General features: G+C 66.3%; 49 protein-coding genes and 1 pseudogene (2 of these 50 cut by a window edge). 22 read left to right on the forward strand and 28 right to left on the reverse strand.

Annotation, left to right across the window (positions count from 1 at the left end):
- Positions 1 to 599: the 3' portion of an ATP-binding cassette domain-containing protein gene (locus tag BKE09_RS10960; RefSeq protein WP_075675762.1), read on the forward strand. The gene continues 223 nt to the left of window position 1, outside the view; 599 of the gene's 822 nt are visible here — the last part of the coding sequence; the start codon falls outside the window, past its left edge; it ends in the stop codon at positions 597 to 599.
- Between the two features lie 141 nt (positions 600 to 740).
- On the opposite strand, the gene BKE09_RS10965 is transcribed toward BKE09_RS10960, so the two are convergent.
- Positions 741 to 1949, reverse strand: a complete 1209-nt coding sequence (locus BKE09_RS10965; protein WP_075675763.1) for a DUF4785 domain-containing protein — start codon at positions 1947 to 1949, stop codon at positions 741 to 743.
- Positions 1950 to 1960: 11 nt separating this feature from the next.
- Complete coding sequence (locus tag BKE09_RS10970) at positions 1961 to 2839, reverse strand: hypothetical protein (RefSeq protein ID WP_014035446.1); 879 nt, start codon at positions 2837 to 2839, stop codon at positions 1961 to 1963.
- A 260-nt stretch (positions 2840 to 3099) separates the two neighbouring features.
- On the opposite strand from BKE09_RS10970, the gene BKE09_RS10975 reads away from it, so the two are divergent.
- Positions 3100 to 3939, forward strand: coding sequence for a phosphatase PAP2 family protein (locus tag BKE09_RS10975; RefSeq protein ID WP_075675764.1), 840 nt, complete (start codon positions 3100 to 3102; stop codon positions 3937 to 3939).
- Between the two features lie 189 nt (positions 3940 to 4128).
- Here BKE09_RS10975 and BKE09_RS10980 read toward each other — a convergent pair whose 3' ends face one another.
- Complete coding sequence (locus BKE09_RS10980) at positions 4129 to 6399, reverse strand: TonB-dependent receptor (RefSeq protein ID WP_049445741.1); 2271 nt, start codon at positions 6397 to 6399, stop codon at positions 4129 to 4131.
- Positions 6400 to 6558: 159 nt separating this feature from the next.
- On the opposite strand from BKE09_RS10980, the gene BKE09_RS10985 reads away from it, so the two are divergent.
- Positions 6559 to 7572, forward strand: coding sequence for a TIGR00266 family protein (locus tag BKE09_RS10985; protein ID WP_075675765.1), 1014 nt, complete (start codon positions 6559 to 6561; stop codon positions 7570 to 7572).
- A 182-nt stretch (positions 7573 to 7754) separates the two neighbouring features.
- On the forward strand, positions 7755 to 8747 hold the full coding sequence (locus tag BKE09_RS10990) for a patatin-like phospholipase family protein (protein WP_075676699.1): 993 nt from the start codon (positions 7755 to 7757) through the stop codon (positions 8745 to 8747).
- A 39-nt stretch (positions 8748 to 8786) separates the two neighbouring features.
- On the opposite strand, the gene BKE09_RS10995 is transcribed toward BKE09_RS10990, so the two are convergent.
- Positions 8787 to 9272, reverse strand: coding sequence for an Lrp/AsnC family transcriptional regulator (locus tag BKE09_RS10995; RefSeq protein ID WP_049446786.1), 486 nt, complete (start codon positions 9270 to 9272; stop codon positions 8787 to 8789).
- A gap of 125 nt (positions 9273 to 9397) precedes the next feature.
- On the opposite strand from BKE09_RS10995, the gene phhA reads away from it, so the two are divergent.
- Positions 9398 to 10291 (forward strand): phenylalanine 4-monooxygenase, encoded by an 894-nt coding sequence (phhA, locus tag BKE09_RS11000; protein ID WP_075675766.1) that lies wholly within the window; start codon positions 9398 to 9400, stop codon positions 10289 to 10291.
- A gap of 106 nt (positions 10292 to 10397) precedes the next feature.
- On the opposite strand, the gene BKE09_RS11005 is transcribed toward phhA, so the two are convergent.
- The gene (locus tag BKE09_RS11005; RefSeq protein WP_075675767.1) at positions 10398 to 11453 is read right to left on the reverse strand and encodes a LacI family DNA-binding transcriptional regulator; all 1056 of its coding nucleotides are present in this window, start codon (positions 11451 to 11453) and stop codon (positions 10398 to 10400) included.
- Positions 11454 to 11693: 240 nt separating this feature from the next.
- Here BKE09_RS11005 and BKE09_RS11010 point away from each other — a divergent pair, with 240 nt between their 5' ends.
- From BKE09_RS11010 to BKE09_RS11030, 5 genes are all read left to right on the forward strand, one after another.
- Positions 11694 to 12284 carry a cysteine dioxygenase family protein gene (locus tag BKE09_RS11010; protein ID WP_075675768.1) on the forward strand — a complete coding sequence of 197 codons (591 nt, stop codon included), beginning with the start codon at positions 11694 to 11696 and terminating at the stop codon, positions 12282 to 12284.
- A 116-nt stretch (positions 12285 to 12400) separates the two neighbouring features.
- Positions 12401 to 13039 carry a bifunctional 4-hydroxy-2-oxoglutarate aldolase/2-dehydro-3-deoxy-phosphogluconate aldolase gene (gene eda, locus BKE09_RS11015; protein ID WP_075675769.1) on the forward strand — a complete coding sequence of 213 codons (639 nt, stop codon included), beginning with the start codon at positions 12401 to 12403 and terminating at the stop codon, positions 13037 to 13039.
- Positions 13040 to 13135: 96 nt separating this feature from the next.
- A complete protein-coding gene (gene adhP / locus BKE09_RS11020) occupies positions 13136 to 14164 on the forward strand; it encodes an alcohol dehydrogenase AdhP (RefSeq protein ID WP_075675770.1) in 1029 nt (342 codons plus the stop codon).
- Between the two features lie 127 nt (positions 14165 to 14291).
- A complete protein-coding gene (locus tag BKE09_RS11025) occupies positions 14292 to 14690 on the forward strand; it encodes a hypothetical protein (RefSeq protein ID WP_075675771.1) in 399 nt (132 codons plus the stop codon).
- A gap of 168 nt (positions 14691 to 14858) precedes the next feature.
- Entirely contained in the window at positions 14859 to 17612 is a 2754-nt protein-coding gene (locus BKE09_RS11030; protein ID WP_240502900.1) for a TonB-dependent receptor, read from the forward strand.
- Positions 17613 to 17709: 97 nt separating this feature from the next.
- On the opposite strand, the gene BKE09_RS11035 is transcribed toward BKE09_RS11030, so the two are convergent.
- A complete protein-coding gene (locus BKE09_RS11035; RefSeq protein WP_032954739.1) occupies positions 17710 to 18108 on the reverse strand; it encodes a hypothetical protein in 399 nt (132 codons plus the stop codon).
- Positions 18109 to 18254: 146 nt separating this feature from the next.
- Here BKE09_RS11035 and BKE09_RS11040 point away from each other — a divergent pair, with 146 nt between their 5' ends.
- Positions 18255 to 18599 (forward strand): hypothetical protein, encoded by a 345-nt coding sequence (locus BKE09_RS11040; protein ID WP_075676701.1) that lies wholly within the window; start codon positions 18255 to 18257, stop codon positions 18597 to 18599.
- 228 nt (positions 18600 to 18827) lie between these two features.
- Here BKE09_RS11040 and BKE09_RS11045 read toward each other — a convergent pair whose 3' ends face one another.
- Positions 18828 to 20918 carry a TonB-dependent receptor gene (locus BKE09_RS11045; protein ID WP_075675773.1) on the reverse strand — a complete coding sequence of 697 codons (2091 nt, stop codon included), beginning with the start codon at positions 20916 to 20918 and terminating at the stop codon, positions 18828 to 18830.
- Positions 20919 to 21089: 171 nt separating this feature from the next.
- On the opposite strand from BKE09_RS11045, the gene BKE09_RS11050 reads away from it, so the two are divergent.
- From BKE09_RS11050 to BKE09_RS11060, 3 genes are all read left to right on the forward strand, one after another.
- Positions 21090 to 22292: an amino acid aminotransferase gene (locus tag BKE09_RS11050; protein WP_075675774.1), complete on the forward strand. Its 1203-nt coding sequence runs from the start codon at positions 21090 to 21092 to the stop codon at positions 22290 to 22292.
- Between the two features lie 340 nt (positions 22293 to 22632).
- Positions 22633 to 23649, forward strand: a complete 1017-nt coding sequence (locus BKE09_RS11055) for a class 1 fructose-bisphosphatase (RefSeq protein ID WP_014035428.1) — start codon at positions 22633 to 22635, stop codon at positions 23647 to 23649.
- 108 nt (positions 23650 to 23757) lie between these two features.
- On the forward strand, positions 23758 to 24465 hold the full coding sequence (locus BKE09_RS11060) for a 2OG-Fe(II) oxygenase (RefSeq protein WP_049413404.1): 708 nt from the start codon (positions 23758 to 23760) through the stop codon (positions 24463 to 24465).
- Positions 24466 to 24522: 57 nt separating this feature from the next.
- Here the strand turns inward: BKE09_RS11060 and BKE09_RS11065 are convergent, their stop codons facing one another.
- The 15 genes from BKE09_RS11065 to dnaA all read right to left on the reverse strand — a co-directional run bounded on the left by BKE09_RS11065 (position 24523) and on the right by dnaA (position 41456).
- The gene (locus BKE09_RS11065; protein ID WP_075675775.1) at positions 24523 to 25614 is read right to left on the reverse strand and encodes a PA0069 family radical SAM protein; all 1092 of its coding nucleotides are present in this window, start codon (positions 25612 to 25614) and stop codon (positions 24523 to 24525) included.
- Positions 25615 to 25715: 101 nt separating this feature from the next.
- Positions 25716 to 26459: a pyridoxine 5'-phosphate synthase gene (locus BKE09_RS11070; protein ID WP_075675776.1), complete on the reverse strand. Its 744-nt coding sequence runs from the start codon at positions 26457 to 26459 to the stop codon at positions 25716 to 25718.
- A gap of 9 nt (positions 26460 to 26468) precedes the next feature.
- A complete protein-coding gene (locus BKE09_RS11075) occupies positions 26469 to 26738 on the reverse strand; it encodes a hypothetical protein (protein WP_075675777.1) in 270 nt (89 codons plus the stop codon).
- Between the two features lie 40 nt (positions 26739 to 26778).
- Entirely contained in the window at positions 26779 to 28239 is a 1461-nt protein-coding gene (gene cls, locus BKE09_RS11080) for a cardiolipin synthase (RefSeq protein ID WP_042358375.1), read from the reverse strand.
- Between the two features lie 160 nt (positions 28240 to 28399).
- Positions 28400 to 28813 (reverse strand): biopolymer transporter ExbD, encoded by a 414-nt coding sequence (locus BKE09_RS11085; RefSeq protein WP_005411740.1) that lies wholly within the window; start codon positions 28811 to 28813, stop codon positions 28400 to 28402.
- A gap of 3 nt (positions 28814 to 28816) precedes the next feature.
- Entirely contained in the window at positions 28817 to 29242 is a 426-nt protein-coding gene (locus tag BKE09_RS11090) for a biopolymer transporter ExbD (RefSeq protein ID WP_005421196.1), read from the reverse strand.
- 61 nt (positions 29243 to 29303) lie between these two features.
- On the reverse strand, positions 29304 to 30065 hold the full coding sequence (gene exbB / locus BKE09_RS11095) for a TonB-system energizer ExbB (RefSeq protein ID WP_005411738.1): 762 nt from the start codon (positions 30063 to 30065) through the stop codon (positions 29304 to 29306).
- A gap of 94 nt (positions 30066 to 30159) precedes the next feature.
- Positions 30160 to 30717 carry an energy transducer TonB gene (locus BKE09_RS11100; RefSeq protein ID WP_170871767.1) on the reverse strand — a complete coding sequence of 186 codons (558 nt, stop codon included), beginning with the start codon at positions 30715 to 30717 and terminating at the stop codon, positions 30160 to 30162.
- A 254-nt stretch (positions 30718 to 30971) separates the two neighbouring features.
- Complete coding sequence (locus BKE09_RS11105) at positions 30972 to 32165, reverse strand: tetratricopeptide repeat protein (RefSeq protein WP_014035419.1); 1194 nt, start codon at positions 32163 to 32165, stop codon at positions 30972 to 30974.
- 132 nt (positions 32166 to 32297) lie between these two features.
- The gene (locus tag BKE09_RS11110; protein WP_075675778.1) at positions 32298 to 33104 is read right to left on the reverse strand and encodes a M48 family metallopeptidase; all 807 of its coding nucleotides are present in this window, start codon (positions 33102 to 33104) and stop codon (positions 32298 to 32300) included.
- 71 nt (positions 33105 to 33175) lie between these two features.
- Entirely contained in the window at positions 33176 to 34024 is an 849-nt protein-coding gene (locus BKE09_RS11115) for a type II CAAX endopeptidase family protein (RefSeq protein WP_075675779.1), read from the reverse strand.
- 67 nt (positions 34025 to 34091) lie between these two features.
- Positions 34092 to 36551 (reverse strand): DNA topoisomerase (ATP-hydrolyzing) subunit B, encoded by a 2460-nt coding sequence (gyrB, locus tag BKE09_RS11120; protein WP_014035416.1) that lies wholly within the window; start codon positions 36549 to 36551, stop codon positions 34092 to 34094.
- A 112-nt stretch (positions 36552 to 36663) separates the two neighbouring features.
- Positions 36664 to 37758 carry a DNA replication/repair protein RecF gene (gene recF, locus BKE09_RS11125; RefSeq protein WP_075675780.1) on the reverse strand — a complete coding sequence of 365 codons (1095 nt, stop codon included), beginning with the start codon at positions 37756 to 37758 and terminating at the stop codon, positions 36664 to 36666.
- A 990-nt stretch (positions 37759 to 38748) separates the two neighbouring features.
- Entirely contained in the window at positions 38749 to 39849 is a 1101-nt protein-coding gene (gene dnaN, locus BKE09_RS11130) for a DNA polymerase III subunit beta (protein ID WP_005411731.1), read from the reverse strand.
- A 275-nt stretch (positions 39850 to 40124) separates the two neighbouring features.
- On the reverse strand, positions 40125 to 41456 hold the full coding sequence (dnaA, locus tag BKE09_RS11135) for a chromosomal replication initiator protein DnaA (protein WP_005411730.1): 1332 nt from the start codon (positions 41454 to 41456) through the stop codon (positions 40125 to 40127).
- A gap of 255 nt (positions 41457 to 41711) precedes the next feature.
- On the opposite strand from dnaA, the gene rpmH reads away from it, so the two are divergent.
- The 6 genes and pseudogenes from rpmH to BKE09_RS11165 all read left to right on the forward strand — a co-directional run.
- On the forward strand, positions 41712 to 41852 hold the full coding sequence (gene rpmH, locus BKE09_RS11140) for a 50S ribosomal protein L34 (RefSeq protein ID WP_005411729.1): 141 nt from the start codon (positions 41712 to 41714) through the stop codon (positions 41850 to 41852).
- A gap of 5 nt (positions 41853 to 41857) precedes the next feature.
- Complete coding sequence (gene rnpA / locus BKE09_RS11145; RefSeq protein WP_014039039.1) at positions 41858 to 42352, forward strand: ribonuclease P protein component; 495 nt, start codon at positions 41858 to 41860, stop codon at positions 42350 to 42352.
- Positions 42352 to 44067, forward strand: a complete 1716-nt coding sequence (yidC, locus tag BKE09_RS11150; protein WP_014039038.1) for a membrane protein insertase YidC — start codon at positions 42352 to 42354, stop codon at positions 44065 to 44067. Before rnpA ends, yidC begins: the two co-directional genes overlap by 1 nt.
- Positions 44068 to 44182: 115 nt before the next feature.
- Positions 44183 to 46855 (forward strand): polysaccharide deacetylase family protein, encoded by a 2673-nt coding sequence (locus BKE09_RS11155; protein ID WP_075675781.1) that lies wholly within the window; start codon positions 44183 to 44185, stop codon positions 46853 to 46855.
- Positions 46856 to 46858: 3 nt separating this feature from the next.
- Entirely contained in the window at positions 46859 to 48208 is a 1350-nt protein-coding gene (gene mnmE, locus BKE09_RS11160) for a tRNA uridine-5-carboxymethylaminomethyl(34) synthesis GTPase MnmE (protein WP_075675782.1), read from the forward strand.
- Between the two features lie 101 nt (positions 48209 to 48309).
- Positions 48310 to 49401: pseudogene (locus BKE09_RS11165) on the forward strand (glycerophosphodiester phosphodiesterase); the annotation flags it as partial.
- 13 nt (positions 49402 to 49414) lie between these two features.
- On the opposite strand, the gene BKE09_RS11170 reads toward BKE09_RS11165, so the two are convergent.
- Positions 49415 to 50185 carry a rhomboid family intramembrane serine protease gene (locus BKE09_RS11170; protein WP_075675783.1) on the reverse strand — a complete coding sequence of 257 codons (771 nt, stop codon included), beginning with the start codon at positions 50183 to 50185 and terminating at the stop codon, positions 49415 to 49417.
- 106 nt (positions 50186 to 50291) lie between these two features.
- Positions 50292 to 51254 carry a TerC family protein gene (locus BKE09_RS11175; RefSeq protein ID WP_010487446.1) on the reverse strand — a complete coding sequence of 321 codons (963 nt, stop codon included), beginning with the start codon at positions 51252 to 51254 and terminating at the stop codon, positions 50292 to 50294.
- A gap of 348 nt (positions 51255 to 51602) precedes the next feature.
- Here BKE09_RS11175 and BKE09_RS11180 point away from each other — a divergent pair, with 348 nt between their 5' ends.
- Positions 51603 to 52772, forward strand: a complete 1170-nt coding sequence (locus BKE09_RS11180) for a class I SAM-dependent rRNA methyltransferase (protein ID WP_049436108.1) — start codon at positions 51603 to 51605, stop codon at positions 52770 to 52772.
- Positions 52773 to 52950: 178 nt separating this feature from the next.
- On the forward strand, positions 52951 to 54192 hold the full coding sequence (locus BKE09_RS11185) for a dipeptidase (protein WP_075675784.1): 1242 nt from the start codon (positions 52951 to 52953) through the stop codon (positions 54190 to 54192).
- 92 nt (positions 54193 to 54284) lie between these two features.
- Here the strand turns inward: BKE09_RS11185 and BKE09_RS11190 are convergent, their stop codons facing one another.
- From BKE09_RS11190 to BKE09_RS11205, 4 genes are all read right to left on the reverse strand, one after another.
- Positions 54285 to 55712 (reverse strand): amino acid permease, encoded by a 1428-nt coding sequence (locus BKE09_RS11190; RefSeq protein WP_049446828.1) that lies wholly within the window; start codon positions 55710 to 55712, stop codon positions 54285 to 54287.
- A 158-nt stretch (positions 55713 to 55870) separates the two neighbouring features.
- Positions 55871 to 56263: a hypothetical protein gene (locus tag BKE09_RS11195; RefSeq protein WP_075675785.1), complete on the reverse strand. Its 393-nt coding sequence runs from the start codon at positions 56261 to 56263 to the stop codon at positions 55871 to 55873.
- Between the two features lie 23 nt (positions 56264 to 56286).
- Positions 56287 to 56916: a leucine efflux protein LeuE gene (gene leuE, locus BKE09_RS11200; protein ID WP_005411716.1), complete on the reverse strand. Its 630-nt coding sequence runs from the start codon at positions 56914 to 56916 to the stop codon at positions 56287 to 56289.
- A 15-nt stretch (positions 56917 to 56931) separates the two neighbouring features.
- Positions 56932 to 57671, reverse strand: partial view of a LysR family transcriptional regulator gene (locus tag BKE09_RS11205; RefSeq protein WP_075675786.1) — the 3' portion only. It continues 232 nt past the right edge of the window; 740 of the gene's 972 nt are visible here — the last part of the coding sequence; its start codon lies beyond the right edge, outside the window; it ends in the stop codon at positions 56932 to 56934.

The raw sequence follows: 57671 nt of genomic DNA on the forward strand, positions 1-57671 counted from the left end.
TGAAGGTGCTGGGCCAGAACCGCTGGCAGGTGGACCGGCTGCGCTCGCAGCTGGGCATCGTCACCGGCGACCTCAGCAGCAACCTGGCCGACATGCCCGGGCTGACCGTGGAACAAGCGGTGCTGTCCGGCTTCTTTGCCAGCTACGTGGTACCAGCCTTCCGCGAGGTGACCGCCGACATGCGTGCACGCGTCGGCGAGACACTGGCGATGACCGGCGCGCTGTCCCTGCGCGACCGCGCCTACGCAGAGTTGTCCGCCGGCGAGACCCGCCGCGTGCTGATCGCGCGCGCGCTGGTCAATCGGCCGCAGGCGCTGCTGCTGGACGAACCCTCCACCGGGCTGGACCTGGTTGCCCGCGAACAGCTGGTGGCAACCATGCGGGTGCTGGCGCAGCAGGGCATCACCCTGGTGCTGGTGACCCACCACATCGAAGAGATCATTCCCGAGATCGAACGGGTGGTACTGCTGCGCGACGGCCGCGTACTGGCCGACGGCACCCGCGCCGAGCTGCTGCGCAACGAACCGCTGTCGGCGGTGTTCGGCGGCGCGATTACCGTCTGCGAGCAGGAAGGCCGCTTGACCGCGTACGCGGGATAGACAGACGCATCGCTTTCCGTAGCCGTCTGTAGAGTCGAGCCATGCCCGACTGCCGTTCGCCGCGAGCAGAAGCAGCCGAGCATGGCTCGGCTCTACAGAAGGCGGGGCGGCGGGCCGGATGTTCCGGCCCGCCGCAGTTCCTCAGAACCGCAACGCCAGCGCGCGCGACTCGATCGGGGCCATGCGGCTCTGGTCCTGCAGCTGCAGGTCGCGCAGTTCGTACGGCGCACCGAAGCCGGTCGGCAATGCGGTCTGGTCGAACGGCAGCACCAGCTGGCCTGCGCCCGGGCCATCGAACCACGCGGCCGCATGTGCCTGCGCAACCGGCTTCAACTGGCCATCGCGGGCCGTGGCATACAGCGTGCCCCGTGCCTCATAGCGGCCTGCGGCGGCCACCTGCAGCGGCAGTGCCACCTGGCGGTTGGACGGATCCGGTGCCGCCTGGCCGCTGAAGCGCGCGGTCGGCCGCGCCACCGCGAAGGCCACCTTGCCATCGCGCAGCACGCCATCGGCCTGGGCGAACACCTGCAGCTCCCACAGCCCCTGTGCAGTACCGACATCGGCCGGGATCCGCACCTGCGCGCGCAGGCTGCCATCGGTGGTGCGCAGCAGGCGCTGCGGCCAGCTGCGGCCATCCGGCGCGACCAGCAGGGCTTCACCGCCCAGGCCGCCACGACGCGATGCCAGCTGCGCGGTGGTGGCGCCGTCTTCCAGCAGGCGTGCCTGCAGCTGCACGTTGCCACCGGCCAGCACCTGCGCCTGGCTGGCCTGCACTTCCAGCCGCAGCGGGCTGTTCGGCTCCAGCACCTGCACCACATAGCGGCCCTGTGCCTGTGCGCTCTGCAGGGTGTACGCACCGGCCGCACTGGTCACGCCGGTGCGCAGCATGCTGCTGCCATCACCCACCAGCATGCCAGCATCCTGCAGCGCGCGCGCATCGACACTGCGCGCCACGCTGCTGCGGCCAGCCGGATCGCGCACCTGCAGGGTGTTCGCCGGCACTGCGCGGGCACCTGCGGCCGGGCTCAGCTGGATCACCGCATCGGGCGCCGTCAGCGGCAGGTCCAGGCCGCGCTGCAGCTGCGTGCCATCGACCTGCTGCCAGTAGCTGCGGCTGACCGACGCATACGGCGTAGCCGCCTGCAGCGGCTGTGCCGGGTCCAGCGCCCAGGCAAACGACAGCGGCGCGTGTTCGCTTTCATCAGCCGGCAGCGGCGCGGCCACCAGGGCGGCAGGCACCTGATCGCCTGCGCGGGCGGCCTGCAGCGGCTGCGCGGCCTGCGCCGTGGACAGGGACAGGGACAGCGCGGCCAGCACCGCACTGGCCAGCAGAGTGGAATGGTTCGTCATGGTCGTCTTCCTCACTGGGCCAGGTCGGTGCGCAGGATCGTGCCGAGGCCGAAGCACTCGCGGCGGCTCTGGTTGTGGCTGAGCGGCTCGGCATCCTTGGTGCGCTGCTTGTCGGTGAACCAGGTGGTGCCGGCGGCCTTCTGGCTGCTGCACTCCAGGAAGCCATCGGAGCAGGATGACAGCCAGTTCTGGGTGAACTCCAGGCCGACATTGGCGGCGTAGCCACCGCAGTAGCTGTTGCTGTCCCACACCGCCGATTCCACGTCGCTGCCGACCACGGCGCGGAACGGTTTGGGCAGCGCCGGGCGACCCGCGGTGCCGTACAGGTTCTGCGCGTTGTAGGTGGCCATGCTCGCCACCTGCTGCTGGCGCACGGCGTCGTTCTTGTAGCCCAGCAGCCAGCCCAGCGAGGTTTCGAAGGTGTTGCCGTTGAGCACCGCATCGGCCAACGGCGTGCCTGCCGAAGACGGTGCCAGTGCGTTGACCTTGCGCACCGTGCGGATGATCTTCGGATAGCGGCTGTCGTAGGTCGGGTTGGACAGGATCCAGCGCATCACGTTGCCGCCGTTGGAGTGGGTGATCACCACCAGCTGGGTGATGCCACGGCTGTCGATGAAGCTGGTCAACTGGTTGGCCAGGCAGCCGGCGGCTTCCGGCTTCCACATGTACTGGGTGAAGTCACAGTTGATGACGACGTAATTGCTGCTGTTCGGCAGGCCCTGGCGCACGGTGTCGATGATCGCCGGCTGCCAGTAGTCCTGGGTGGCATTGGTCTGCGCGCCGGTGCCATGCACGAAGGCCACGCCAACCACGTCGGCGGCCTGCGCTTGGGCGGTTGCCAGCCCGAGGAGCAGGGCCAGGACGGTACTTCCTGTTGCGGTGCTGCGCATCGCTTCTCTCCCTCTGTCAGCGGATCCCCCCGACCCGGCTGGAACTGGACGGCCTGTCGATCACCGTTGTGCCGATGCTCATGGCGCAGCCGTGTGAAAGTCCGTGCGCTGCGCCCGGATTCAGGAGACTGACGACAGTCGATGACGTTTTTCATACTGCTCCGATGACCATGCCGGGTCTGGCCGTATGACCGATGGCCACTGCGGTGTCGTATGGGGGCTGCGATCATGGCGCGATGTTTTCTGCCCGGAGCCTGCCCATGTCGCTGATTTCCCACCCTGCCCGCCCGCTGCTCGGCCTCGCCGTTGCCGCGGCCCTGGCCGGTTGCGCCGCCACCGCCGCCAAGCCGACCGCCGTCGAAGCCAACATCACCACCAAGGCGGTGGGCTATCTCGACAAGGGCGCGGTACCGGCCAGCCTCGACCTGGTGCCGGCACCGCCGGTCGCCGGGTCGGCCGCCCTCGCTTTGGACGAACAGGTCAGCCGTGAAGCCCGCGCGCTGCGTGGCAGCCCGCGCTTCGCCCAGGCCGGCGTCGATGCAGAGCTCGGCTTCCCTGAAGGCGCCAACCACTTCTCCTGCGCCGTCGACATCGACGTCGATGCAGTGAAGACCCCGGCGCTGTACCGCCTGCTCGAGCGCAGCCGGATCGACGCCAGCGCCGCCACCAAGGCGGCCAAGAACCACTACCAGCGCCCGCGCCCGTTCATGGTCAACGGTGAACCGACCTGCTCGCCGAAGGACGAGGACGGCCTGCGCAAGAACGGCTCGTACCCGTCCGGCCACACCTCGATCGGCTGGGCCTGGGCACTGATCCTGTCCGAGATCGCGCCGGACCGCGCCGATGCCATCCAGGCCCGCGGCCGCAACTACGGCGAAAGCCGCCTGGTGTGTAACGTGCACTGGCAGAGCGACATCCTCGAAGGCCGCTTCATGGGCGCGGCCGCCGTGGCCCGCCTGCATGACAACGCTGCCTTCAACAAGGATCTGCTGGCCGCACGCAAGGAGATCGCTGCCGCGCGCAAGGCCGGCCTGCACTCCAGCCGCGACTGCGCTACCGAGAATGCGGTGCTGAAGATCCGCCCGCAGAGCGCGCTGTAAACGGCGATCCGGGGTCAGAGCCCTTCCCTTCAGAAGGGGCTCTGACCCCAGCGCGGAATGCCGATGCCATCGGGGTCGGATCCCTTTCCGTTGGAAAGGGCTCTGACCCCATTCGGCAACCGATGGGTGTAAAGCAGAAGGGCCGGCATTGCGCCGGCCCTTCTTCATTGCATCAACGCAGCAACCGCATCAGAACTTCGCGGTGAATTCCACGCCCCAGGTACGCGGCTCGTTGAGGAAGCCGGTCAGGTTGTTGAAGTCGATCGCGCCGACCACGCGGGTCTGGTTGGTCAGGTTGCGGCCGAACACCGCCACGTCGTACTGGCCGTAATCCCAGTTGTAGCCCAGGCGCAGGCCGCCTTCCAGCGAACTACGGCCGCGGAATTCCGGCGACTCGTAGATGAAGAAGTTCACCGCGCTGCGGTAGGCCCAGTCAGTGTAGGCGTACAGCTCGCTGCCATCGCTGAGCGGGAAGCCCACGCGCAGGGTCGCGTTGTGGATCCACTTCGGCGCCTGCGGCAGCGGGTTGCCGTTCACCAGCGCATAGGTCTGGCCGTTGATCACCGTGGTCGGGTCGGTGATGGTGCAGCCACCGCCACAGATCGCCACCGCCAGGTTCTTGTCCTTGATCTCGGTGTCGTTGTAGCTGCTGCCGAAGGTCAGCAGGACGTTGTCGGCCAGGTAGGCCTCCAGGTCCAGCTCGACGCCCTGGCCGATGGTCTTGTCGGCGTTGAGCAGGGTGGCGGTGTTGTTGGTGCCGCCCACTGCGATCAACTGCTGGCCATCGACGTTGTAGCGGAACACGCTCAGGCCCAGGCGCGCGCGGCGCTCGAACAGATCAGCCTTGATGCCGGCTTCGTACGAGATCACCTTCTCCGAATCGGCCTGCGACAGGCCCGGCGCGAAGGCCAGGCGGCCCTGGATCGACGGCGCGCGGAAGCCCTTGGCCACGCGGGCATAGGCGTTGATGTCGTCGGTCAGCTTGTAGACGCCGCTCAGATCCCAGCTGACGTCGTTGACGTCGGTGTTGGCCAGGTACGGGCCACTGACCGGGGTGCCGAACGGAACGGCCTGCAGCACGCTGGCGCTGAAGTCCTTCTTGTCCTGGGTGTAGCGCACGCCGGCACGCAGCTTGAAGCGGTCGGTGACATCGAAGTCACCCGAGGCGAACACCGCCCAGGCCTTGTTGCGCTGGTTCTGCACCACGTGGCCGGTCTGCGGATTGCCCGGGGCCAGCGAGTCGTAGTTGAAGTTGTTGATGGTCACGTCTTCATCGAAGTAGAAGACGCCGGCCTGCCAGTCGAAGCGGCCCCACTCGTTGGACTCGATGCGGAATTCCTGCGTCCACTGGCGATGGTGCGGCAGGCCGTCAGCCGACTCCGACGAGAACGGGATGAAGCCCGGGCCGTAGTTGCCGGCGCCGAGGAACGCCGCACCGTAGCCACCGTCGATGTCACCGCGGTTGAGCGATTCGGCGGTTTCATAACCGGTGATCGAGTGCAGGGTCACCGAGCCGAGGTTCCACTGCAGGCGCGCGCTGCCGCCCCAGGTCTTCAGGTCGGAGAAGTTGACGCCGTCGTTGGCCACCTTGTCGCGGTCGAAGTTCTCGACCAGCGAGTTGCCACCCTTCTCGATGATGTTGGCGCGGAACAGGCGGGCGGTGCCATTGAGCTTGCGCTTGTGCAGGTTGAACAGCGCTTCGAAGTCATCGCCTTCGTACAGGAACTGCACGCGGCCGGCGGCTTCGTCGTAGCCTTCGAAGCCACTGTTGGGAGCGCCGACACGGGTGTTGTCGACCCAGTCATCGCGGCGCTGGTAGATCGCCGAGACGCGTGCCGACCAGCGGTCGGTCAGCGGGCCGCCGTAGGCGCCCTGCACGTTCCAGCTGTTGTAGCTGCCATAGCCGACGCGGATGTAGCCATCGGCATCCTGCGACGGACGCGCCGAATCGAACTTGACCACGCCGGCCGGCGTGTTGCGGCCGAACAGCGTGCCCTGCGGGCCACGCAGCACTTCCACGTTGGCCAGGTCGAACAGCGGGAAGCCCTTCAGCAGCGGGCTTTCCTGCACCACGTCGTCGTACACCAGCGACACCGGCTGCGATGCATTGAGATCGAAGTCGGTGTTGCCCAGGCCGCGGATGTAGAAGCGCGGGAAGGCACGACCGTAGGACGACTCGATGTTGAGGCTGGGCACGCGTGCGGCCAGGAAGCGGATGTCATCGCCGGCCGAGCCGAGCACATCCAGCTTCTCGCCCTGGATCGCGCTGACCGCGACCGGCACGTCCTTGGCGTTCTCGACGCGGCGCTGCGCGGTCACCTGCAGGGTGTCGAGGGCAACCGGATCCTTGGCAGCGGGGGTTTCCTGGGCGGCTGCTACCAGCGGCAGCAGGGCGGAAAGAGCGGCAACGAGGGGGCGCGCGACCGGAAATCGGCCACGGGAAGTGCGGGTCGGGGACATGGCGGTAGGCTGTGTTTGGAGGGGTGGTAAAACGGCGCTACCAGATAATTGTTGCAATACAGCACCTGCCCCGCAAATGCCGGCCGTTCATGGCCCCGTCGCCCTGCCCCCGGTGCGCTCGCTAGACTCGGGGTTTTCCAGCGCCGCGGAGCCGCCGCAATGACCCAGTGGTACTTCCATGCCTCCGCCCAGGCCGACCGCGTCGGACCCCTCGATGACGAGGCCGCGCGCCGCTATGCGCAGGCCAACCCGCGCGCGCTGGCCTGGTGCCAGGGCATGGCGGGCTGGACGCCGACCGCCGAGGTGGCCGAGCTGCGTGCGCCGGGCGCGGGCCTGCCAACCCCGCCGCCGGTTCCTTCCAACACCGCCGGCAATCGTGCCGACGACATCGAATTCCGCATCGTCGGCCATGAAATGCAGTTCGTGGAGATCGAGCTCGACCCCGGCGAAAGTGCGGTGGCCGAGGCAGGCGCGTTGATGTTCAAGGACGCCACGGTGCAGATGGACACCGTGTTCGGCAGCGGCGCCGCCAGCAGCGGCGGCCTGATGGACAAGGTGATGGCGGCCGGCCGCCGTGTGCTGACCGGCGAGAGCCTGTTCGCCACCGTCTACACCCAGACCGGCCACGGCAAGGGCAAGGTCGCCTTCGCCGCGCCCTACCCCGGCACGGTGCTGGCGATGCGCCTGGACCAGCACGGTGGCCGCCTGATCTGCCAGAAGGACAGCTTCCTGGCCGGCGCACGTGGCGTGCAGATCGGCGTGCAGTTCCAGCGCAAGATCATGACCGGCCTGTTCGGCGGCGAGGGCTTCATCATGCAGAAACTGGAAGGCGACGGCTGGGTCTTCATCCATGCCGGCGGCTGCGTGATCGAGCGCGAGCTGGCCGCGGGTGAACGCCTGGACGTGGATACCGGCTGCGTGGTGGCCTACCACTCCAGCGTGGACATGGACGTGCGCCGGGTGGCCGGCATCAAGAGCATGCTGTTCGGCGGCGAAGGCGTGTTTCTGGCCACGCTGACCGGCCCGGGCAAGGTCTGGCTGCAGTCGCTGCCGTTCTCGCGCCTGGCCGGCCGCATGTGGATGGCCGCGCCGCAGGGCGGTGGCCAGAGCCGCGGCGAAGGCTCGGTGCTGGGCGGCCTGGGCCGGATGCTGGACGGCGACAACCGGTTCTGACCACCCCGGTAGTGCCGGCCGCTGGCCGGCAACCCCGTGGACCGTTGCCAGTTTCCCAATGGTTGCCGGCCAGCGGCCGGCACTACCTTTATGAATAGGGATCTCCCCCACCCTGCCCGCACCGCCATGGCTTCGGTATGCTGGCGCCCTTTCCTGAATCCGGCGCCGCGAGCGCACTGCCGATGAGCCTGTTCCGCCCCCGCATGCTGCTGTCCGTCGCCCTGATCGGCCTGCTGGCCGGCTGCGGTGGCGACCCGGTCCGTCCCACGCCGCCGCCGGCGCCGACCGTGGTGCCGCAGGCCAAGCCGATCAAGATCGGCATCGCTCTCGGTGGTGGCGCAGCCAAGGGCTTCGCGCACATCGGCGTGATCAAGATGCTGGAAGCCAACGGCTTCGAGCCGGCTGTGGTCTCCGGCACCAGCGCCGGCAGCGTGGTCGGTGCGCTGTATGCCAGCGGCATGGACGCCTTCCAGATGCAGAGCAAGGCGGTCGCGCTGGACGAAGCCAGCATCCGCGACGTGCGCCTGTTCTCCGGTGGCCTGGTGCAGGGCCAGAAGCTGCAGGACTACGTCAACGAACAGGTCGCCAACCGTCCCGCCGAGCGCCTGAAGAAACCGTTCGCCGCCGTTGCCACCCAGCTGGAAACCGGCGAGCGCTCGATCTTCGTGCGCGGCAACGTCGGCCAGGCGGTGCGCGCGTCAAGCAGCATCCCCGGTGTGTTCGAGCCGGTGAAGATCGGCGGCCGCAACTACATCGACGGCGGCGTGGTCAGCCCGGTGCCGGTGGATGCCGCGCGCCAGCTCGGCGCCGACTTCGTGATCGCCGTGGACATCTCCAGCAAGGCCAACGGCAAGGCACCGACGGACATGCTGGGCATCGTCAACCAGTCCATCTCGATCATGGGCCAGCGCCTGGGCGAGCAGGAACTGGCGCGCGCCGACATCGTCATCCGCCCGAAGGTGCTGGACATCGGCGCTGCCGATTTCAGCCAGCGCGGCACCGCGATTCTGGAAGGCGAAAAGGCCGCGATGGCGGCCATGCCGCAGATCCGCGCCAAGATCCAGCAGCTGCAGCGCGCGCGCGCCGCCGCAGCGGCACCGGCGCCGGTGGCCGCACCGAAGTGCGAGGAAGCCTCGCGCCTGGGCAAGCTGATGGGCCGCAAGGACAAGTGCTGATCCGTTGATGCCAGGCCACCGGGCACGCCTGGTGGCCGCTCAGGGCTCCAGCTGCGACAACGGCAACGCCTGGAAGCCCTTCACCGTGCGCAGCACGAAGCTGGAATTGGCATCGGCCACGCCACCGGCGTTGAGCAGCCGGTCCAGCAGGAAGTGCGAGAAATGCTCCAGGTCGCGCACGTAGACGTGCAGCAGATAGTCCATGTCGCCGGTCAGCGCATGGCAGGCCACCACCTCATCCCAGCCCTGCACGCTGTCCACGAAGTGGCCGATGGCGGCCTGGTCGTGCTTTTCCAGCTGCACGCGCACGAAGGCCTGCAGGCCAAGGCGCAGCTGGCGCGGTTCCAGCCGCGCGCCATAGCCGACGATCACGCCCTCGCTTTCCAGCCGCTGCAGGCGGCGCAGGCAGGCCGAGGGTGAGAGGTTCACCCGCGTCGCCAGCTCGGCGTTGGTGGCGCGCCCATCCCGCTGGATTTCAGCCAGCAGGCGTATATCCGTGCGATCGAACTGGACTTCTCCGGCCATTGTTGCCCCGCAACATGGTGAGTACGCAAGGATATTGCGCCAACAGGGCCAATCGACGCAACTTTTGCAACCCTGTTGCGCGCGCCCTGCCCTAGCATCGTGGGTATCCCGTCAAGGAGTGCCCCATGGACCTCGCCCAGCCCCGCCGCGTCGAACACCAGCAGACCGACAAGGGCTACGTGCCGGTGTATACCACCGCGCTCGTCGAGCAGCCGTGGGACACCTACAGCGCCGACGACCACGCCACCTGGAGCACGCTGTACCAGCGCCAGCGCGAGCTGCTGGTCGGCCGTGCCTGCCAGGAGTTCCTGGACGCGCAGGACGAGATGGGCATGAGCGCGCACATGATTCCGCGCTTCGACCAGCTCAACGAAGTGCTCGGCGCCGCCACCGGCTGGACCCTGGTCGGCGTCGAAGGCCTGCTGCCGGAACTGGATTTCTTCGACCACCTGGCCAACCGCCGTTTCCCGGTGACCTGGTGGATCCGTCGCCCGGACCAGATCGACTACATCGCCGAACCGGACCTGTTCCACGATCTGTTCGGCCATGTGCCGCTGCTGATGAACCCGGTGTTCGCCGACTACATGGAGGCGTACGGCCGTGGCGGCGTCAAAGCCCACGCGATCGGCCCGGATGCGCTGCAGAACCTGACCCGCCTGTACTGGTACACGGTGGAGTTCGGCCTGATCGATACGCCCGACGGCCTGCGCATCTACGGCGCCGGCATCGTGTCGTCGAAGGGCGAATCGCTGTACTCGCTGGAGTCGGCCGCGCCCAACCGCATCGGTTTCGACCTGCAGCGGATCATGCGCACCAAGTACCGCATCGATACCTTCCAGAAGACCTACTTCGTCATCGACAGCTTCGAACAGCTGATGCAGGCGACGTCACCGGACTTCACCCCGATCTATGCAGCACTGGCCGACCAGGCGCATCTGCCGGCCGGCGAGGTGCAGGGCGATGACCGCGTGTTCCAGAAGGGCACGGGCGAAGGCTGGGCCGACGGCGGCGACGTGTAAGCGCGTAACGCACACTGCCTCATAGTGGAAACGGCGCACCCTGGTGCGCCGTTTTCGTTGTTGCCTGCACCGTCCTGTCGCGACGGCGCAGGCGAGGGCAGGGCACTCAGCCGTCCACGGCCCGGCAGGAACCGCGCACCATCAGCTGCGGATGCACGCTGGCCGCAGTCGGCGCCTCCGGTACGTCGGTCTGCACCAGCATCGCCGCCGCCATGCGGCCGATGTCGGAGACGTGGCGGCGTACCGACGTCAGCGGCGGCCATAGCCGCGATGCCAGCGGGCTGTCGTCGTAGCTGACGATCGACAACTGCTGCGGCACTGCGATGCCGGCACGCAATGCCACCTGATACACGCCAGCGGCCATTTCGTCGTTGCCGGCGAAGATCGCACTGGGGCGTTGTCCGCCCATCAGCAGGCGCTCGGCGGCATGCACGCCCGACTCGAACGTATCGCCCGCTTCCAGCACGCGTTCACCCGGCAGGGTCAAGCCGACCTGCGCCAGTCGATCAAGGAAGCCATGGGTACGCTCGCGGGCAGCACGCCGGTCACCGGGACCGGCAATCACCGCGATATCGCGATGGCCCAGCGAGAGCAGGTAGCCCGCAGCCGCGGCGGCACCATCGCGATCGTGGGTGACCACCGCCTGCACGTCTTCCTCCGATGCATGCGCGTTGATGCGGATGTAGCGGCAGTCGATCGCGTCCAGCATCTGCGCCAGCGCCACCGACTCGGAGGCGCGCGGGCCGAGGATCACGCCATGCAGCTTCTGCTGCTGCACGAAGCGGCGCACGCCGTCCGCACAGTCCGGATCCTGGCTGTTGCACGGGTGCACCACCAGCTCATAGCCGGTGCCGCGCAGCGCTTCCAGCGCGCCGTGCTGCAGGTCGACAATGCATTGGGCGCCGGGGTCGTCGTACACCAGGCCGATCAGGAAGGAGCGGCGGAACGCGAGTCCGCGCGCCAGTGGGTCGGGCACGTAACCGACCTCGCGCATCAACGCCTCGACCTTGTCGCGGGTGTCTTTGCGCACCAGCGGCGAGTTGTTGATGATTCTTGAAACCGTTTTCTTGGAAACTCCCGACAGTCGTGCGATGTCGTTGATCGTGGCAGCCTTGCCCTTCGATGCCGGCAACGCGGCATCGCTAATATTTCGCACTGACATGTATAGAACCAGGTAAGTCGGAGAATTCTAGCCTTGCGCCCGTCGGGCGCGAAGTTGCGGAATGTCGCAGCGGATCTGAATCGTGTCGTGTTCGACACGTTTTGCTGCGCGAGGTTCCATTGTGATCGCTCTACTGCCTCTGCATCTGAACCGTTCTTCCGCGCGTGTTCACCCTGAATGCGGACGCGACGCGCGCGAACGCCAACATTCCCTTAACCATGCTCCGCTACAGTCAGGTGCATGGACCTGCAGACCTCTCCGCTTCCGCCGTTCCGTGGCCGCGACCGGTTGATCGCCGCGGTCGACGCGGCGATGACCTCCGGTGATGCCGGGCGCATCACCGCCGACCTGCAGCTGGCGCTGCAGGAAGCCATAACCGACAGCCGCATCGAATTGCCCGAATGCGTGCATCGGCCGGTCAGTGATCATTACGCGCGACGTCCGCTGTACCACAGCCGCGAACACGGCTACAGCGTGATTGCCATGAGCTGGGGCCCAGGGCAGGGCACGCCGCTGCACGACCACGATGCCATGTGGTGTGTGGAGGGAGTGTGGTTGGGCGAGCTGGAGATCACCCGTTACGAGCTGCTGGAGCGCGCCGGCGAGCGCTGGCGTTTCCACCGCCACGCCGCGCTGCGCGGGGGCTGCGGCAGTGCCGGCAGCCTGATCCCGCCGCACGAGTACCACACCCTGCGCAACGCCAGCGATGACGCGTTGGCGATCTCGGTGCACGTGTACGAGGCGCAGATGGAGCGCTCGGCGGTGTTCGACCCGCTCGGCGGCGACTGGTACCAGCGCCGCATCCAGGCACTGCAGGCCGACCCCGCCTGAGCCAGGCACGGGGGCAGGGTGCTGCCAGCACCTTCGCGATCCACGTGGCATCATGCGCCGCTGCGCTGCCGGGCCCGGCAGCATCCGCGATGCCCGGTCGGGCAAGGAGCAAGACGATGTCCAGCGCTGATCCGCGCCTGCGCGCGCTGTTGAAGCTGGCACCGGTGATCCCGGTGTACACCCCTGAAGATGTGAATGAAGCGGTCGAAGTGGCCCAGGCGCTGTTCCGCGGCGGCCTGCCGGTGATCGAAGTGACCCTGCGCACACCGCAGGCGCTGGATGCGATCAAGGCCATGGTCGAGGCCGTGCCCGATGCCGTGATCGGCGCCGGCACCGTGCTCAACGCCGCGCAGATGCAGGCGGCGAAGCAGGCCGGTGCGCGTTTTGCCGTTTCCCCCGGTGCCACGCCGGCGCTGTATGCAGCCGCGCGCGATGCAGATCTGCCGTACCTGCCCGGTGCCGCCACCGCCTCGGACCTGATCCAAGGCCTGGAACACGGCCACGACACCTTCAAGTTCTTCCCGGCGGTGCAGGCCGGTGGCGCTGCGCTGCTGGCGGCCTGGCACGGCCCGTTCGCCGATGTGCGCTTCTGCCCGACCGGTGGCATCAGTGCGCAGACCGCGCCGCAGTTCCTGCACCTGCCCAACGTGCTGTGCGTGGGCGGTTCGTGGCTGACCACCCCGGCGCTGCTGCAGACCCGCGACTGGGACGGGATAGAACGCCTGGCCCGCGAAGCGTCGGTGCTCGCCAGCTGAACCCGCTCCACGAATCTTCAAAGGTTTGATCGTGATCAAAGCGCCGGCCTCGTGCCGGCGTCATTCTGTGGGCAAGCGCACTACGGAGATCCGAACATGAATTCGACCATGAAGGCCGCTGTCGTGCGTGAGTTCGGCAAGCCACTGGTGATCGAGGAAGTCTCGGTACCGCGCCCGGGGGCGGGCGAGGTGCTGGTCAAGATCGAGGCCTGTGGCGTCTGCCACACCGACCTGCACGCCGCCGAGGGCGACTGGCCGGTGAAACCGAACCCGCCGTTCATCCCCGGTCACGAGGGCGTGGGGCACGTCGTGGCCGTGGGAGGCGGGGTAGGGCACGTCAAGGAAGGCGACAGGGTCGGCATCCCCTGGTTGTACTCGGCGTGTGGCCATTGCGAACACTGCCTGGGTGGCTGGGAAACGCTGTGCGAGACACAGCGCAACACCGGTTACTCGGTCAACGGCGGCTTCGCCGAGTACGCACTGGCCGATGCCAACTATGTTGGCCTGCTTCCGAAGGAAGTAGGCTTCGTCGAGATCGCGCCGGTGCTGTGCGCCGGCGTGACCGTCTACAAGGGCCTGAAGGTCACCGACACCAAACCCGGTGACTGGGTGGCGATTTCCGGCATCGGTGGCCTGGGCCACATGGCGGTGCAGTACGCCCGCGCGATGGGCCTGAACGTGGCTGCGGTGGATGTGGACGACAACAAGCTGGCATTGGCCCGGCAGCTTGGCGCGCAGATCACCGTGAACGCGCGTACCACCGATCCGGCCGCCTTCCTCAGGAAGGAAATCGGCGGCGCGCACGGCGCGCTGGTCACTGCGGTGTCGCCGAAGGCGTTCGAGCAGGCGCTGGGCATGGTCCGCCGTGGCGGCACCGTCTCGCTCAACGGACTGCCGCCCGGTGATTTCCCGCTGGACATCTTCGGCATGGTGCTCAACGGCATCACCGTGCGTGGCTCGATCGTCGGCACCCGGCTGGACCTGCAGGAGTCGCTGCAGTTCGCTGCAGAAGGCAAGGTTGCGGCCACGGTCAGCACCGACCGCCTGGAAAACATCAACGACGTGTTCGCGCGCATGCATGCGGGCACCATCGAAGGCCGCGTGGTGCTCGATTTCGCCGCCTGACCGCCTGTGCATGGCCGCCGTCGCTCCGTCCCCCTCTCCCACGGACGCGGCGGCCATGCCGATCCATCGGTAGTGCCGGCCGCCGGCCGGCAACCCCAGGCACTTCGCGCCGCCGTACAATGCGCGCATGCCCGGCCTGCTCAAGACCCTGTTCCTGTCCATCGTCGCCCTGATCGGTGGCGTGCTGTCGCTTGCGCTGGTCAGCAGCGTCGCCAGCTGGCTGCCCCCGCTGCTGGGCATGTCGCCGCACAACAACAGCGTGCAGCTGGGCTGGGATCTCGCCTTCAGCGTGCTCGGTGGCATCGCGGGCATTTCCTTCGCCACCTATTACGCGCCCTGCTGGCCGCGTTCGCACGGCTTCTCGATCTGGTCGCTGATCGCGCTGGGCTGTGGCTACGCCATGTGGACGCTGGGTGCGGATTACCCGTTCTGGTTCGTCATTTCGCTGCTGGCATCGCTACCGTTGCAACTGCTGGTCGGCTGGTGGTTCGGCCGTCGCGCCTCGCGCAGCGCAACACAGGCTTAATAATTCCTCCCTAGGCTCGGTGCCCGCCGACCGTCGGCAACGCGGCGCAGGGGTCTGTCCCATGGATATCGGGCAGGCGCGACGCACGTCACCACAGGGAACCGGGGAATCCATCCGATGCGTCACCAGATCCGGGAGGCTGCAGCTGCAGCCCCTCATGCGAAGCGTTTGTCCCGTGCCGTGCACGCCGTGCTGATCGGCGGCCTGGCCGTATTGCCGGTCGATGCCATGGCCGAGGCCGAAGAGGCCGACGGCGATACCCGAGAACAGCTGCAGCAGCTGGACACCGTCACCGTCAGTGGCAGCTACGCGAAGAGCCTGGAGCGTGCGGTCGATCTGAAGCGCGCCAACATCGGCTTCTCCGATTCGATCGTCGCCACCGACGTCGCCGATTTCCCCGAGCAGAACCTGGCCGAAGCGCTGCAGCGCATGCCCGGTGTCACCATCGAACGCAACAAGGGGCTGGGCAGCAAGGTCAGCGTGCGTGGCCTGCCCAGCGAATTCACCCTGGTCTCGATCAACAACCTGGCCACGGCCTCCGGCAGTGGCGGTCGCGACGTGCAGTTCGACATCTTCGCCGCCGACGTGGTGCAGACGGTCACGGTGCAGAAGTCGCCGACCGCTGCGGACGAAGAGGGTGGCATCGCCGGTTCGGTCTACATCGAAACCGCCAAGCCGTTCGACTACGCCGAGCCGAAGTTCAGCGCTTCGGCCGAGGCCTCGCACAACTCGATCAACGGCAAGGTCGACCCGAAGATCTCGTTCCTGGCCAGCGACACCTGGGGCGACTGGGGCGGCCTGGTGTCGTTCTCCAAGGCCAAGCGCAGCAACCGCACCGATTCCAATTCCGGCATCAACTTCCGCCCGATGGGCCGCTTCCTCGAAGCGTCCGGTTCGCGTTCGTCGCAGGCCGCGGCCGTGCTGGCGCGCGATGCTGGCATCGTGGTGAAGAACCGCATGGACAAGGACGAAACCAGCCGCATCATCTTCCAGGACAAGGTCGGTGATCGCGTCTATCTCAACGACCAGGACCAGTGGGGTGCGACCGCATCGCTGCAGTTCAAGCCCAGCGAAACGTTCTCGCTGAGTTTCGACGCGATGCTCGGCGGCTACGACACCCATGAGGACGAATACGATGCGGCGGCCTACTCCGCCTCCAGCCGCAGCACGCTGGACCGCATCTACGACTACGACCGCACCACGCTGGGCGACCATGGCATCACCGTGCTCAGGGACGTGGCCTACACCGCCACCCAGCACGAGATCCTCAGCAAGGACCGCAACGCCAACACCGACTATCGCCAGTTCAGCAGCAAGCTGGACTGGAAGGTGGGCGGCTGGGACATCGATGCGCTGGTCGGCTACTCCGGCGCACGCAAGGACTCGGACTACGCCAACCTCAAGCACGTCGCCTATGCGCCGTCGCGTACGCGCTGGACCGGCAACGGGGGTGAAACCGTGCCCAGCAGCGCCGGCGGTTTCGACATGTACAACACGGCGGACAAGTACCTGTTCGAAGCCTACGAAACCGAAGTGGAGAACGTGAAGGACGACAAGTACGCCGCGCAGCTGGACCTGCGCCGGCAGATGAACCTGGCGTTCTTCCCGGCATTGAGCGCAGTGCAGTTCGGTGCGCGCTATACCGACAAGACCAAGCAGCGCGCGTTCGGCAGCGGCAAGATCCAGGGCCCCTCGGCCGGCAGCGCGGCGTGGGTGAACAAGCGCACCCTGGCCGACAGCAACCCGGTGTGGATCAGCCAGCTGGCACCGGGCGGTGCCTATCGCCCGAGCGATCTGGACTGGCAGCAGATTTCCAACGCCTACGCACGCGCCACCTTCCGCTATCCCGGTTATGCGACACCGCTGGATCCCGGCCAGTACTACGAGGTGAAGGAGAAGACGCTGGCGCTGTATGCGATGGCCGATTTCTACTTCGACATCGGCCATGTACCGGTGTACGCCAATCTCGGCGTGCGGTCGATCGACACCGACGTCGACTCCTCCGGTTTCCATCCGGTACAGAAGCCCGATGGCAGCAGCGGCTTCACCGCTACGCCGATCTCCAGCAGCGGCGACTACAGCAAGCTGCTGCCGAGCTTCAACATGACTGCCGAGATTGCCGATGGACTGGTGCTGCGCGCTGCGGCGTCGGAAACGCTGATGCGTCCGTCGCTGACCGACATCGCCTACCGGCGCACGGTCAGCTGGAGCAGCTTCCGCTTCATGGATGGCAACCCGGCGCTGAAGCCGACCACGGCAAAGCAGTGGGAAGTCGGCCTGGAGAAGTACCTGCAGAACGGCGGCCTGCTGGCGGCGTCGTACTTCTCCAAGAAGATCGACGGCGTGGTGCGGCAGTCGCTGACCGGCATCGTGCCGAACGTCGAGAAGCTCAACGCCAACGGCTCACTGGATGGCTACTACGACTTCGAGGTGTACCAGCCGGTCAATGCCGATGGTTCGTACAAGGTCAGCGGCGTGGAGCTGGTCGCACAGCTGCCGCTGTCGATGCTGCACCCGGCGCTGGAAGGGTGGGGCATCAATGCCAACTACACGCAGCTGGACAACTCGCTGACCGGCGCATCGGATCTCTCGATCCCGACACCGCCGGAGGGGCTGGCCGAAAAGGCGTACAACTTCACCCTGTACTACGAGAACGACCGCTTCAGCGCGCGCGCCTCGTACAACTACAAGGACAAGTACGTCGAGTACATCCATCTCAACATGTACCCGGTCTACCGCGATGCGTATGGCCAGCTGGATGCCTCGATCGGCTTCCGCCTCAACGACACCTGGAAGCTGAACCTGGAGGCGATCAACCTGCTGGATGAAGAGACCAGCGGTTACACGATCGACAAGGCATTCCCGACCCAGTACGAGTTCTCCGGGCGCCGCGTCACCTTCGGCATCCGCGCGGACTTCTGATCGATGCGCGGCGGCGCCTTCAGGCGCCGCCATCCGGTAGTGCCGGCCGCTGGCCGGCAACCACAGGACATCCTAGCGTGCATGCCGAACCTCTGCGCTACTGCAGCAAGGGCCTCACCGCCGCCGCCGGAATGTGGTCCAGCGCGCGCCAGGCGTCTTCCACCACCGGCCGTGCCTGCGACCAGCTCAACCGCGACTGCCCGCGCATCTGTTCCCAGTGCTCGGCCAGTTCCTCGCAGGTATCGGCCGCGTCACCGCGCGGCCAGTCAGCAGCGTGGGTGGTCAGCGCGAAGGCATAGACCGGGCACAGATCACGCCAGTTACGGTGGTTCTGCCCGCGACGCTCTTCGTAATCGCTGAGCATGTACTGCAGGTAGTCCTGCGCCACCGCCTGCGGATCTTCATGGCGGCGCGTGCGGCGTTGCGCGGTGCGCTGGCCGAGCGGATCGAGCAGGGCGTTGAACACGGACGGTGCGGGTCGTTCAAGACGGGGCATGGCCGGCTCCTGCAGCGGGGGCGGGTGGGCAGGAATACGCGCGGTGCCGTTACCGGGGGGTGAGCGAGATGTTCATGACGCCGGGTTCGCGGCGGCTTTACCTGTGGCGCGGTGTAGTGGTGGCCCCGAGCGCAGGTAGCCAGACCATGAGCCGAGAGACTTCCCGCGACCCGATGCGCGCGAACCATCCGCCCATTCCCGGCGAGCAGCGCGGCAAGCATGATGCCGACACTGCCGACTACCGAGGCACCGGTGCGCCGTTCTACGACGCCGAGCACGGTGGCGACCATCTGCCGGTGAAGCACGAGGCTGAACAGGCCGCCCAGGACCGCAAGGATGGCGGAGACCGCCATCGCGGCGGCCAGGAGAGCCCGCTCAAGCGCCGCGAACGCAAGCAGCACGCCAGCGACAACCAGGACGAGGCGTTGGAGGAGACGTTCCCGGCCAGCGACCCGACCTCGCCCTTCGTGCCGGCCAAGGCACCCGATTGAAAGGTAATGCCGGCCGCTGGCCGGCAACCTCCTGACGTCCTGCACGGCGCGATGCCGCCAGGGCCACCGAATTACGGGTAGTGCCGGCCGCTGGCCGGCAACTTCCTGACGTCCTGCACGGCGCGATGCCGGCCAGGGCCACCGATTTACAGGTAGTGCCGGCCGCTGGCCGGCAACTTCCTGACGTCCTGCACGGTGCAATGCCGACCAGCGGTCGGCACTACCCCTTCAGCGCCACGACCATTGCAGGCCGACGTTGGCCCGCCGTCCCGGTCCCGGCTCGTAGAAGCGCCCGTTGCCGTCATTGACGATCACCGAGCCGATATAGGCCTGGTCCAGCACGTTCTCCAGCCGGGCAAAGGCGCGCAGCTCGCCACCCGGCAGGGTCCAGCGACGCCCGGCTTCCAGACGCAGCAGGGCGAAGCCGGGCGCGCGTTCGGTCGCCACGTCGTTGACCACGGTATCGCTGCTGGCGGCGGCCTCCAGCGCCCACTGCCACTCGCCGGGTGACCATTGCAGCCGGGCGAAGGCCTGCTGGCGCGGTACCCCGGGAAGGCGGCTGCCGGCAGCAACCAGGGTATTCGAGGTCAGGTACGGCGAACGCACCTGCGCCTGCAGCCAGGTCCACGCCAGCTGCAGCTCCAACTGCTCGGCCAGCGGCTGGCGATACTGCAGTTCAACCCCCTGGCGGCGGGTGCGGCCGACGTTGCGATAGGTGCTGCGACCTCCGTTGTTGCTGGCAACGGCCAGCTCATCGTCGGTATCTGCGCGGAACAGGCTGACATCAAGCTGGGTTCCATCCTGTGCGCGCCACTTGCTGCCGACCTCCAGGCTGCGGCTGCGCGCCGCCGCCAGATCCAGCGCCAAGCCCGCCTGGCCATCGGCGCGATAGCCCAGCTCGTTGAAGGTGGGCGTCTCGAAGCCGCGGCCCACCGCGGCATGCAGGCGCCACTGCGGGCTGGCCTCGAAGCTGATCCCGGCCACCGGCGTGGTCGCCTGGTAGCGGCGCCGGCCACTGTCGTCGGGGTTGGCGCCAACGATGTAGCGGTCGTCGGACGCGAAGCGCACCGCGCTGTGGCGCACGCCCGCCAGCAACGACCAGCGCGGGCTCCACTGCCACCAGGCCTGGGCGAACTGGTCCACGTTCTGCACGGTGTCGATCTGGTCGCGGCGCAGGCGCCCGCGCACACCCAACGTACTGCCGATGAAGTTCTCGAAGCCGGTGCGGTGCTGGCGCTGCCGATCCGCGCTGAGCCCGGCCACCACGTCCAGCGGCCGGCCGGCGAGGTCGCCGCGCCAGCCCCAGCGCGCGTCCAGCCCACCATAGCCGCCCTCCAGATCGATCACCCCGCCGGCATGCAGTGGGTTGGCCTGGGCAGCCGGCGGAATCGGCAGGTATTGGGTCACCGTGCGTTGGCCGGCATAGCCCATCAGCTGCCAGCGCTGCGCCCCGGTCTCCCGGGTCCAACGCAGACCGGCCTGCTGCTGGCGCACCGATTTTCGGGTGTTGTACTGGTGCGCCACGGCGGTGGCCTGGCGCGGATCCGCCGCCACCTGGGCACGGCTCAGGCCCAGCGGGTCCTGCGCATCGGGGGCATCCAGCGCATTGAGCAGCAGCTCCAGCCGCCCACCGCCCAGATCACCACCGATGCGCGCATTGAGCGATTCACGGCGCGCGTGGCTGTGGTCGCGCCAGCCATCGGTGCGGAAGTGGTTGGCGGCGATGTTGTAATCCAGAACACGGCCGGCACCCTTCAGTTGCGCGCCGACGCTGAGCGTGTTGTCGGCACCGGCATTGAGCCGCAGCCGCCACGAGTCGCCGGGCTGGCCCTGCGCGCTCCACACCTGCAGCACGCCGCCGGAGGAATTGCCGTACAGCGCCGAGAACGGCCCGCGCAGCACCTCGATGCGTTCGGCGCCCAACAGGCTGGCGTGCGACAGCTGGCCCTGGCCGTCGGGCATGGTCGCCGGTACCCCGTCGATCAATACCCGCACCCCGCGCACACCGAAGGTAGAGCGCGCACCAAAGCCACGGATCGACAGCTGGGTGTCCTGCGCGAAGTTCTGCCGGTCGCGGGCGACCAGGCCCGGGACCCCGGCCAACGCCTCGGACAGCTGCGCGCCGGCGCCAGCGCGGCCGGCGTCGATCCAGACCGTGTCCTGGCTGGCCGGCAGCGCGAACGGGTCGATGCCCGGCACCCGCGCGGCCTGCACCTGCACGCTGGGCAGGGCGGTCGGCGCGGGCTCGGCCATGGCCGCCCAGGGCGACAGCAGCAGGGCGGACAACGGCAGGCAACGGCGGCGTGCGGCAGGATTCATGATTCAGGTTGATGGATCGGGCGGCAACGCACGCCATGGTACGGGGCCGCGGATGACGATGGCGGCGGCCAGCCCCGGCAGGCTTTGTTACGATGGGCTGTTTCCGGCCGAAAAGCCGCAAGCCGCGTAGCGCACTTCCTCCCCCTTTCCGTCTACCGAACGAGTACCGCCGTGTCCTTCTTTGCAAACGTGGAACTGGTCCCAGGCGACCCGATCCTGGGCCTGACCGAGGCGTACAACGCCGACAGCCGCCCGACCAAGGTCAACCTGGGTGTGGGCATCTACTACGACGAGAGCGGCCGCATTCCGCTGCTGCGCGCCGTCAAGCAGATCGAGCAGCAGCTTGCCGCTGAAGCCAAACCGCGCGGCTACCTGCCGATCGATGGCCTGCCGGCCTATACGCAGGCCACACGTGAGCTGGTGTTCGGCAAGGACTCGCCGCTGCTGGCCGCCGGCCGCGTCACCACCGCACAGACCGTCGGTGGCAGCGGTGCGCTGCGCGTCGGCGCCGACGTGCTGAAGAAGCTGCTGCCGCACGCCACCGTTGCGCTGAGCAACCCGAGCTGGGAAAACCACCGCGCCGTGTTCAGCGCGGCCGGCTTCGAGGTGGTGGAGTATTCCTACTTCGACCCGACCACCCATGGCGTCAACTTCGATGCCCTGCTGGCCGACCTGGGCAAGCTGGAAGCCGGCACTGTGGTGCTGCTGCACGCCTGCTGCCACAACCCCACCGGTGCCGACCTCACGGTCAGCCAGTGGAAGCAGGTCGCACAGCTGCTGAAGGACCGCCAGCTGTTCCCCTTCATCGACATGGCCTACCAGGGCTTCGACAAGGGCATCGAGCAGGACGGCGCCGCCGTGCGCATCATCGCCGAAGCCGGCATCGACAGCTTCATCGTCGCCAACTCGTACTCCAAGTCGTTCTCGCTGTATGGCGAACGTGTGGGTGCGCTGTCGATGGTGGCGCCGACCGCCGCTGACGCCAAGGCCGTGCAGTCGCAGGTCAAGCGCGTGATCCGCACCATCTACTCCAGCCCGTCCACCCACGGTGCTGCGCTGGTGGCCGGCGTGCTGACCAACCCGGAACTGCGCGCGATGTGGGAGCAGGAGCTGACCGAGATGCGCGAGCGCATCCACGCCCTGCGCCAGGGCCTCGTCGAGAAGCTGGCCGCTGCAGGTGCACCGCAGTTCGGCTTCATCAACGAGCAGGCCGGCATGTTCTCCTACTCCGGCCTGAGCCGTGAGCAGGTCGAACGCCTGCGCGACGAGTTCGGCATCTACGCCGTCGGCACCGGCCGCATCTGCGTGGCCGCGCTGAACCAGAACAACCTGGAATACGTCGCCAAGGCCGTGGCCACCGTCGCCAAGGGCTGAAACAACGCTCCAGTGGTTTGAAGACAAAGGCGCCGAAAGGCGCCTTTGTTTTTTGCTTTTGCTCTTGCCTTTGCCATCCCCACCGCGCTCGCGGCGAACCCTGAAGCGCGTGGGAGGGGGAGGTGATGCAGGACCGTTGGCGCCATGGATGGCGCCATCGAGCTTACATGGACGTACTTGCAGCGTGTCCTGCATCGCCTCCCCCTTCCACGCGCCTCGACAAAAGGAAGGCGCCACGAGCGCAACGCATCTGGAAACGATTACGCCTTCCCGCGCTCACGCACGCCCCCGCCAGACGGGCGACAATAGGCGTTTTCCCGCTGCCGAGACCTGCCCGCTCATGTCCCGTACTTCGTTGACCCGCTTCCTGATCCAGGAACAGCACGCCGGCCGCATCAATGCCGACCTGCGCCAGCTGATCGCGGTCGTCGCCCGCGCCTGCACCAGCATCTCCATCGCCGTCAGCAAGGGCGCCCTCGGTGGCGTGCTCGGCGACGCCGGTACCGGCAACGTGCAGGGTGAAGCGCAGAAGAAGCTGGACGTCATCAGCAACGAGATCCTGCTCGAAGCCAATGCCTGGGGTGGCCACCTCGCCGCCTGCGCCTCGGAGGAAATGGACCACAGCCAGCCGGTGCCGGACATCTATCCGCGCGGTGATTTCCTGCTGCTGTTCGATCCCCTCGATGGCAGCTCCAACATCGACGTCAACGTCTCCGTCGGCACCATCTTCTCGGTGCTGCGCTGCCCGACCAACGTCGAGCTGCCGGGCGATGACGCCTTCCTGCAGCCGGGCAGCAAGCAGATCGCCGCCGGCTACTGCATCTACGGGCCCAGCACCCAGCTGGTGCTGACCGTCGGCCATGGCACCCACGCCTTCACCCTCGACCGCGAGAAGGGCGAGTTCGTGCTGACCACCGAGAACATGCAGATTCCGGCGGCCACCCAGGAATTCGCCATCAACATGTCCAACCAGCGCCACTGGGAAGCGCCGATGCAGGCGTACGTCGGCGACCTGCTGGCGGGCAAGGAAGGCGCACGCGGCAAGAACTTCAACATGCGCTGGATCGCCAGCATGGTGGCCGACGTGCATCGCATCCTGACCCGCGGCGGCATCTTCATCTACCCGTGGGACAAGAAGGACCCGTCCAAGGCCGGCAAGCTGCGCCTGATGTACGAAGCCAACCCGATGGGCCTGCTGGTCGAACAGGCCGGCGGCGCTGCCTGGACCGGCCGCGAGCGCATCCTCGACATCCAGCCCGACCAGCTGCACCAGCGCGTGCCGGTGTTCCTCGGTTCGCGCGAGGAAGTGGCCGAAGCCGTGCGCTACCACCACGCGCACGACGACGCACAGGGCTGACAACCGATCGCCTGACAGCGGTCATGGCAGATCGATGACATGACCGTGGGGTGACACCGAGGGCGGCAAACGGCACCATCAAGCCGTTGCCGCCTAAGGAATGCACGCATGCACGAGCAAGGCCCGGTCGATTTCATCGAAGTCATCCACAACGCCGTCCCCAGCGAGGTCTGCGCGGCGATCGTCGAGCGCATGCGTGCGACGCGTGGCCTGCTGCCCGGTGCGGTGGGCAGTGGCGTGTTCCCGGAACTCAAGCACAGCAAGGATCTGCGCATCAGTGGCCTGGACGGCTGGCAGGACGTCGACCAGCAGCTGCAGATTGCGGTGTTCAATGGCCTGCTGACTTATCTACGGCGTTATCCACAGGCATTGATCGCCCCGCTGATGTTGCAGATCCAGGACAGCAACGGCCAACCGCGACGCCTGTCTGCCGAGGACTTCCCCGACATGCCGCCGCAGCAGTTGGCCGACCTGGCCCGTACCTGCCTGCGTCCGGGTGCAATCAACCTGCAATGGTATGCGGCAGGCGAGGGCGGCTACCCGTACTGGCACTGCGAGCTGTACCCGAAGGATGCCCAGGCCGAGACCCTGCACCGGCACGTGCTGTGGACGCTGTACCTCAATGACGACTTCGACGAGGGTGAAACCGAGTTCCTGTTCCAGGGCCGCAAGATCGCGCCACGTACTGGCAGCCTGCTGATTGCACCGACGGCGTTTACTCATACCCATCGTGGCAATCGGCCACAGGGCGGCGACAAGTTCATCGCGACGAGCTGGATCCTGTTCCAGAGTGCGCAGAAGTTGTTTGGGGGGTGACGTCGAGCTGCAACGTCGGGCTCGGATGTAGAGTCGAGCCATGCTCGACTGATGGACTCAGAACAACGAACCCTGCGGCGATTCCTTGCGCGGCGGCAGCGGCTTCACGAACCGGCTGCAATCCAGCTTCGGCCAGTGGCTGTTCTGTGCATTGAATCCCAACCGCTTGCGCGCCAGCTTGAAGCGGTTGTTCAACAGATCGGCATATACGCCCTGGCCGCGCATGCGGGTGCCGAACTGGCTGTCGTAGTCCTTGCCGCCACGCAGCTGCTGGATGGTGCTCATCACGTGCGCGGCGCGATCGGGATGGTGCGTATCCAGCCAGTCGCGGAACAGCGGCGCCACTTCCAGTGGCAGGCGCAGCAGCACGTAGCCGGCGGTGCTCGCACCTGCGTCGTGCGCGGCCTCCAGCACGGCTTCCAGCTCGCTGTCGTTGATCCACGGAATCACCGGCGCCACCATCACACCGACCGGAATGCCGGCGTCATGCAGGCGCTTCATCGCGCGTAGCCGTGCATGTGGCGCTGATGCGCGCGGCTCCAGCTTCGCGGAGAGATGCGGATCCAGCGAGGTCACCGAGAAGTGCACGCTGACCAGGTTCTCCGCGGCCAGCGGCGCGAGCAGATCGATATCGCGCTCGACCAGTGCGTTCTTGGTGATCAGCGAGAACGGATGCCTGGTCTCCAGCATCACTTCAATCAGCTGGCGGGTCAGCTTGAACTTGCGTTCGATCGGCTGGTACGCATCGGTGTTGATGCCCAGCGCGATCGGCTGCGGCACGTAACCCGGCTTCGACAGTTCCTTGCGCAGCAGTTGCGGCGCATTGGTCTTGGCGAACAGCTTGGTCTCGAAATCCAGGCCCGGCGACAGATTCAGATAGGCATGCGAGGGGCGCGCAAAGCAGTACGAGCAGCCATGCTCGCAGCCGCGGTACGGATTTACCGACTGGCTGAAGCCGACGTCCGGCGAATTGTTGCGGGTGATGATGCTGCGCGCGGTTTCGGCACGCACCTCGGTGCGCAGACGCGGGGCGAGGAATTCCTCGCTCTCGTCGACCGCCCAGCCATCGTCCACCGCCTCGCTGACGGTGCTTTCAAAGCGCCCGGCAAGGTGGGACGTGGAACCTCGGCCCTTGATCGCAATACCCATTGCGGCAGGGTACGTCGCCACCGTCTCAATGGCTGCGACGACCGCCTGAAGGGTTCAGGGCGGTGCGGAGTCGAGCAGGGCTCGACGCTGCAGGGGAGGGGTCAGAGCAGCGTCAGGTACCCGCGCACGGTGGCATCCAGCCCGTCATACAGCGCCTCGCCGATCAGCGCGTGGCCGATCGACACCTCCAGCACCTCCGGCACATGGGCCAGGAAGTCGCGCAGGTTGTCCTGCGACAGGTCGTGGCCAGCATTGACGCCGAGGCCGACGGCCTGCGCGCGGCGGGCGGCAGTGGCGAACAACGCCAGCATCGCGTCGGCGTCGCCAGCCGCATGCGCCTCCGCATAGGGCCCGGTATACAGCTCGATGCGGTCCGCACCCACGTCGGCCGCCTGCTCCAGCAGCGGGTTGCCCGCGTCGACGAAAAGGCTGACCCGGCAGCCCATCGCTTTCAGTTCGGCGATCAGTGGGCGCAGCCGCTCGGCATCCCGCGCGAAGTCGAAACCGTGGTCGGAGGTGATCTGCCCATCACCATCGGGTACCAGGGTGACCTGCGCCGGGCGGGTCTGTTCGCACAGCGGCAGCAGCCCCGGGTAGCCCTCGCGCGGCGGCGCGAACGGATTGCCTTCGATGTTGAATTCAACGCCACGCGCGCGGGTCAACGTGGACAGGGCCAGCACGTCCTCGGCGGTGATGTGGCGGCGGTCCGGCCGCGGGTGCACGGTGATGCCATGTGCACCGGCATCCAGGCAGGCCTGGGCGGCGCGCACCACGTCCGGTTCGGCGCCGCCGCGCGAATTGCGCAGGACGGCGATCTTGTTGACGTTGACGCTGAGCTGGGTCATGGAACGGGACTACTTGGAAAGAGGGGATGGGCCGTGGTCGTTGTGGTCTTCGCTGCGGCGGGCCTGGGCCTGTTCGCGCAGGCGGCGCAGCTCTTCGGCATCGATCAGGGTGGCCGGGTCACGCTGCAGGTCGCCGAAACGGGCCACGTAGCGGCCGCGTACCCAGGCCAGCAGGAAGGCCAGGGCAGCCAGCAGGCACAGGGTCATCAACCCCGCGCTCGGGGTCTTCAGCGCGAAGGCAAAGCAGCCCAGCGCCAGCAGCAGGTACAACCAGTACATAGTCGGGCTCCCCGGATGATCGCCGCAGTGTAGCGCTGCGTCAGAGCAGCGGCGAGGCCAGCCGGGCGAAGGCCTCGGGCAGGCGGTGCAGCCATAGCGAGCGGCCGGCCTGGTCATGCACCCGAGTGGCGCGGTCGAATTCGCCCTGCAGCAGTTCGGCCAGCGCGGCGACACGGTCACGGTCGCTGATCATCATCGACAGCTCGAAGTTCAGCCGGAAGCTGCGATGGTCGAAGTTGGCACTGCCGACAATGCAGACATCGTCATCGGCGATGAACGCCTTGGTATGCAGCATCCGCGGGCCGTATTCGTAGATCTTCACGCCAGCATGCAACAGCTCATCGAAGTAGGAGCGGGCGGCCTGGGTGACGAACCAGGAATCGCTCATCTTCGGTACCAGCAAGCGCACGTCCAGGCCGCCCAGTGCAGCCGAGGTCAGTGCCATCCGCGCCGCTTCGCCCGGCACGAAATAGGGCGTGACCAGCCACACCCGCTCATGCGCTTCCTGGATCGCCGCCACATGCAGGCGATGGATGGTCTCCCAGCCCGAGTCGGGCCCGGACACCAGCACCTGCGCGCTGATCGGTCCGTCCGCGCGCAGCGGCATGTCGGCCGGCCACAGCCGGGCGATGTCGAAACGGGAGTGGTCCTGGCCACTGGCGTAGAGCCAGTCCTCGGCGAACACCAGCTGCAGGCTGCGCACCACATGGCCGCGGATACGCATGTGCAGGTCACGGTAGGCGTCCGGCCTGCGGCTCTCGTCTTCCTCGTCGGTGATGTTGATGCCGCCGGTGAAGGCGAGGCGACCGTCGACGATCACCAGCTTGCGGTGCGTGCGCAGGTTCAGCCACGGGCGCTTGAACGGCTTCAGCAGCTGCCGCGGATGGAACCAGATCGCTTCACCGCCGGCATCCAGCAGGGGCTGCAGGAAGCGGCGGGGCAGGGCAGAGGAGCCGACCGCATCCAGCAGCAGGCGCACCTGCACGCCGGCCTGCGCGCGCTCGACCAGGGCATCACGCAGGGCGGTGCCGGCGTGGTCGGGATTGAAAATGTAGTACTCCAGGTGGACGTGGTCGCGCGCCTGCGCGATCGCGTCGAGCAGCGCGGCGTAGGTGGCTGCGCCGTCGACCAGCCAGGTCACCTCGGTGGCACTGCTGGGCGCCAGCCCGGTGGTGGCCTGGGCAACCTTGGCCAGTTCGGTGCAGTCCGAATCGGGCGGGCAGACGTCACTGTAATGCTCCATGCCCGAGCGGGCGCGGCCACGGCGCAGCCGCTGCCGCTTCACCTTCTGCGGGCCCAGCAGGTAGTAGATGAAAAGCCCGAGGTAGGGGAGCAACGCCAACGAGAGGATCCAGCTCAGCGTGGCCACCGGCTCGCGCTTCTGCAGCATGATCCAGCCCGCCAGCGCGAACAGGTACAGCAGGTAGGCCACCGCCAGGATCGTGCCGAGGTGGGCGATGCCGTCGAGCCAATGGCGCAGGGAGTCGAAGAGGGCGAGCATCCGCCGATCATAGCGGCGCATGCTGCCTGTTGGGGTCAGATCCCTCTTCCGCAGGAAAAGGGATCTGACCCCGATGGGACCCCACGGGCACAAAAAAAGACGCCCCTGTTTCCAGGGGCGTCTGCAGTCGCGTCATGACTGTTGTGTTGCGGTGTAGCGTTTACTGCTGCACAAAACCGATCTTCTTCATCTGAGCATTCTTCGCGGCGGCCAGAACCTTGGCCATCACGTCGTACTCGGAATCCGGGCTGGCGTCGATGCGCAGTTCCGGCTGGTTGGTCGGGTCACGCTGGACCTCCTGCTCCATCCGCTGCTGCAGCTCGCTGGTATTGATCGGGCTGTTGTTCCACGAGACCTGGTTGCTGGCGTCGATCTTCAGTTCGATCGGCGGCGGCGGTTCGACCAGCTGCGGCGGTGGGTTGAGCACGCGCTGCGGCAGGTCCACGGCGATCGGGTACGTCATGATCGGCGCGGTCACGATGAAGATGATCAGCAGAACCAGCATCACGTCCACGAGGGGCGTGACGTTGATGTCTGCCATGGGGCCCTTGCCACCACCACTACTGAATGCCATGGCTTATTGCCCCTTTTCTTTGGTCGCAACGAAGCCGACGTCCAGCATGCCCTGTTCCTGCGCGACCTTGGTCAGGTCGTTGATGACGCGCATCTTGGTGGTGCGGTCACCACGCAGGTTCAGCGGCGGCTGCGGGGTCTGCTGTGCGGCGGTCGCCAAGCGCGACTCGAGAGTCTGCTTGTTGATTTCTTCGTCGTTCCAGTAGATCGAGCCGTCTTCCTTGACTGCCAGCGTGATCGGGTTCGGACGCTTTTCAGCATCTTCCGGCTTCTGGATCAGGTTGGCTTCCGGCAGATCCACCTTGACCTTGTGGGACATCAGGGGCGCCGTGATGATGAAGATGATCAGCAGCACCAGCATCACGTCCACGAGGGGCGTAACGTTGATGTCGGCCATGGGGCCGCCGCTGTTACCACTACTGAAAGCCATAACGGGCTCCGTCTAGATCTTGGTGACTACTTACTTCGTCGCTGGGTGACGCGCGCCGCAATTAGCGGACGCGCGAACCGGTGGCGAAGAAGTCGTGCAGGTCGTGCGCGAAGGTATCGAACTTGCTGATGGTCGCGCTGTTGATCTTGCTGAAGAAGTTGAAGGCGAACACGGCCGGGATTGCGACGAACAGACCGATCGCGGTCATGATCAGCGCTTCACCCACCGGGCCGGCAACGGCGTCGATCGAAGCGGAGCCGGTGGCACCGATCTTGATCAGCGCGCCGTAGATGCCCCACACGGTACCCAGCAGACCGACGAACGGAGCGGTCGCGCCGACGGTGGCCAGCAGGGTCATGCCCGACTGCAGCTTGTTGCTTTCGCGGGTGACGGCCTGACGCAGAGCGCGGTCGACGAACTCCGAACGGCTCAGGTTCTCACCGACGCCGCCGGTAGCACCGCCTTCAGCGCGCTGGTGGTGGGCAGCTGCCTGGGCAGCGTCCAGGGCGATCTTCGAGAACGGCTCCGAAGCCGGCTGCTCTTCCATCGCACGGATGGCGTCCTGCGCGTTCGGGGTGTCCCAGAACAGGCTGACGACGCGATCAGCGGCGCTCTTCAGGCGGGTGGCACGGAAGATGTTGATGACGGTCCAGTACCAGGACATGGCCGACATGGCGATCAGGGTCAGCAGCACGACCCAGGAAACCGCGAAATCACCCGGCTTGGTGGTCATTTCGTGGATCAGGTGCTCGAAGCCCATCTGCGACAGGGCGTTGGACGGATTGCCCCCGGCAGCAGCGGCGATGAAAATTTCCTGCAGCATGACGCTTACCTTTGTTGTGTGTGGTGATAAAGGGTGTAGCTAAGCTAAACAATCGAACTGGGAGCGGGGGTGGCCAGGCGGCCACCCGGGCGCATCAGTTCAGCGCAAAGTTGACCGGGACGCGAACGCGACCTGCCGCCTTCTTACCGCCAGATTCAGCGGCGTTGAAGCGCCACTTGCGAGCCGCTTCCATCGCAGCACGGTCCAGGTCGCGGTTACGGCTGGACTTTTCCACCGTGACATTGGTGACGTTGCCGCTGGCATCGACATCAATGATCAGGATCACTTCGCCCTGGATACCAGCGCGGAAGGCTGCCGGCGGGTAGCGCGGCGGATTCATGGCCTTCGACGAGATGTCCACGCTGGCCTCGATCGAGGTCGGCGGAGCCGGCGGCGACGGCGGCGACGGCGGGGTGACGATGTCGTTCGGACGCGGTTCCGGCACGTCCACGACCGGCGCCTGCGGCGGCGGCGGGACCGGCGACGGCTTCGGCGGCGACAGATTCTTCACCGGCGGCGGCGGAGTATCGGTCGGCGGCGGCGGCGGCGGCGGCGGGGGCGGCGGCGGCGGTGCGTCGACGATGGTCACCATGACGTTACGCTCCTTCTCAGCCACGGCCTTGGGGGCCACAGCGGGGATCAGGAGCATCATGAAGGCGGCCAGATGCAGGGCGATTACAAACGCGATGCCGACGATGCGAGGCCAGCTCAGCCCCTTGTCATCGGGTTGTTCGTACCGGTGAACGACTAGTTGTTCCGTCATGCGCCAAGAGCTCAATAGTGGGGCCGGAATCCCGGGGGCGGGATCCCTGATCAGCGGTGCATGACACCGCAGGAACCTCCAAGCTTATACCAATCCTGAGCGCCTGCGCATCAACTGAGCAGGCATTCAGGCGTTATTCCTACTTACTTCAGGTTGATGATTTTTTTGGCATCAGCCTGGTTCTTCACGCCCTTCGCCAGCGCCTGCTGGGCGGCCTGCTTGGCCTCGGGGACGCGACCTTCGGCATGCAGGACGCGTGCCAGGTTCAGGTAGGTCTCACCGTCCTTGGAGAGCGGGGCGGCCTTCTGCCACGCATCGATCGCCTGCGGCACCTGGTCGGAGTAGTAGTAGGACTGGGCCAGCGCCAGGTAGACCTGGTAATCCGGCTTCAGGATGCCCTTCTGCAACCCTTCGTTGATGACCGCGATGACGTCCTTTTCCTTGTTCTCGGTGTTGGCATAGATCGAGTACAGCTGCTTGTACTCGCGCTCTTCGGTGAGCTGGCCGCTGCTGCGCAGCTTGTCCATCACCGCGGCGGCCTTCGGCATCTGGTCAGCCTGCATGTACATGTTGGCCAGATTCAGCTGGGCCTTCTTGTCCGTCGGGTTCTTGGCCGCCAGCGCTTCCGCGGCCTGCACGGCCTCACCGGTCTGGCCGGCTTCGGACAGGGCCGCCATCAGCAGCTGGTTCCAGTTGTCCTTCGGCTCGGCGGCGCCGGCGATGGCCTGCTTCAGCACCGGGATCGCTTCCTGGTAGCGCTCCAGCTGGTACAGCGCCTGGCCCTTGGCGATCAGCTCTTCCGGCTTGGTCGACTTGCTCTCGGCGAAGTACTTGTCCAGGGTGGCCAGGCCTTCGGCGGTCTTGTCTTCCTGCAGCTGCAGCTGGCCCAGCATCAGCATCGACTGGAAGTGGCCGTTGTTGTCCAGGCCGTTGAACTGGATCACCTGCTTCAGATACGCGATGGCGCCCGGCACGTCGTCGGTCTGGTACGCGGCCTGCGAGGCCAGCTGCGCGGCCAGCGACTTGTCGTACTCGTTGGAAGCGCTGTCGGCCAGGATCGCGTCAGCCTGTTCGCGCGTCTCCGGGAACTTTTCCTTGTTGTAGCTGTCGATCATTTTCTGCAGCTTGCTGCCCATCTTGGCCGAGGCCTTGGCGGTCGGCTCCTGGCGGGTCGCATTCGGGTACAGCGGTTCGGCCTTGGCCTGCTTGCTGCTGCCGCCGCGGCTGCCACGGTCGGAGGAACGCGAGGACTGCGCAAAGGCATCGGTGACCACGGCGCCGGTCAGGGCGGTCGCGACGAGGACGGAAAGCACAGCTTTGTGGTTACGGAAAATCATCGTTCACCTCGATCGAACCGCCGGATAGCGGCAAAGTCGGACTGTCAGAAAAATCTGAGCCGCCAAACGTATCAGAAACAGATGGCGTGAGAAATCGTTTTATGTGCTGCAATACGGCATAGAACTGCGCACTCATCCGCACTTTGGCCGCAGCCCGGCCGCCTGCGCCTGCTGATAGACCGGCGTCAGGCCCGGTGCATCACGTCGCAGCTCCTGGATCCGGTTGGCCGGATCGGGGTGGGTGGACAGCCATTGCGGGCTGCGACCGCCGCTGGCGGCCATCATGTTCTGCCACAGGTCCACGGCCTGGGCCGGGTTGAATCCGGCCTGCGCCATCAGCCGCTGGCCAATCACGTCTGCCTCGCTTTCCTGGGTGCGCGAGCCCGGCAGCAGGAAGGCCGTCTGCGCGCCCATCCCGCCCAGCTGGTTGACCGTACTGGCAGCGCCATCGCCATAGGCGGCACCAGCCAGCGCGCCCAGCACTGCCAGGCCGGTCTGCGCGCCCATCTGGCGGGTGATGCGTTCTTCGTGGTGACGCGCGATGACATGGCCGATCTCATGGCCGATCACGGCAGCCAGCTGGTCCTGGTTCTTGGCGACGGTGAAGATGCCGGTGTTCACGCCCACTTTGCCGCCAGGCAGGGCAAAGGCATTCGGTTCCTTGTCGACGAACACGGCCGTCTCCCACCGTACGCCACGGTACTGAGGCGGCAACTGCGCGACCAGGGCATTGACCACGCACTGCACGTAGCCGTTCTGGCGGCCATCGGTGCTGATCTTCTCTTTCTGCTTGGTCTCGGCGAACGCCTGCGCACCCAGCTGGTCCAGCTGTGCCTGCGACACGCCGCCGACCATCTGCCGACGCCCGGTCGGCGACGTGGTGGTCGCGCAGGCGCTGACCAGGGTGGTGATGACAAGGGCCAGCAGCAGTTGTTTCATGGGTCCACCCCCGTGTTCATATGTGCAGTGTGTAACGTACCTGCTTAATCTTTCGTCAAGCGGACACGGCGTTACGTTGCGCCAAGAAACACCATGGCGGCGAGGGCGACAGCGTTGTTCAGGGCATGGGCGGTGATGGCGGCCCACAGCGTGCCGGTACGGCGGTACAACCAGCAGAAGGCAGCGCCCATGCCGCCGTAGACCAGCCACAGCTGTGCCATGCCCAGCAGCGAATTCTTGCTGATACCGGGCACTTCATGGACCAGGGCGAACGCCAGGCTGCTGAGGATGAGGCCCAGCCAGGGGCGACCGGCCTGCCACAGGCGCCCGAACAGGACGCGGCGGAACAGCAGCTCTTCGTAGGCGGGGGCGAGGACGACCGCAAACAGCACCAGGAACAACGGGAAGCGCGCGATCGCGCTCTGCATCAGTTCCACGTTGGTCGGCACCGGCTCGATGCCGAACTGCTTGGAAAGGAAGGCGATGCCGTTGCTGCCAAGCACGATCAGCGTGGCCACCAGCAGGGTCCAGCCCCAGGTGGAAGGCCGCTGCAGCGCCTGTCGCGAGGCCAGGCGTTCGCCGGCGTTCGCCGGGCGGCGCCAGAAGTACAGCAGCAGCGCGGCGCCACCGGTGGCGATCAGGGCCATCAGGATCTGCGCCAGGGCACCGGGTTGGCCCACTGCCGCGCCGGCGGCATCGGGTGTCAGTGCGCCGCCATTGGCCGCGGCGTTGGCGCGGCTGACCACGATCGCACGGTAGAAGCCCCAGAACAGGCCGGTGACCATGCTCAGGCCGACCAGGGTGACGGCGGCGATGCCCAGGTCGATGAAGAAACCTGCCAACGGTGCCACGGCGCGCGGCGGGGTAGACGCCGGCGGAACCGGAGGCGGGGCGGCGGAGACCGGGGCGGATGCGGACATCAGGTACCTGCGTTCAAGGGACGAAGGCCGGTGCAGCTCCCCGCGCACCGGCCAGGTCCCGATTGTGTCAGATATCCAGGTTGGCGACCTTCAGCGCATTGTCTTCGATGAAGTCGCGACGCGGTTCGACCACATCGCCCATCAGGGTGCTGAAAATCTGGTCGGCGGCGACCGCGTCTTCGATACGCACCTGCAGCAGGCGACGGGTTTCCGGGTTCACTGTGGTATCCCACAACTGCTCCGGATTCATTTCACCCAGACCCTTGAATCGCTGGATCTGACGGCCGCGCTTGGCCTCCTCGAGCAGCCAGTTCTGCGCCTTGGCGAAGCTGTCGACTTCGATCGACTTGGCGCCGCGGGAAATCGTCGCGCCTTCGCGCACCAGGCCGTGCAGCAGCTTGGAGGCCTGATGGATCGCGCGCAGCTCGCCGCTTTCGAACGCCGACATCGGCAACACCTGGATGTGTTGCTCGCCCATGTGGCGACGGGTCACCAGCACGGCGGCAGGGCGCTCCTCGTTGGCGTCCTGCAGTTCCAGGCTGAAACGCGGGCTGCCCAGGCTGCCCTGGTTGAGGCGCTTGGCCAGCGCATCCAGGCCCTCGCCTTCGCCCGCATTGCGCAGGCTGTCCATGTCCATCGGCACGAAATCGACCAGCGCTTCGAGCAGGTTGCGGTCATAGCGGTGGGCGTTGCGTTCGATGGAATCGAGCGCGGCGGCATAGGCCAGCAGCAGCTTTTCCAGCGCCAGGCCTTCGATGCCCGGTTCGCCGGTAGCCGGCACCAGCGCGGCGTTTTCCACCGCACTGCTGGCCAGGTAGCTGTCCAGCGCCGGATCATCCTTCAGGTACAGCTCCTGCTTGCCCTGCTTGATCTTGTACAGCGGCGGCAGGCCGATGTAGACGTAACCGCGCTCGATCAGCTCCGGCATCTGACGGTAGAAGAACGTCAGCAGCAGGGTGCGGATGTGGGCGCCGTCGACGTCGGCGTCGGTCATGATGATGATCTTGTGGTAACGCAGCTTGTCCGGGTTGTACTCGTCACGGCCGATGCCGGTGCCCAGGGCGGTGATCAGCGTACCGACCTGGTCGGAGGACAGCATGCGGTCGAAGCGTGCGCGTTCCACGTTGAGGATCTTGCCGCGCAGCGGCAGCACCGCCTGGTTCTTGCGGTTGCGGCCCTGCTTGGCCGAACCACCTGCCGAGTCACCCTCGACGATGAACAGTTCGGACAGCGCCGGATCCTTTTCCTGGCAGTCGGCCAGCTTGCCCGGCAGGCCGGCGATATCCAGCGCGCCCTTGCGGCGGGTCAGGTCGCGGGCCTTGCGGGCGGCTTCACGTGCACGCGCGGCGTCGACGATCTTGCCGGCGATCGCCTTGGCTTCGTTCGGGTTTTCCTGCAGGAACTCTTCCAGACGCGCGCCGAAGGCGTTTTCCACCGCCGGGCGCACGTCGGAGCTGACCAGCTTTTCCTTGGTCTGGCTGGAGAAGCTCGGGTCCGGCACCTTCACCGACAGCACCGCGATCATGCCTTCGCGCATGTCATCGCCGGTCAGGTTGATCTTGGCCTGCTTGGCGATGCCGTTCTGCTCGATGTAGTTGTTGAGCACACGGGTCAGCGCACCGCGGAAGCCGGCAAGGTGGGTACCGCCGTCCTTCTGCGGAATGTTGTTGGTGAAGCAGTACATCGTCTCCTGGTAGGAGTCGGTCCACTGCAGCGCCACATCCACGACGATGCCGTTGTGCTCGCCGGTGACCGAGATGACGTTCGGGTGCAGCGGGGTCTTCAGCTGGGCCAGATGCTCCACGAAGCTGCGGATGCCGCCTTCGTAGTGGAAGTCATCGCGACGGCCATCGCCGCGCTCGTCAGCCAGAACGATCTTGACGCCGGAGTTCAGGAACGACAGTTCGCGCAGGCGGCGGGCCAGGATGTCGTAGTGGAATTCCACGTTGTCGTGGAAGGCGACGGTCGACGGCCAGAAGCGCACGGTGGTGCCACGCTTGGTGGTGGCTTCCAGCTTGGCCAGTGCGGTCACGGCTGCGCCGTTGCTGAATTCCTGCTGGTAGTGGGAGCCGTTCTGGAACACGTCCACCAGCAGCTTCTGCGACAGCGCGTTGACCACGCTGACGCCGACGCCGTGCAGGCCACCGGAAACCTTGTAGCTGTTGTCGTCGAACTTGCCGCCTGCGTGCAGGACGGTCATCACCACTTCCGCGGCGGACACTTCGCGACCGAGCTTGGCGCTCATCTGCTCATGCTTGCCGGTCGGGATACCGCGGCCGTTGTCGGATACCGAGACCGAGCCGTCGGCGTGGATCGTCACTGCAACGTGGTCGGCGTGGCCGGCCAGCGCTTCGTCGATCGAGTTGTCGACGACCTCGAACACCATGTGGTGCAGACCGGTGCCGTCATGCACGTCGCCGATGTACATGCCGGGACGCTTGCGGACAGCCTCCAGGCCTTCCAGGGCGGTAATGCTGTTGGCGTCGTAATTGCCGTTGTTTGCCGGGGTGTTCTGTTCGTCGCTCATTGCGCTTGCCGTAGGCTCCGCAGGTCGGCCACCGCTTGGAGCGATGCGCCGAGAATGAAAGGATTCCAACCCGAATTATACCAGCCGGGGTCGAGCGGCCCTGGTGTGCCCACTATGGCACAGCCACGATCTGTGCATGTTCCACGTGGAACCGGGCGATGTGGGTCAGTTCTTCCAGCGCCGCCGGCGTTTCGGTAGCGGTGATGAAGATCTGTGCCGGTCCATTGAGCAGGCGCTCCAGAACCCGCGCCTGGTGGGTGCGATCCAGCTCCGAGGCCAGATCGTCCAAAGCGATCACCGGCCATTCGCCGCGCTGCTCGGCATAGTCCTCAGCCTGCGCCAGCAGGCAGGCCAATGCCGTCAGCTTGGCCTGGCCGCGGGACAGTGCATCGCGACCAGGAATGCTGTGGAAATCCACGCTCCAGTCTGCCCGGTGCGGGCCGACCGAGGTGTATCCGGCCTGGCGGTCACGTTCCCGGGCCAGAAGCAGGGCATCGGCCAGAGGGAGCTCGTGCCGACGCCAGCCCGGGCTGAGTTCCAGGGCCTGGATGCCGAGTTGCGGGGCCAGGCTGGAAGCCAGCGCCACGGTGCGCTGCTGCAGACGCTCCAGGTAGTGCTGGCGGCGGCTGGTCAGGGGTTCGCCGGCCTCGGCCAGTTCGTGATCCCAGGTATCCAGCATCCGCGACGGGCCACCCTGCTTGAGCAGGGCATTGCGCTGTTTCAGTGCCCGCGAGTACCGACGCCACAGGGACAGGAAATCAGGTTCCACGTGGAACAAGCCCCAATCGAGGAAGCGGCGGCGGGGTTCACCACCTCCGCTGACCAACGCATGGCTGCCTGGCTCGAACGTGACGACCGCAAGCGCTGCGCACAGATTGCCAAGCTGGGCCACGTCTTCGCCGTCCAAACGTCCCTTCCAGTCCTGTCCGCTGTGGCGCAGGCCGGCCTTTCGGCGGTGCGGCGGGTGATTGGCACGTTGTTCGTCCCATTCCACGAAGATCTCCAGCGCTTCCTGGCCCTGGCGCACCAATCCATCGCGGACACGACCTCGGAAGCTGCGCCCATAAGCCATCAGATGCAGGGCCTCGAGCACGCTGGTCTTGCCGGCACCGTTGTCGCCGGTCAGCAGGTTCAATCCTGGCTGGGGCGACAGATCCACCGCACTGAAGCGACGCAGTTGGTGCAGGGCGAGGCGGCGGATAAGCATGGGGCGCGAAGGACCATCCGCACGGGGCGGTAGAGGGACAGGGAATCCATCAGCTTACTGCATCGGTCAAGCCGACATGGCCCGAAGCGGCTGCCGAGCCGATGGGATGAACATGGCCGGATCCGGATCGCGTGTTCCACGTGGCACCGCCTCAACGCGGGCCGTTATCACAGCCCTGAACTGTCCTCGAAATCTTCAAATCTGCAGTGGGTGGCAGGGTGTAGACCCTCAGAATTCAACGATTTCACGGCTCATCGCGCCCCACGTGCACGCCACCACTTCGGCAGTCGCGCTGCATGACCCGCAGATTTCTTGAAATCTACGACGCCCTCTCCTGGACGGTTCCACAGATTTCAAGAAATTCATGCCGACCGTTTCACGCTGTCCACAGCGGCCATGTATGACTTATACACAAGGTATGGGCAATCTGTGGATAAAAAAGGCCTTTTACCTTGCCCTTAAAACTATCCACAGGTTCCCCCCCAGCCTGAGGTGCCTCTATACAGGGGGTTTCAGGTGCATAAATTTCTTTTAAATCAGTCAGATAAGGCATTTTTCCACGAGATCTGGCCCTACCATCACCACCATGCTTTAGATTTATACCCAGATTTAGAAGCTAGGCTTGCCCCGATCTGCCCCAAACCAGGGCTGTGGACAGTGGCGTTTCCAGAAGGGCTGCGAACTTTCAGAGTCGCGTTCCAATCGCTGGCTGATGGGGACGCAGGAGATGGAAGCTCGATCTGAGCATCCTGCGGCTGCAGCCGAAAGCGATTCGGAGTGATCAATGCACACATGGCCCGCTATCCAGCGTCTCCAGTGCAACCATCGCGGAAGGATCAGCGGAAGCCATCAAGCATCCACCGACGGGGAACTCTCGGCTGAACAGGATCCAGCTCAATGATTCGCCTTCAATGCTCCACGTGGAACCAAAAAAAAAACGCCCGGGAAGATCCCGGGCGTCCTTCGGTTCCACGTGGAACAACGCTGCTGTCAGAGACGCAGCGGCATCACCACATGGCGCGACTTCTCGCTGCTCGATTCACGCACCAGCGCCGAGGAGTTGGAGTCGCGCAGCTGGATGATGACTTCCTCATCGCGCAGGGCGGAGAGCGCATCCAGCAGGTAGTTCACGTTGAAGCCGATGGCCAGATCGCTGACCGTGGTGTCGGCTTCGATCTCTTCCTGGGCCTCTTCCTGCTCCGGGTTGTGCGCGCTGATCTTCAGGTTGCCCGGCGAGACTTCCACGCGGATGCCGCGGTACTTCTCGTTGGACAGGATCGCGGCACGCTGCAGCGAGGCACGCAGCGCTTCGCGATCAACCTTCACTTCGCGGTCGGCGCCGATCGGAATCACCGCTTCGTAGTCCGGGAAACGGCCGTCGATCAGCTTCGAGGTGAAGGTGACATCGTCGCGCTTGACCCGGACGTGGCTGCGGCCGACTTCCAGCTCGATCTCGCGATCGCCGCTTTCCAGCAGGCGCTGCAGTTCGGTTACGCCCTTGCGCGGCACGATGATCTGGCGCTTGGAACCGCTGGGCTTGGCCAGATCGGTTTCACACAGCGCCAGGCGGTGGCCGTCGGTGGCGACGGTACGCAGGGCATCACCGCGCAGATCGAACAGCAGGCCGTTGAGGTAGTAGCGCACGTCCTGCTGGGCCATCGCGAACGCGGTGCGTTCGATCAGTTCCTTCAGGGTCGCTTCGCCGATGGCCACGCGCTCGGTGGCTTCCACTTCGTCAACCGACGGGAAGTCGTTGGAGGGCAGGGTGGCCAGGGTGAAGCGGCTGCGGCCGGCCTGCACGGTGATCTTGTCACCGGTCTGCGAGACGGTGATCCGGCTGCCGTCGGGCAGGGCGCGGATGATCTCGAACAGCTTGCGGGCGGGGATGGTGGTTTCGCCGTCCTGGGCATCTTCAACCGCGATCCGCGACACCATCTCCACTTCCAGGTCGGTACCGGTCAGCGACAGCTGGCCGTTCTGCACCTGGACCAGGAAATTGGCCAGAACCGGAAGGGTCTGGCGGCGTTCGACCACGTTGACGACCTGTGCCAACGGCTTGAGAAAGGCTTCGCGCTGCAGTGTGAAACGCATGTGGTTCCGTGCCCCTATGCTTTAAAAAATGTGGAATAAATCAAAAGCTTGGTGGTGCTGGTAGAGACAGAATCGCTGGAAAACAACGCTAAGTCTTTGTAAATAAAAGAATTTCTAACCTCGAAACCCTCTGTATTACCGACCCCCAGGGGGTGGGGAAAGCTGTGGATAAATCCAGCGCGATTTCAAACGCCATTTTTATCCACAACGTGTCCCGCGCTTGCTACCGGATTCTGCACCGTTTTGTGCGATGACGCCTCATCGGCATCCGTGCATCATTCGCTCAGCTTCCGGATCAGCTTGTCCCAGTCCTCGCGGAGCTTGCCGTCGGTTTCCATCAGGGTCCGGATCTGGCGGCAGGCATGCAGCACCGTGGTGTGATCGCGACCGGCAAAGGCGTCGCCGATCTCGGGCAGGCTGTGCTCGGTCAGTTCCTTGGTCAGGGCCATGGCGACCTGGCGGGGGCGGGCCAGCGAGCGGGTCCGACGCTTCGACAGCAGATCCTTGATCTGCAGGCCGTAGTAGTCGGCAACGGTCTTCTGGATGTTGGGAATGCTGATCGCCTGCTGCTGGGCGCGCAGCAGGTCGCGCAGGGTTTCCTGGGCGAATTCGGTGGTGATCGCGCGGCCGGTGAAATTGGCGCGGGCGGTCAGGGTATTGAGCGCACCTTCGAGGTCGCGCACGTTGGAGCGCATCTTCTTGGCGATCAGGAACGCAACATCATCGGGAATCTCGGCACCGCGTTCGCGTGCCTTGGCCAGCACGATCGCGGCGCGGGTCTCGAAGTCCGGCGGTTCGATCGCGACCGACAGGCCCCAGGCAAGCCGCGACTTCAGGCGCGCTTCCAGGCCTTCGACTTCGCGCGGATAGCGGTCGCAGGTCAGGATGATCTGCTGCTTGCCATCGAACAGCGCGTTGAAGGTGTGGAAGAACTCTTCCTGGGTGCGGTCCTTGCCGGCGAAGAACTGGATGTCATCGATCAGCAGCGCATCCACCTGCTGGAACTGGCGCTTGAACTGATCCATGGTCTTTTCCTGCAGGGCCCGGATCATCGCGCTGAAGAACTGCTCCGAACGCAGGTACAGCACCTTCGCACCCGGGTTGGCCTGGCGCATGGCATTGCCGGCGGCGAACATCAGGTGGGTCTTGCCCAGGCCGGTGCCTCCGTACAGCAGCAGCGGGTTGTGTGCACGGTCGCCCGGCTTCTGCGCCGCCTGGAAGGCAGCGGCCAGGCCCAGCTGGTTGCTGCGGCCTTCGACGAAGTTGGCGAAGGTGTAGTGGTTGTCCAGGTTGCCGGCGAAGGGCACCTGCGGTTCGCTGGAAACATGCGCCGACGGCGTGGAAACCGGCGCGTTCTGCGCCTCCACGGGACGCGGGCGCGAGCCGATTTCAAGAAAAACGTCGCTGAAACCGGCGAAATGAGCCAGCAGTTCGCGGATCCGGGCCAGGTACAGCTCGCGGACCTGGTCGACGATGAAGGCATTCGGTGCATACAGCACCAGGCTGTCCACGCGCAGATCGGCCTGCAGCGGCTTCAACCAGGTATGAACGTCTTCCGGCGGGAACTCCGCTTCGAGGCGCTCGAGACTACGGGACCAAGCATCCATCAGCAATAATCGTCCGGTGGCCGGGGCATGGACGCGACAAGGCGCCCAAACACAGGCCGGAAAGGGGGGAAATGGATGGCTCAGACTACCACCGAGCGCCCGCCTTCGGAATGCTTGTCCCCTACTTATTCACAAAAACATCCACAGCTATTGCACAGCCCAGTGAATTCGCGTAGCTGACAGGGGTTGACTTGGGGCGGGGTACCTCTCTAGAATTTCCGGTTCTTTCCGTCCCATTCATACGAGAGGCCCCCAATGGCCACGAAGCGCACCTACCAGCCCAGCAACCTCAAGCGTAAGCGCGACCACGGCTTCCGTGCCCGTATGAAGACCGCTGACGGCCGCAAGATCCTGTCGCGTCGCCGCGCCAAGGGCCGCAAAGTCCTGAGCGCCTGATTGCCATGCCGCACCTCGCGGCAGACGCAATCCCTTCGACAGTGAATACTGCAGACCCGCGCAAGCGATTCCCTCGCTCTGCGCGGGTTCGCACGCGTGCCGAATATTCAACGGTCTTCAACGGCGCCCGCCGTGTGTCCGATCCGCTGATGACCCTGCACTGGCTGCCGGCTGACCGGCCGGCCAGGCTGGGTCTGGCGGTTTCCCGCAAGGTTGATCCGAACGCCGTTGGGCGTAACCGGATCAAGCGCGTCCTGCGCGACATCCTGCGTCAGACACGTACCGACATCCAGCCAGGCGACTTCGTCGTCGTGGCTCGTAGTGCTGCGCGTTCCGCCAGCAACGACGAGATCCGCCAGGCCTTCCTGCGCCTGCTGCGTCGCCTGCGTGCATTGCCCGCGCCGGGCGTGGACGGCACAATGCCGCCGCCTGATGGCATCGCAACTCCTTCTTTGACCGAGCCGGCATCGCGTCCCGGCCCCGCCGAGCCTGTCCGCTGATGAACCAGACCCGCGTATTCCTCATTTTTGCCTGGCTGATGGTGGCCGTGCTGCTGTGGATGGAGTGGAGCCGTGAAAAGGCTGCTCCGACCCCGGCACCGACGACCACGTCGGCCCCGGCTGCTGCACAGAGTGTTCCGGGCGCGACCCCGGGCAGCATCCCCAGCGCGCAGGTCCCGGGTGCCCCGGGCCAGGCCGCTGTGCAGGCCCAGGCCAGTGCCACCCCGGCCAGCCAGCGCGTGACCGTCACCACCGACGTGCTGCGCCTGGTACTGGACGGCGGCCGCGTGCTCGATGCCGAGCTGCTGCAGTTCCCGCAGACCAAGGACGAAGGCAGCCCGCCGGTACGCCTGCTGACCGAAGACCCCGCGCATCCGTACAGCGCGATCAGTGGCTGGGCCAGCGAAGACAAGAACACCCCGGTTCCCGGCGCTGACGGCTTCAAGCTGGTCGGTGACACCCGCGACTTCGTGCTGGCCAAGGGCCAGAACGAACTGCAGATCCCGTTCGTGTGGACCGCCGACAACGGCGTGACCATCAAGCGCACCCTGACCGTCTCGCGCAACGAGTACGCCGTGCGCTTCAAGGACGAAGTCAGCAATGCCGGTGCCGCACCGTGGAACGGCTACGTCTACCGCACCCTGGACCGCACCCCGACCATCCTGTCGCGGAGCATGACCAACCCGGATTCGTTCAGCTTCAACGGCGCCACCTGGTACGACAACGACAAGAAGTACCAGCGTCGTGCGTTCAAGGACTACCTGGACGACGGCACGCTGAACCAGAACATCACCGGCGGCTGGCTGGCGATGCTGCAGCACCACTTCTTCACCGCCTGGATCCCGCAGAAGGACCAGACCGCGCACTACGTGCTGTCGCAGGTGGCCGGTCGTGACCTGATCGAAGCGCGTGGCCCGGCCTTCACCGTGGCCCCGGGCCAGTCCACCAGCACCGAAGCCCGCCTGTGGGTCGGCCCGAAGCTGGTGAACCTGATTGCCAAGGAAGACGTGCCGGGCCTGGACCGCGTGGTCGACTACAGCCGCTTCTCGATGATGGCGGTGATCGGCCAGGGCCTGTTCTGGGTGCTGAACCAGGTGCACAAGCTGGTCGGCAACTGGGGCTGGGCGATCGTCGGCCTGGTGGTGCTGCTGAAGCTGGTGCTGTACCCGCTGTCGGCGACCCAGTACAAGAGCGGTGCCAAGATGCGTCGCTTCCAGCCGCGCATCGCGCAGCTGAAGGAGCGCTATGGCGATGACCGCCAGAAGTTCCAGACCGCGATGATGGAGCTGTACAAGAAGGAAAAGATCAATCCGATGGGCGGCTGCCTGCCGATCCTCATCCAGATGCCGATCTTCTTCGCCCTGTACTGGGTGCTGGTGGAATCGGTCGAATTGCGCCAGGCGCCCTGGTTCGGCTGGATCCAGGACCTGACCGCACGCGACCCGTACTTCATCCTGCCGGTGATCAACGTGGCGGTGATGTGGTTCACCCAGAAGCTGACCCCGGCACCGGGCATGGACCCGATGCAGCAGAAGATGATGCAGTTCATGCCGCTGGTGTTCGGCGTCATGATGGCCTTCATGCCGTCCGGCCTGGTGCTGTACTGGGTGGTCAACGGCGGCCTGGGCCTGCTGCAGCAGTGGTGGATGACCAAGCGCCATGGCGGCGATCCGGTCCCGGCCACCACCGCGCCGGCCCCGGTCAAGAAGAAGTAACGGGTGGAGCCGGCCGCTGGCCGGCTGGCCTCAGCAGAAGCCCGCCGCAAGGCGGGCTTTTCGCATCCGGCGTTAGAATCGCCGGCACACTGTTCCTGCATCCATCGAGTCCGCCATGCCGCGTGCGTCGTCGTTCCGCCTGTTCCTGCCCTCGTTGTTGTTGACCCTGGTCGTTGCCGGCTGTGGCGACAAGGACGCGAAGGCACCGGTAACCGGCGTGACCCAGCCCAGCGCGCAGGCCGCGGCGGCGGCCGATCCGGCCGCTGCACCGTTGCTGGCGGCGCTGCAGAAACAGCTCGACGGCTACCGCCGGATCATCGTGCTGCTGGCCGACGAGGAACAGCAGTCGGCCGCCGACCGCGGCACCTCCACGCGTGTGGGCCAGCAGCTGTTCCACGATGGCCTGGAACAGCGCACGGCCATCGCCGCGCAGTTCGACACCCTGCTGCGCGGTTCCAGTCCGCAGCGCTTCGCCACCCTCGGCACCGTGCTGGACTACATCGAGTCTGCGCCGGAACTGTTCGATGCCGATCGCCTGGCCTTCCGCGAAGTGCTGCGTGATCTGCATGAGCGGGTCGGCACCGATTCCTCGCTGCCGGCGGTGAAGCTGCACCAGCGCATCGGCGAGGACCTGGAGGCGCTCGACGAGATCGAGCGCAACTACAACCAGGAACTGACCCGCATCTTCAGCCGCTTCGAGCGCACCCGTGCCATCGAACTGAAGCGCGAGAAGTGGGATGACTACATCGCCCACCTGCACAAGGACTACAGCCGCGAAGCGATCCTGCGCGACTATGGCGTGATCGAGCCGTACCCGATGTCGATGAAGGACAGCGACCGCGAGATCTTCGGCCGCGACCTGCCGGCCAAGACCGTGGTGCTGACCTTCGACGATGGCCCGCACAAGGCCTATACCGATGAAGTGGTGGCCATCCTCAAGCGCTACGACGTGCCGGGCGTGTTCTTCGAGGTCGGCCGCAACCTGGGCAAGGTCGAGGCGGACGGGAAGGTCAGCCTCGGCCCGATGGCGAAGATCAGCCGCAACCTGATGGAAGAGGGCTATGCGGTCGGCAACCACAGCCTCACCCACGCCCAGCTGTCGCGCACCACCGGCGACGCGCTGCGCCAGCAGGTACTCGACACCGACACGCTGCTGAAGGATGTCGACAGCAAGCGCGCGCCGCTGTTCCGCTTCCCGTACGGCGCGCGCAATGCCGAAGGCCTGCAGCTGCTCAACGAAGCCGGGCTGAAGTCGATCATGTGGAACATCGACTCGATGGACTGGGCCGACCCGGTGCCCGAATCGATCGTGCAGCGCGTACTCGACCAGGTGAACAAGGAACAGCGCGGCATCATCCTGTTCCACGACATCCACGATCGTGCGGTGAAGGCGCTGCCGCAGATCCTCGACCGGTTGATCGCCGATGGCTATCAGTTCGCCGGCTGGAACGGCCGCGACTTCACCGTTACCCGTGCGCGCAAGGGTGATGCCGGTGCCGCCACGGTCACCACCGGCTACGAGAAGTCCTGGGCGATCGTGGTCGGCATCGACAACTATGCCAAGTGGCCGAAGCTGGAATACGCCAGCCATGACGCACAGGCGGTGGCCGATACCCTGACCGGGCAGTTCGGCTTCCCGTCCTCGCAGGTGATCGTGCTGAAGAACGAGCAGGCGACCCGCAACAACATCCTGGCCGCCTTCCACGACCGCCTGGCCGATGACCGCACCGGCAAGAACGACCGTGTGTTCGTGTTCTTCGCCGGCCATGGCGCGACCCGTCAGCTCGCCTCCGGGCGCGACCTCGGCTACATCATTCCGGTCGATTCGGACCCGAAGGAATTCGCTACCGACGCCATCGCGATGACCGACATCCAGAACATCGCCGAGAGCATGCAGGCCAAGCATGTGATGTTCGTGATGGATGCCTGCTACAGCGGCCTGGGCCTGACCCGTGGTGGCCCGTCGTCGTCGTCGTTCCTGCGCGAGAACGCCCGCCGCAGCGCGCGGCAGATGCTGACCGCCGGTGGTGCCGACCAGCAGGTGGCCGATGCCGGCCCGAACGGCCACTCGGTGTTCACCTGGGTGCTGCTGCAGGCGTTGGCCGGCAAGGGCGACCTCAACGGCGATGGCCTGATTACCGGTACCGAACTGGCCGCCTACGTGGCACCGGCAGTTTCGGCGGTCTCGCACCAGACCCCGGCCTTCGGCAGCCTGCCCGGTTCGCAGGGCGGCGAGTTCGTGTTCCAGGTGCCGGACAGCCAGGAATTCCTCAACGCCGATACGCGCCAGCTGACCGCCGATGCGATCGCGCTGAACAACAAGGTGGATGCGGCCAGCGAGGCCAAGGGCAGCCAGGCGCCGGTGACCGTGGCCGACCTGCAGGGTGGCAAGGCCAAGCTGGTGGTGCCCACCGCCGGCCCGGCATCCGACCGCCAGCGCGCGCAGCAGGCCAACGACCGCGGCCTGCAGCTGTACCGCGAGAAGCAGTACGACGAGGCGGCTGCGCAGTTCGCCGAAGCGCTGAAGCTGCGCCCTGACTTTGCCCAGGCTGCGAACAACCTCGGCTTCGTCTACTACCGCCAGCAGCGTTATGCGGAAGCCGCGCGCTGGCTGGAGAACACCTTGAAGATCGACCCGTCGCGCGCGGTGGCCCATCTGAACCTGGGCGATGCCTACTTCAACGCGGGCGACAAGGCCAAGGCCAAGCAGGCCTACACGACTTACCTGGCGCTGCAGCCGCAGGGCAGCGGCGCGGCCCAGGCGCGCGCGCAGCTGGAGAAGCTCTGAGCCATGAGCGACGCGATCCGTACCGACACCATCGTGGCCATCGCCAGTGCCCCCGGCGCCGGGGGTGTTGGTCTGCTGCGCCTGTCCGGCCCGCGTGCCGCGGCGATCGCCAACGCGCTGGGCGCGCCTGCACTGCGCCCGCGCCACGCGCACTACGCACGCCTGCGCGACGCCGATGGTGAAGTCATCGACGATGGCATCGTGCTGTGGTTCCCGGCACCGAACAGCTTCACCGGCGAAGAGGTGGTGGAACTGCAGGGCCACGGCAGCCCGGTGCTGCTGCAGCAACTGGTCGCGCGCTGCATCGCGCTCGGTGCGCGCCAGGCGCGACCGGGTGAGTTCAGCGAACGGGCGTTCCTCAACGGCAAGCTGGACCTGGCCCAGGCCGAGGCCATCGCCGACCTGATCGCCGCGGGTGACAACCGCGCCGCGCGCGCTGCACGCCGTTCGCTGGATGGCGTGTTTTCGCGCCGCATCGACGTTGTGGTCGAGCAGCTGGTACTGCTGCGCATCCACGTGGAAGCGGCCATCGACTTTGCCGACGAACCGCTGGATACCCTCGGTGGCGCGCAGGTGCGGCGTGGGCTGGAACAGGCGCGCAGCGATCTGGCCATTCTGCGCCGCGATGCCGAACGCGGCCGTCGCCTGCGCGATGGCCTGCACGCGGTGCTGATCGGTCCGCCGAATGCGGGCAAGAGTTCACTGCTCAACGCGCTGGCCGGTAGCGAACGCGCCATCGTCACCGACATCGCCGGTACCACCCGCGACACCCTGCGCGAGACCATCCGCCTGGACGGCCTGGAGCTGACCCTGGTCGACACCGCCGGCCTTCGCGACGGCGGTGACGCCATCGAACGCGAAGGCATGCGCCGCGCCCACGTGGAAATCGAACGCACCGACCTGGCGCTGATCGTGCTGGATGCGCGCGATCCGGCGGCCGGTGAAGTGGCGCTGGGCGATGCCGTGGCGGCGGTGCCGCACAAGGTCTACATCCACAACAAGTCGGACCTGCTGGATGTGCTGCCGGCGCTGGACGATCCGGACCGCGTGTTCGTCTCGGCCGCCACCGGCGCCGGGCTCGAAGATCTGCACGCGCGCCTGCGCAGCATTGCTTCAGCCGGGGCGGGGGAGCAGGTGGATGGCGAGTTCTCTGCGCGCACGCGGCATGTGGACGCAATCGAGCGGGCGCAGGAACACGCGCAACGCGCCGATGCCGAACTGGCCCACGAACACCTGGAGCTGGCCGCCGAGGAACTGCGGCTGGCCCACGATGCGCTGGGTGAGATCACCGGGCAGATGAGTGCCGATGACCTGCTGGGACGGATCTTCTCCAGCTTCTGTATCGGGAAGTAGGCCGGGGTCGGAGCCCCTGCGGGGATCCGACCCCAGGTCCCCCACCTGTCACATTGCCGCCTCATACTGACGCCCATCACATACCGCTTGGGGAAGTCGCAGTGAAGTCGTGGGGTTGTGCGTTGCTGTTGTCGCTGGCCGTGGCACCATCGGTGGCCATGAGTGCTGAATCCTCCACCCCAGCCGTGCCCAAGGTGTCGGTCTACGGCCATCGCGGGGCAAGCGCACTGCTGCCCGAGCACACCCTGGCCTCGTATGCGCAGGCCATCGCCGATGGCGCCGACTACATCGAACCGGACCTGGTCATGACCAAGGACGGGGTGATGGTGGCCCGCCACGAGAACGAGATCGGTGGCACCACCGACGTCGCCTCGCATCCGGAGTTCGCCAGCCGCCGCACCAGCAAGGTGATCGATGGGCAGAAGGTCGACGGCTGGTTCACCGAAGACTTCACCCTGGCCGAGCTGAAGACCCTGTACGCACGTGAACGCCTGCCGGAACTGCGCAGCACCGCCTACGACGGCCAGTTCCGCATCGCCAGCCTGGACGAGATCCTGGCTTTCCTGGTGCAGCAGGCCGGGCGCGCCAACCGCGGCATCGGCCTGGTGCCGGAGATCAAGCACCCGACCTACTTCCAGTCCATCGGCCTGCCGATGGAGGACAAGCTGCTGGCCGCGCTGCGTGGCAACGCGTACACCAACGTCGGCCCGGTCACCATCCAGTCGTTCGAGACCGCCAACCTGCGCTACCTGCACGGCAAGATCGGGCGGGGCAGCAACATCCGCCTGCTGCAGCTGCTGTGGAAGGGCGATACCCAGCCGGCCGACATCGCCAAGGCCGGCGGCACGCTGACCTACGCACAGATGATGACCCCGGCCGGTCTGAAGGACATCGCCGGCTACGCCGATGGCATCGGCCCCGAGCTGCGCTCGATCATTCCGCTGGATGCCAAGGGGGCGCTGGGCACGCCGACCTCGCTGGTACGTGATGCGCACGCGGCCGGCCTGATGGTGATTCCGTACACCTTCCGCCCGGAGAACCACTTCCAGCCCAGCAACCTGCGCAAGGGTGCAGACACTGCGCGCAACGCGGAAGGCTCGATCGCCGAGATGCGCGCCTACCTTGCGACCGGCATCGATGCCTTCTTCACTGATGATCCGGCACTGGGCCGGCAGGCGGTGGATGGGATGGGCACTACCGGGAGAATCAGCCGCGCGGCTCGTCCGGGCGGCGGAACGGGATCACCACGTAGTCCTGGCCCTCGCGCGGCTGCCACAGCACCGGCACGCGTTGCGGTGACGGCGGCTCCAGCTCGTCGTCGGCCAGCGGCTCGGCCTCGTCTTCTTCGTCTTCCCAGCTGTAGCGCTGGCGCGGCGGCAGCGGATCGGCATTGCGGAACAGCAGCGCAGCGATGATGCCGGCGAAGGCGCCGCCCATGTGCGACTGCCAGGACACGCCGTCGGCGTGCGGCAGGATGGTCATCAGCATGCCGCCGTAGAACAGCATGCCGATCAGGCCGGTGGCGATCGCCGCACGGTCGCGGCGCAGCAGGCCCAGGCTGGCCAGCAGGAACATCAGGCCATGGGTCACGCCACTGGCGCCCAGGTGCACGCTGCCCGGATTGCCCAGCATCCACGCGCCGAGGCCCGAACCCAGCCACAGCAGGGGCAGGGCACGCACGGTGGCTTTCGGATAGACGCTGCCGGCGAGAGTGCCAAGGATCAGGATGGCGATGCTGTTGGCGGCGATGTGCTCGACCGAGGCATGCAGCATCGGCCCGCCGATCAGGCCGATCAGGCCTTTGGCTTCCAGCGGTGCGACCGCCCACGGTCGCCAGTCGAACGTGCCCTGCAGGGCGAACACGGCCACCAGCACCAGCACGGCGGCCAGGCTGACATTGAACGCCCGCAGGATGCGCGAGCGGTCATTGCGGGGGGCCGGCACGTCGCCGGCGGGCAGGGGCGCGTTGTTGTCCATACCTCAGCAATGGCGGTGGCTGGCGCGAAACCAAGGCCACCGCGGCGGGAGAGTGGGTGCGGCCGGCGGGACAATCCCACCGGCCGCGCCGTTCAGCCGGTCAGGTTCAGGCCTGGCCTTCGCCTTCCTTCGGCGGGTACTTCAGGCTCAGCACCACGGTGGCGGCGATGATCACGGCGACCACGCCCAGCGAGACCGGGGTCGGGATCTTGAACAGGTCGATGATCATCATCTTGATGCCGATGAAGCCCAGTACCAGCGCCAGGCCGTACGGCAGCAGGTGGAAGCGGTCGGCCATGCCGGCCAGCAGGAAGAACATCGCACGCAGGCCCAGCACCGCGAACACGTTGGAGGTGAGCACGATGAACGGGTCGGTGGTGATCGCGAAGATCGCCGGGATGCTGTCCACGGCGAAGATCACGTCGGTGACCGCGATCAGGATCAGCACCGCGAACAGCGGGGTGAACCAGCGCACGCCATCGCGCTTCACGCTCAACGCGTTGCCGGCGTAGTCCGGCAGCAGGCGCAGGTGCTTGCGCATCCAGCGCAGGGCCGGGTTGGTCTCCAGGTCCGGCTCCTGGCCGGCGGCGAACCACATCTTCCAGCCGGTGAACAGCAGGAAGGCACCGAACACGTAGAGCAGCCAATGGAACTGGCTGATCAGCACGCTACCGGCGAAGATCATGATCGTACGCAGCACGATCGCGCCCAGGATGCCGATGATCAGCACCTTCTGGCGCTGCTCCTCCGGCACCGCGAAGTAGCTCATGATCATCAGGAAGACAAAGATGTTGTCGACCGCCAGCGCCTTCTCGACCAGGTAGCCGGTCAGGAACTCGAGGCCGACCTTGTTGGCCACGACCTGGCCGGCGGTCTCATTCAGGTAGTACCAGAGGCCCGCGTTGAACAGCAGGGCCAGCGCGACCCAGCCGATGGACCACCACAGGGCCTCCTTGAAGGTGACCTTGTGCGGTCCACCATGGCGCATCAACACGAGGTCGACCAGCAGGGCGATGACCACCACCGCTGCGAAGCCGCCCCACAACCACACGTTACCGATCGTCTGCATTGGGAATGTCCGTTGGAAAGATGAATGCCAGGCCGGACGGCGAGGATCTGCAACGGAGGATCGGGAGGGGATCCAGGGACAGAGCTTCGCCAGTACGGCGAAGGTCTCGCTCGCAGTTCCAGTCGGCTGGAACTGCCGTTGCACCGGAGCCTGCGGGCTCGAAATGACGGCGACAACGTCTGGGAGCTACTCCCCTTCTGGCGCCGATTCTGCGGCCTGGCCGGGCTGCCGTCAAATGCCGGGTGGCCGGGGTCCCCGCTCTGGTAGATGCCAACCTTGGTTGGCATGCCGGCCGGGACCAGAGCCCCTGCGGGGATCTGACCCCGGCGCCCGGTTTACAATAGGTGGATGAATACCCCCCTTCCGATTGTCCGCCTCAAGAACGCGTGGCGCTCCAGCCACCCGTGGATCTTCCAGAAACTGGTCGAGAAGCCGACCGTCCGGCCCAAGCCCGGTTCCATCGTCGACGTGGTCGGCATTGATGGCGAGTTCATTGGCCGTGGGTTCTACAACGGGCATTCGCGCATTGCCGTGCGCATCCTCGAGACCGACCAGAACGTGCCGGTGGATGCCGGCTGGTTCTCGCGCAAGATCGCCCAGGCGGTGTCGCTGCGCCGTGAGGTGCTCAAGCTCGATGCGGTGTCCGACGCCTGGCGCGTTGTGCACAGCGAAGGCGATGGCCTGTCCGGCCTGGTGGTCGACCGCTACGGCGACCTGGTGGTGGTCGAGTTCTTCGCCGCCGGCATGTTCCGCCACCGTGAGTGGATCTACGACGCCCTGCGCGAGCAGTTCCCGGGCTGCCGCTTCCACAGCTTCGCCGACGAGCACGTGCAGAAGCAGGAAAGCTTCGACTTCCACGGCAACACCACCACCGAAGCGTCGGTGATCACCGAGTACGGCATCAAGTTCCGCGCCGACCCGGCCGGTGCGCACAAGACCGGCTTCTTCGCCGACCAGCGCGAAAACCGCGAGTGGCTGAGCCAGCAGGTGGAAGGCAAGAGCGTGCTGGACCTGTGCTGCAACACCGGCGGTTTTGCGGTGTATGCGGCGGCGCGAGGCGCCTCGGACGTGGTCGGCATCGACATCGATGAAGACGTCATCCAGATCGCCAAGGGCAATTCGCGCCTGAACAACGTGCGCCCGAAGTTCGTCCAGTCCGACATCTTCCCGTGGCTGCGCGATGCGGCCAATCGTGGCGAGCAGTACGACGTGGTGATCCTGGACCCGGCGAAGATGACCCGTGACCGTGACCAGGTGATCACTGCGCTGAAGAAGTACCTGGACATGAACAAGCTGGCGCTGGGCGTGGTGAAGCCGGGCGGCCTGTTCGCCACGTTCTCCTGCACCGGCCTGGTGGCCGAGGACCAGTTCCTCGACATGCTGCGCCGCGCGGCCTATTTCTCCGGCCGCACGATCCAGATCCTGAAGGTGGCCGGCGCCGGTCCGGACCATCCGTTCATGGCCCACGTGCAGGAATCGCGTTACCTGAAGGCCGTGTTCTGCCGCGTGGTCGATTGACGGTCGGCTTCTGCGTTCGCCGGGCATGAATCATGTCCACTGCCCGGCGGTCAGCTTTCCGCGCATTGCGATGCGTTCGTGAAAGTGGCGCCCCATTGATGAGGGGGCGCGGCTCGACTCTACAAATCAGCGGGCCGCAGCGCTATGGTCGGGCTCTTCCCATTCGCGGTGAGAGCCCATGCCTTCCTTGCGCCACCTGTCTGTCATGCTTGCCCTGGTGCTGTGCGCGCCGCTGTCCGTCCACGCCGTTGAGTTCAGCGCGCAGGAGCTGGCCCGTGCCAAGGCGCTGCAACAGCGCCTGGTCACCCTCGACAGCCATCTGGATACGCCGGCCAACTTCGGTCGCAGCGGCTTCGACATCGAGCAGCGGCACGACCGCAACGCGCTTTCGCAGGTGGACTACCCGCGCATGGTCGAAGGTGCGCTCGATGGCGGCTTCTGGGCGATCTACACCGATCAGGGCGATCGCAGCGCAGCGGCCCACCTGGCCGAGCGTGACCATGGCCTGCAGCGACTGATGGAAATCCGCGAGATGCTGGCGGCCAATCCCGAGCGCTTCGCGCTGGCGCTGACCGCCGATGACGCGGCGCGGATCAAGGGCGCCGGCAAGCGCGTGGTCTACATCAGCATGGAAAACGCCAGCCCACTGGTGGAAGCCCCGAGCCTGCTTTCGTTCTACCACCGTGCCGGCCTGCGCCTGCTCAGCACCGTGCACTTCGCCAACAACGAGTTCGCCGATTCGGCTACCGATCCGAAGGGCGCCGAGTGGAAGGGGCTGAGCCCGGCCGGCAAGGACCTGGTGCGGGAAGCAGTGAAGCTGGGCATCGTGATCGACCAGTCACATGCCTCGGACGCGGTGTTCGACGACCTGCTGGCGATGATGCCGGTGCCGTTCGTGCTGTCGCACAGCTCGGCCAAGGCCGTGTACGACCACCCGCGCAATCTGGATGACGCGCGCCTGCGCAAGCTGGCCAGGGCCGGTGGCGTGATCCAGGTGAACGCGTATGGCGGCTACCTGATCGACACCGCGAAGACGCCCGAGCGCAAGCAGGCCGAAGAAGCACTGAGCAAGCAGCTGGGTGGCTGGGAAGGGATGGGCATCGAGCAGGGCGTGGCCCTGCTGAAAGCCGAACAGGCACTGGACCATGAGCACCCGGTGCGCCATGCCAGCCTGGACGACTTCTTCGCCCACTTCGAGCACATCCTCAAGGTGGTCGGCCCCGAGCACGTGGGGATCGGCCTGGACTGGGATGGTGGCGGCGGCCTGAGTGACCTGCCCGATGTCAGCCAGCTGCCGAAGATCACCGCCTGGCTGCTGCGCAAGGGCTATACCGAGAAGCAGATTGCCGGCATCTGGGGCGGCAACCTGCTGCGGGTGATGCGCCAGGCGCAGGATTACGCGGCAAAACAGGGCGGTTGACCGCCCTGCGGTAGTGCCGGCCGCTGGCCGGCATTGCCCGTATCAACAGGATCCGAGGTGCCGGCCAGCGGCCGGCATTACCGCTGATCCGGTTATTTCGCGATCAGTGCGTGGCGGCGGCTGTACAGGAAGTACAGCACCAGGCCGACCACGTTCCACAGCAGGAAGTACAGCTGCGTGCTGTGCGGCAGGCTGAGGAACAGGTAGATGCAGCCCAGCGCGGCCAGCGGGCCGACCACGAAAGCAGCCGGTGTACGGAAGCTGCGCTCGCGGTTCGGTTCGCGCAGGCGCAGTACCACCAGGCAGACGCCCACTGCAGTGAACGCGGCCAGGGTACCGGCGTTGGCCAGTGCCGCGATCTCGTCCAGGCGTGCCACGCCGGCCAGCGCCGACACCACGACCGCAGTGAACAGCGTGGTCGCCACCGGCGTGCCGGTACGCGCGTTGACCTTGGACAGGCCACGCGGCAGCAGGCCATCGCGGCTCATCACGAAGAAGATGCGGCTCTGGCCGTACAGGAAGGCCAGCAGCACGGTCGGCAGCGCGATGATCGCAATCACGCCGATCACCATTGCCGCGGTCGGATGGCCGAGCTGGCGCATGATCAGCGCCAGCGGCTCGGCGCTGTGGCCGAACACCGCGTAGCTCATCGCACCAACGGCCGCGAGCGCGACCAGCACGTAGACGATGGTGCAGCCGATCATCGAGCCGATGATGCCGATCGACAGGTCGCGGCCCGGGTTCTTGGTTTCTTCGGCGGCGGTGGAGATCGCATCGAAGCCGTAGAAGGCGAAGAAGATGATCGCTGCCGCCGCCATTACGCCGTGTTCGACGCCATCAGGGCCCATCGACTTGGCAAAGCCATACGGCATGAACGGCTGCAGGTTGGCGCTGTCGAAGGCGGGCAGGGCCACGGCCACGAAGATGGCCAGCGCGATCAGCTTGAACACCACCAGGATGGCATTGAGGGTGGCGCTTTCCTTGGTGCCGGCCATCAGCATGCCGGCCACCAGCCAGGTGATGACGATCGCCGGCAGATTGATCATGCCGCCTTCCACGTGCGGGCCGGCTGCGAGCCAGGCTGGCAGGTGCACGTTCCAGCCGAACTGGGTGTGGACCCATTCGAGGAAGCCGACGAAGTAGCCGGACCAGCCCACCGCGACCGTACTCACCACCAGCGAGTACTCCAGGATCAGGCTCCAGCCCACCACCCAGGCGAACACCTCGCCCAGCGCGCTGTAGCTGTAGGTGTAGGCACTGCCGGCGGCCGGCATCATCGTCGACAGCTCGGCGTAGGACAGTGCCGCACAGGCGCAGACCGCACCGGCGATGGCGAAGGAGATCAGCACGGCCGGGCCGGCCAGGTTGGCACCGACGCCGATCAGCGTGTAGATGCCGGTGCCGACGATGGCACCGATGCCCAGCGCGATCAGGTGCGGCCAGCTGAGCGTCGGGATCAGGCGCCTGCCGGCTTCATGGACGGTGACGGAATCTAGGGACTTGCGCCGGAACAGGGACATGCAGGCCTCGGAAGGGGTGACTAAGAACGACAAGTTCCCGAGTGTGACCGAACGCAGCGCAGCATTACCACTGACGGGGGTCATACCCGACGCGCCGCGCGCTGCACCGCGAGCAGGCTGCCGGAATCGGCATAAAGGGCCATCGGCCCGGTGCTGGCTCAGGGAGGGCTCGGCCAGAGGCAGCCGTCTTCCTGCCAGGCCTCGGGGTCATCGTGGAAGGCGGTGGTGCGACCGTCGCGGGCGCGTTCGTAGCTCAGGTTCAGCACCAGTGCGCCCTGGGTGCTCAGCTGGTAGCGACCGTTGACCCGCCCGTCGATGCGCTCTTCCCAGACGCTGTCGAACTGGTAGGGGCGATCTTCGGCCAGCACCGTGGTCTCCATCGAGATCCGGTGCAGGGACAGGCGCTCGCGCTGGCCGGCGTAGCGCACGTCGGCCCGGCCGTCTTCCAGCCAGCGCCATTCCAGGTGGATGCTGTGGTTGCGATCGCCCGTCAGGCAGCGGTGATCCTGCACGGTGCTGGCGGACGTGGCGCCGGCCAGCAGCAGGGTCATGCCAAGCAGCGGCCGCCGCCCGTTCACCCGTTCAGCCCCAACCGGATGCCGAACCCGACCAGGAACAGGCCGGCCACGCGGCGCAGCGCGTCGCTGATCCGCGGGTGCTGGATCAGCCGGCGGCGGGCCAGGTTGCCCACGCCGATCAGCATCGAGCAGTAGGCGATGCTGACCACCAGGATGATGCCGGCCAGCGCGGCGAAGGTGGCGATGCCCTGGTGTGCCTTGGGATCGATGAACAACGGCAGGAAGGCCATGTAGAACAGGATCGCCTTCGGGTTGAGCAGGCTGACCAGGATCGCCTGCTGGAAGTAGCGGCCCGGCTGCATGCGGATCGGACCGGCGTCGCCGCCCTCGTGCTTCGGCGTGCGCAGCAGGCTGATGCCGACCCACACCAGGTAGGCCGCACCCAGGTACTGCACGGCGTGGAACACCAGCGGGTTGGCCTTGAGCAGCGCGGCCACGCCGGCCAGCGCCAGCCACATCAGGATCTGGTCACCGACCAGCAGGCCGGCCAACGCGGTGTAGCCGCCACGCACGCCACCCCGGCCGGTGGCGGTCAGCAGGGTGAAGGTGCCGGGGCCGGGCAGGGCGAGAAACACCAGCACGGCGACCAGAAACGTCCACAGGTCCTGGATGCCCATCCACGGCATGGCGGCGTTCTCTTGTTACGGGGGGCCGCCATTGTCGGCCAGTGCCGCAGTTGGCGACAGGGGGCGGGCAACGCCATCGGGCATGCCAGACAGCAGCGGTTGCAGGTGCTGGCGCAGCTGCGCGTGCAATTGCCGCACGGCCGGCGAGAACTGCTTGCGGTGCGGGCACACCAGCTGCAGCGGAATGCTGCTGCCGACACCGTCGAGCAGCAGCTGCAGGCGCCCGGCCCGCACGTCTTCGCGCAGGTCCAGCCAGGACTTGTAGGTGATGCCTTCGCCGGCCACCGCCCAGCGCCGCACCACGTCAGCGTCGTCGCAGACCAGCGGGCCGCGCACGGGAATCACCGTGCGGCGCGCGTCGACCTCGAAGGACCAGCGATCGTAGGCGCGGCCATTGAGTTGATAGACCAGGCAGTCGTGCTCGCGCAGATCCTCCAGTCGCGTGGGCGTGCCACGCCGCTGCAGATAGCCGGGCGAGGCCGCCAGCACGCGCCGGTTGCCTTCCAGCAGCGGCAAAGCCACGTAGTTGGCGTCGTCGAAGTAACCGATGCGGATGGCCACGTCGACCGGGTCGCGGAACACGTCGGCGACCTCGTCGGACAGGCGCAGGTGCAGGCGCAGCCGCGGGTGCGCGGCGCGGAACGCGCTCAACCACGGCAGCAGCAGGTTGCGGCCGAAGTCCGACGGCGCCGACAGCTGCAGGGTGCCGTGCAGTTCGGCGTCTTCGCCCTGCACGCGGGCCTGGCCCTCGCGCA

It is taken from the genome of Stenotrophomonas sp. TD3 (assembly GCF_001939825.1).
Taxonomy (GTDB): domain Bacteria; phylum Pseudomonadota; class Gammaproteobacteria; order Xanthomonadales; family Xanthomonadaceae; genus Stenotrophomonas.

Coding starts and splice junctions, on each gene's coding strand:
- BKE09_RS11085 (WP_005411740.1), bottom strand. CDS start 28,813: ATGGCATTCAGTAGTGGTGGTGGCAAGGGCCCCATGGCAGACATCAAC.
- BKE09_RS10980 (WP_049445741.1), bottom strand. CDS start 6,399: ATGTCCCCGACCCGCACTTCCCGTGGCCGATTTCCGGTCGCGCGCCCC.
- BKE09_RS10995 (WP_049446786.1), bottom strand. CDS start 9,272: ATGGCCGGAGAAGTCCAGTTCGATCGCACGGATATACGCCTGCTGGCT.
- mnmE (WP_075675782.1), top strand. CDS start 46,859: ATGAGCGACGCGATCCGTACCGACACCATCGTGGCCATCGCCAGTGCC.
- BKE09_RS11075 (WP_075675777.1), bottom strand. CDS start 26,738: ATGTACTGGTTGTACCTGCTGCTGGCGCTGGGCTGCTTTGCCTTCGCG.
- BKE09_RS11170 (WP_075675783.1), bottom strand. CDS start 50,185: ATGGACAACAACGCGCCCCTGCCCGCCGGCGACGTGCCGGCCCCCCGC.
- rnpA (WP_014039039.1), top strand. CDS start 41,858: ATGCCGCACCTCGCGGCAGACGCAATCCCTTCGACAGTGAATACTGCA.
- BKE09_RS10965 (WP_075675763.1), bottom strand. CDS start 1,949: ATGACGAACCATTCCACTCTGCTGGCCAGTGCGGTGCTGGCCGCGCTG.
- eda (WP_075675769.1), top strand. CDS start 12,401: ATGTCCAGCGCTGATCCGCGCCTGCGCGCGCTGTTGAAGCTGGCACCG.
- BKE09_RS11110 (WP_075675778.1), bottom strand. CDS start 33,104: ATGAAACAACTGCTGCTGGCCCTTGTCATCACCACCCTGGTCAGCGCC.
- BKE09_RS11025 (WP_075675771.1), top strand. CDS start 14,292: ATGCCCGGCCTGCTCAAGACCCTGTTCCTGTCCATCGTCGCCCTGATC.
- BKE09_RS10975 (WP_075675764.1), top strand. CDS start 3,100: ATGTCGCTGATTTCCCACCCTGCCCGCCCGCTGCTCGGCCTCGCCGTT.
- cls (WP_042358375.1), bottom strand. CDS start 28,239: ATGCTCGCCCTCTTCGACTCCCTGCGCCATTGGCTCGACGGCATCGCC.
- BKE09_RS11195 (WP_075675785.1), bottom strand. CDS start 56,263: ATGACCCTGCTGCTGGCCGGCGCCACGTCCGCCAGCACCGTGCAGGAT.
- yidC (WP_014039038.1), top strand. CDS start 42,352: ATGAACCAGACCCGCGTATTCCTCATTTTTGCCTGGCTGATGGTGGCC.
- gyrB (WP_014035416.1), bottom strand. CDS start 36,551: ATGAGCGACGAACAGAACACCCCGGCAAACAACGGCAATTACGACGCC.
- BKE09_RS11040 (WP_075676701.1), top strand. CDS start 18,255: ATGAGCCGAGAGACTTCCCGCGACCCGATGCGCGCGAACCATCCGCCC.
- BKE09_RS11100 (WP_170871767.1), bottom strand. CDS start 30,717: ATGATGCTCCTGATCCCCGCTGTGGCCCCCAAGGCCGTGGCTGAGAAG.
- BKE09_RS11155 (WP_075675781.1), top strand. CDS start 44,183: ATGCCGCGTGCGTCGTCGTTCCGCCTGTTCCTGCCCTCGTTGTTGTTG.
- BKE09_RS10970 (WP_014035446.1), bottom strand. CDS start 2,839: ATGCGCAGCACCGCAACAGGAAGTACCGTCCTGGCCCTGCTCCTCGGG.
- BKE09_RS11105 (WP_014035419.1), bottom strand. CDS start 32,165: ATGATTTTCCGTAACCACAAAGCTGTGCTTTCCGTCCTCGTCGCGACC.
- BKE09_RS11175 (WP_010487446.1), bottom strand. CDS start 51,254: ATGCAGACGATCGGTAACGTGTGGTTGTGGGGCGGCTTCGCAGCGGTG.
- BKE09_RS11115 (WP_075675779.1), bottom strand. CDS start 34,024: ATGTCCGCATCCGCCCCGGTCTCCGCCGCCCCGCCTCCGGTTCCGCCG.
- BKE09_RS10990 (WP_075676699.1), top strand. CDS start 7,755: ATGAGCCTGTTCCGCCCCCGCATGCTGCTGTCCGTCGCCCTGATCGGC.
- recF (WP_075675780.1), bottom strand. CDS start 37,758: ATGCTTATCCGCCGCCTCGCCCTGCACCAACTGCGTCGCTTCAGTGCG.
- BKE09_RS11180 (WP_049436108.1), top strand. CDS start 51,603: ATGAATACCCCCCTTCCGATTGTCCGCCTCAAGAACGCGTGGCGCTCC.
- BKE09_RS11090 (WP_005421196.1), bottom strand. CDS start 29,242: ATGGCTTTCAGTAGTGGTAACAGCGGCGGCCCCATGGCCGACATCAAC.
- BKE09_RS11005 (WP_075675767.1), bottom strand. CDS start 11,453: ATGTCAGTGCGAAATATTAGCGATGCCGCGTTGCCGGCATCGAAGGGC.
- BKE09_RS11190 (WP_049446828.1), bottom strand. CDS start 55,712: ATGTCCCTGTTCCGGCGCAAGTCCCTAGATTCCGTCACCGTCCATGAA.
- dnaA (WP_005411730.1), bottom strand. CDS start 41,456: ATGGATGCTTGGTCCCGTAGTCTCGAGCGCCTCGAAGCGGAGTTCCCG.
- BKE09_RS10985 (WP_075675765.1), top strand. CDS start 6,559: ATGACCCAGTGGTACTTCCATGCCTCCGCCCAGGCCGACCGCGTCGGA.
- leuE (WP_005411716.1), bottom strand. CDS start 56,916: ATGCCGTGGATGGGCATCCAGGACCTGTGGACGTTTCTGGTCGCCGTG.
- adhP (WP_075675770.1), top strand. CDS start 13,136: ATGAATTCGACCATGAAGGCCGCTGTCGTGCGTGAGTTCGGCAAGCCA.
- BKE09_RS11045 (WP_075675773.1), bottom strand. CDS start 20,918: ATGAATCCTGCCGCACGCCGCCGTTGCCTGCCGTTGTCCGCCCTGCTG.
- BKE09_RS11035 (WP_032954739.1), bottom strand. CDS start 18,108: ATGCCCCGTCTTGAACGACCCGCACCGTCCGTGTTCAACGCCCTGCTC.
- BKE09_RS11185 (WP_075675784.1), top strand. CDS start 52,951: ATGCCTTCCTTGCGCCACCTGTCTGTCATGCTTGCCCTGGTGCTGTGC.
- phhA (WP_075675766.1), top strand. CDS start 9,398: ATGGACCTCGCCCAGCCCCGCCGCGTCGAACACCAGCAGACCGACAAG.
- BKE09_RS11065 (WP_075675775.1), bottom strand. CDS start 25,614: ATGGGTATTGCGATCAAGGGCCGAGGTTCCACGTCCCACCTTGCCGGG.
- dnaN (WP_005411731.1), bottom strand. CDS start 39,849: ATGCGTTTCACACTGCAGCGCGAAGCCTTTCTCAAGCCGTTGGCACAG.
- BKE09_RS11055 (WP_014035428.1), top strand. CDS start 22,633: ATGTCCCGTACTTCGTTGACCCGCTTCCTGATCCAGGAACAGCACGCC.
- BKE09_RS11010 (WP_075675768.1), top strand. CDS start 11,694: ATGGACCTGCAGACCTCTCCGCTTCCGCCGTTCCGTGGCCGCGACCGG.
- BKE09_RS11060 (WP_049413404.1), top strand. CDS start 23,758: ATGCACGAGCAAGGCCCGGTCGATTTCATCGAAGTCATCCACAACGCC.
- exbB (WP_005411738.1), bottom strand. CDS start 30,065: ATGCTGCAGGAAATTTTCATCGCCGCTGCTGCCGGGGGCAATCCGTCC.
- BKE09_RS11070 (WP_075675776.1), bottom strand. CDS start 26,459: ATGACCCAGCTCAGCGTCAACGTCAACAAGATCGCCGTCCTGCGCAAT.
- rpmH (WP_005411729.1), top strand. CDS start 41,712: ATGGCCACGAAGCGCACCTACCAGCCCAGCAACCTCAAGCGTAAGCGC.